We start from the raw sequence: 55,523 nt of genomic DNA, 5'->3' as shown, positions 1-55,523 counted from the left end.
GCCCAACACCACCCAAAGCTCTAGCTCCATAATGTATCAAGTGAAATTGATTAATCTTACCATCTAAAACTTGTGTTTCATACATATCCATAGGAGGCATTACGATGCGATTTTTTACATAAAAATTTCCAATCTTTAGCTCACTTAAAAGTAAAGACATAATACCCCTTAAAATATTTTTATATTACTATAATAGAAAAAAATTAATTTTTCTTAAAACATAGAGTATTTTAGACCAATATTATAATTTTTAATAGATTATTATTAAAAAAATAGTTTTTAATTATATTTTTTCATTATTAAAACTACAAAACACAATCTAATCAAATAAGCTTTTCTCAAAACACTTTAACATAAAACTTTTGCGATGCAAAGGTGAATAACCAAATACTTTAATCTTTTCTATATGAGCTTTTGTACCATAACCTTTGTGTTTATCAAAATCATAATTATTATATATTTTAGAAAAATAACACATTTTTTGATCACGACTTACCTTAGCTAATATACTAGCGGCTGAAACTTCTTGCACTTTCATATCAGCTTTAATCATAGTATTAATACCCAAAACACCATAATTTAAATTTCCATCATATAAAATCTCATCTTGGTTAAAATGTTTTTTTATTATCTTTAAGCCCAAATTTAAACACTGATTAAGTCCTAAAATATCAATTTGCAAAGGTGAAAAAGCAAGGATTAAAAAATTTGAATTAGAAAGAATTTGCTCATATAATTCTTCTCTTTTTTTTGCACTTAATTTTTTAGAATCAGCTAAACCATCAATATTTTTTAAAAGCTTGCAAGCTGCCAAGTGCATATCTCCAGCTAAAGCTCCACGCCCAGCCTCATCTACTCCAACTAAAGCCATTATTTTTCCTTTATAATAGTGTATTTTTCTACTAAATTTTCTAAAGAATAATTTATATTGGCAGGTGAGCTTGAAGGAAGTTCAAAAAATTCTTGCTCAGGATAAAATTTAGCAAAATATTTACTTGCAACTTTACCTAATACACAAATTTTTTCTATATTTGCCTTATCTAAAATAATACTTATATCATTTGCTTTGGCATAAGAAATAGTTTTATCATCTGAATTTTTTATCTTACAACTTGCTATAACATCCCAAAGTGCTATATGATTTGCTTTTAAAAAAGCTTTTTGAACTTGTACTGTTTTTAACTCACACTCAAATAATATTTCAAAAATACGCCAAAAGCGATTTTTACTATGTTGATAATAAAAATTTTCTTCTCTTGATTTAATAGATGGAAAAGAACCTAGTATTAAAACTTTTGAGTGTTCATCAAAGAAAGGTTCAAAAGGATGAGTTAAAATTTGCATATTAGGCCTTGATAAAAATAAAATATTTTATCATTTTTATCAAGATTTTTAAAATTATCCTAAAAATTCTCGTTTGAAGTATTCTTTTGGAGCTTTACACAAAGGACAGGCATTTGGTGCTTTTTTACCACGGTGTATATGCCCACAAACTTCACAAACCCATAATTCTTCTACTTCTGAATTAAAGAAATCTTCTTCTTCAAGCATTTTTTTAAGTGCTAAATATTCTCTTTCATGCTCAATTTCTACTTTACCAATAGCAGTAAATAATCTTGCTATGTTTTTTTTGCCTTCATCTTCTGCAATTTGTGCAAAATTTGGATACATGGTAGTATGCTCGTAATTTTCACCCTCTGCTGCACAGATTAAATTTTTAGCAGTTTCTTCTAAAGCTTTACCATCTACTAATTCATGGTATGCTTTAAATTCAGCTCTTGCATGCCATTTTTCATTTTCTGCAGCTTCTCTAAAATGCTTTGCAATAGCATGCCAACCTTCTTCTTGAGCAATATCTGCAAATAAATCATATTTGTTTCTTGCCATAGATTCACCTGCGAAAGCTTTCATCAAATTTATGGCTGTTAAATCTTTAGTAATGCACTCCATTTCTTGACCACAGCAACTAAGCTTTCCACCACCTACATTTTGCACTTCTACTTCATTGCCGCATTTTTGGCATTTATAGCTTTCATATTGTCTCATTTAATATCCTTCTTGTGATTAATTTAAGTAAGATTTTGATTGAAAAACTCACCCAAATGTTATTGTAGCATTTGGGTGCTAAAAGATTTTAGTATTTTAAGAAATATTCTTGAATTTTCTTAGGATCACTTGTTTTAGTTAAAGCAAGCATTAATAATACTCTAGCTTTTTGAGGACTCATATCACCTGTATCAATAAAACCAAGTTTTGCATCAGCATCACTTACTACAACTCTACCAGCTACTACACGTGAGCTTACCGCTACATTAAGACCTTTTTTAAGCAATTCTTTTAATACATCTTTTTGATAATCATGAATACTGCCAGCACCTGTTCCAGCTACAACTATACCTTTAGTTCCATTTTCAAACAAAGCTTTTGCTGCAACACCGCTACCATCATTTGCATAACTATAAAGAATATCTACTTTTGGTAATTCTTTTAGCTTGCTAACATCAAATGGAGATTTTTTAGTGTGTAATTTTGTATTAGTATTGTAGAAGAATGCTTTTCCATCTACTATATAACCCATATCACCCATATCCGGTGAACTAAATGCATTTACATTTAAACTATGAGTTTTCATAACGCCTCTAGCGCTTTGAATTCTATCATTCATAGCCACCATTACACCTTTATTTTTTGCTTGTGGATCTGCTGCTAACGCTACAGCATTGTAAAGATTTTTAGGACCATCTGCACTAATTGCAGTTGATGGGCGCATTGCACCAACTAAAACAACAGGTTTATCGCTTTTTACGGTTAAATTTAGGAAATATGCAGTTTCTTCCATGGTATCAGTACCATGAGTAATCACAACTCCATCTACATCAGATTTTAAAAGCCTATTGACTTCTTTAGCAAGTTTTAGCCAAATTTCATTTGTCATATCTTTACTATCAATATTTGCAATTTGATCCCCGCTAATTACTGCTAAATCTTGAATTTGAGGCACTGCTTTAATCAAAGCATCAACCCCTAAAACACCTGCTGTATAACCTGTTGTAGCTACCGAACTATCAATCGAGCCTGCAATAGTTCCACCTGTAGCTAAAATTGCAACTTTTGGTTTTGCTTCCAAAATTCCTGCTCCTAAACTTAGTGCCATAGCTGCGCACATTAACATTTTTTTCATGTTAGTCCTTTCATTAGAAATGATAAAAATTATAATGCAACTATGTTTAAATAAAAATAAATTATTAATATAAAAAATACTTTAGTAAATATTCATTAATTAAAGCCATAAATTTGCAATTTTTTTTAGTTTTTCCACATCGCTTGAAGCATAAAATTGAATGTTAGCTTCTTCTTGGATTGATGTTAAGTTAAATTCTTGTTGCAATTGCAAAGCTATAGCCTCGCCTGAATGAATAAGTTTTGTATTTTTGCCAAAATACTCTTCCAAAGAATGGGCGATTAAAGGAAAATGCGTACATGCTAAGATTAGAGCATTAGGATGAAATTTAAGCTTATTAAAATAATACTCAAAAGCAGCTTTTAAAAAATCTCCTTGAAAAATCCCTTCTTCAACCATAGGTACAAAAAGCCCAGTTGCTTTTTCTTCCACTTTTAAAAAACCTTCTTTGATTAAAGCTTGCTTATAAGCGTGAGAATCCACGGTAGCTTGTGTTGCAATGACTAATATATTGGAGTTTTTATCTTCTAAAGAGTTTTTAACCGCTAAAACCCCTGCTTCTATAACTCCAAGAACCGGAAATGGTGCATTTGCTTTTAGAATTTCTAAAGCATACGCGCTAACTGTATTACACGCAATAATAAGCATATCGACTTTTTTTTCTTTGAAAAACTCTAAAGCTTCTAGGGAAAATTTAATGATAGTTTTTTTATCTTTAACCCCATAAGGTACCCTTGCGGTATCCCCATAGTAAATATATTCTTTAAAAAGTTTTGCTTGAAGTAAAGATTTTAAAACACTAAGCCCACCTACACCGCTATCAAAAACGCCTAGTCTCATCAAAATCCTTAAAAAGAGAAGAAAGTAGAAAATCTACTTTCTTATAAGCCTACTGCACTTAAGGTTTGGTATTTATTCATATAAATTTGAGCTTCGATTTTTCTCATTGTATCAAGCGCTACTTGAACTACGATCAAAACAGAAGTTCCACCAAAATAAAAAGGCACACCAAACAACTTCACAATAAGCCATGGTAATGTAGCTACAAGCCCTAAATAAATAGAACCTGACAAGGTAAGTCTTGATGCTACTTCATTAAGATAATTTGCAGTTCCTTCACCTGGTCTAATACCTGGTATGAAACCACCTTGTCTTTTAAGATTTTCAGCTATATCTTTTGCATTAAATACAATTGATGCATAAAAATACGCAAAGAAAATAACAAGTAAGAATGTTAAAAAATGAAAGAAAAATCCATTTGGATTTAAAAAGTCATAAATTTTTAACACATACTCATTTGTACTTGTTTGCAAAATAGTGCTTGGAAACATCAAAATCGCACTTGCAAAAATAGGAGGAATTACTCCACTTAAATTTATTTTAATAGGTATGTAATTCATAATGCGTTTGTTTTGATTTTGCATGATTACTTTTCTTGAGTAAGAAATAGGAATTCTTCTTTCTCCAAGCTCTACTACTATAATAGCCCAAATAGTAAGTAAAATTACAACTAAAATGGCAATGATAGTCAAGAAATTCATCTCACCTGTATTTACCAAATTTACTGTTCCACTAATTGCACCTGGAATTGTAGAAACAATACCACCAAAGATGATTAAAGAAATACCATTTCCTATACCGCGTTGAGTGATTTGCTCACCTATCCACATCAAAAGCATGGTACCTGCAAGCATAGAAATAGCAGAAAGTGCAATAAAAGTATTCATATCAATCATAATAGCTGATTGACCTGCTTTTCCATGAAGACTTTGCAAGCCTATAGAAACACCTATACTTTGCACCAAAGTGATAACTATAGTAGCATAACGGATAATTTGCATATATTTTTGCATACCATCGCGTTCTTTTTTCATCTTTCCTATGTTAGGAAAAGTTGCCGCTAAAAGCTCCATAATAATCGAAGCAGTAATATAAGGCATAATGCCTAGAGAGATGATGCTAAGTCTTTCAGCAGCACCCCCACTAAACATATTAAACAAGCCTAATGCATTAGATGCATTAGAATCAAAAAATTCCTTGATAACACTGACATTAACCCCCGGAACTGGAACATAAGCTAATATTCTATAAGCAAATAAAAAAGCTAATGTTATGAGAATTTTATTTGTCAATGCTTTATTCATTATTTTTGTCCGCTAAAAGTGATCTTCTCGTCTTTAATTTTACTAGCAAGATCTTTAGCACTTGCTCCAATAAGCTTAACTTTATTTACATTTTTTGAAAGCTTATGAATACTATTGATTGTTTCAAATGTAATTTCGCTAAGCTCTTTGATTGCTGTGATTTTTTCAACATTAATCACATAAGGTTTTTCAAATTTAGAAGTAAAGCCTACTTTTGGTAAGCGTCTTTGAAGTGGTTGTTGACCCCCTTCAAAACCTCTTTTTTCGTTATAACCTTTTCTAGCAGTTTGGCCTTTTCCACCTTTAGTGGAAGTTTTTCCCATACCACTACCTTGACCACGGCCTATTCTTTTGGTTTTATGTGTTGAACCTGGTGCTTTTGTTAAATTCATTGATTATCCTTTAAGCATTGTAAGTGCTTTGATAGTAGCACGCACAACATTTGCTGAATTATTTGAACCTAAAGACTTAGTTAAAATGTCTTTAATACCTGCAAGTTCCACGATAGGACGTGTTGAACCACCTGCAATAACCCCTGTACCTTCGCTTGCTGGTTTAAGTAAAATTCTACTTGCGTTGTATTTTACTTCTACATCATGAGGGATAGTTGAACCTTTTGTTTTAACTTCAACAATGTTTTTAAAAGCATCATCAACTGCTTTTCTGATAGCATCTGGAACTTCTTTAGCTTTTCCATAGCCTACACCAACTAAACCTTTTCTATTTCCAACGATAACTAAAGCAGTAAATCTAAATCTTCTACCACCTTTAACAACCTTAGTAACCCTGCCGATATCGACGATTACTTCTTCAAATTCTTCTCTATTATATTTTTCCATCGATCTTCCTTTTGGGTTATAGTTTGATTCCGTTTTCTCTTAGTGCTTCAGCTAATGCTGCAATAACACCATGGTATAAATAACCATTTCTATCAAACACTGCTTCTTCTATGTTTTTAGCTTTTAAAACTTTTGCAAATTCAGCTGCTATTTTTTTAGCGCCTTCTTTATTTGCTTTAACACCAATTTTTCTTCCATCTACTGCTGCTAAAGTTACTGCTTTAACATCATCGATAGCTTGGATATATAAAGTTCTGTTTGATTTAAAAACAGAAACTCTTGGAAGAGCTTGTGTTCCTGAAATTTTTGCTCTAATTCTTTTTTTTCTTTTAATTCTTAAAGATATTTTTCTTTTTAATACATTTGCTCTCATATTCTATCCTTACTTCTTAGATGTCTTACCAGCTTTGCGGATAATACGCTCATCTGAATATTTAACACCTTTTCCTTTGTAAGGCTCAGGTGGTCTAAATTCACGAATTTGAGCAGCAACTTGACCTACCACTTGTTTATCGCTACCTTTAATAATAACATTGTTTTTATCAACGGTAATTTCTATGTCTTCTGGAATAGCATAGTTGATAGGATGAGAAAAACCTAAAGCAAGTTCAAGAACTTTACCTTTTAACGCAGCTTTATAACCAACACCGTTGATTTCTAAAGTTTTGCTAAAGCCATCAGTTAAACCGATAATGATGTTTTGAGCTAAAGCTCTATAAGTTCCCCAATAAGCTCTACTTTGTCTATCTTCACCTTTAGGAGAGAAAAGAATTTGTCCTTCTTTAATCTCAACATTAACATTTGCTTTTGTATCAAGCTCTTTTGCTAAATTTCCTTTTTTGAATTTTAGCAAGTTACCTTCTAATTTTACTTCTACTCCACTTGGAATAGCAACTGGTTGTTTACCTATACGAGACATTCATTTTTCCTTTTTACTTGTCTACGATATGACTACTTTATAAGAATGGATACCGAATACCATAAAAAGTAGAAACTCTTACCAAATAGTACATAAAACTTCGCCGCCAACGCCTGCTTTGTAAGCTTCGTCGTTAGCTAAAACACCTTTTGAAGTGCTTACTACGATAGTACCATAACCGTTTTTAAATCTTTTGATCTCATCTTTGCCTTTATAAACACGACGACCAGGTTTAGAAATACGCTTAACTTCATTAATTACGCTTTTGCCTTTTTCATCATATTTTAAAACTACATTGATGAATTTCTTTTTATCCTCTTCAATAACATTAAAGCTTTCAATATAGCCTTTAGCTTGGAAAATTCCAAGTAAAGCTTCGATAACTTTAGAATGCAAAAGTTGAGTAGTCTCTAATCTTCTCATCCCTGCATTTCTAATTCTTGTTAGTGAATCTGAAATTAAATCATTTATCATGGTTCTTTCCTCTTACCAACTTGCTTTTTTAAGACCAGGAATTAAACCTTCATTTGCCATTTTTCTTAAGCAAACTCTACAAATTCCAAAATCTCTATAAACTGAATGTGGTCTTCCACAAATTTGGCATCTAGTATACCCTCTAACGCTAAATTTAGGTTTGCGGGCAGCTTTTGCAATCATTGATTTTTTAGCCATATTACTTTCCTTTTGCAAATGGCACGCCAAATAATTCTAATAATTTTTGTGCCTCTTTATCTGATTTTGCTGTTGTAACGATAGAAATGTTCATACCATGAGTTCTTAAGATTTTATCATATTCAACTTCTGGGAACATTAACTGCTCATCTAAACCAAAGTTATAGTTTCCTCTTCCATCAAAACCATCTCTTGGAAGACCTCTAAAGTCTTTAACACGAGGAAGAGCTATAGTAATAAGCTTATCTAAGAAAGCATACATATTGTCTTTTCTTAATGTTACCATTACACCTACTGGGAAGCCTTCTCTTACTTTAAAACCAGCAACTGATTTTTTAGCTTTTGTGATAACTGCTTTTTGCCCAGCGATCAATGAAATAGTATCTGCAACATTTTGTAATACTTTTTGATCTTTTGCTAATTCCCCAGCACCTACACTGATTACAACTTTTTCAATAAAAGGAACAAGCATAGGATTTTTAATATCAAATTCTTTAACTAAAGCAGGTTTGATATTTTGAGTGTATTTTTCTTTCAATCTCATCATCTTATTCTCCTGCCTTTGCTACATTTGAAATATCCATTGGCATTTCTTTATTGATAAAACCGCCATTTGGATTTTTATCACTTGGCTTAACAGCTTTTTTAGCGATTTTACAACCCTCAACAATTACTTTATTTGTCTTAGGAAATACTGCTAAAACTTTACCCGTTTTGCCTTTGTCATCGCCTGCGATAACTTTTACCATATCATTCTTTTTAATTTTTAATTTCATTACAACACCTCCGGTGCTAGTGAAACAATTTTCATAAAGCCACCATATCTTACTTCACGACCTACTGGTCCAAAAATACGCGTTCCGATAGGCTCTCTTTTAGCATCAAGAATAACTGCTGCATTTTCATCAAAACGAATTAAAGAACCATTGTCTCTATGAATTTCTTTTTTAGTTCTAACGATAACTGCTTTTACCACTTGACCTTTTTTAACTTTACCATTTGGTAGAGCTTTTTTTACAGATGCAACAATTACATCACCAACAGTAGCGTATCTTCTTTTACTACCACCTAAAACCTTAATACACATTAATTCTTTTGCACCGCTATTATCAGCAACTGCAAGCCTAGTAAAACTCTGAATCATTACTCAACTCCTGCTGATACTATAGTTTTTAAGCGAAATGATTTTCTCTTAGAAAGTGGTCTACATTCAATAGCAACTACAGTATTTCCCACTTTAAGTTCATTTCTTTCATCATGAATTAAATATTTTTTAAAGCGTTTTACGATTTTTCTGTATTTTGGGTGAACCACTTTTCTTTCAACCAAAATTGTTGCTGTTTTATCTCCAGCAATTTGAACAACAACGCCTTGAATTTCTCTTTTAAATGCCATTTTCTATCCTTATTTTAAAGCGCTAATTGCAGTATTGATTCTAGCGATGTCTTTTTTAACTTCGCTAATCTCTTTAGGATTAGTTAGCTGCATTGTTTTTAGCTTTTGTCTTAAAGTAAATAAAAGCACCTTTTTTTCTTTTAGCATTGTTGCAAGTTCACCTGCTGTTTTATCTTTAATCTCAGTATATTTCATTTTGGCTCTCTCTTGTAACAAACTTAGTTTTAAATGGCAATTTATGCATCGCTAAAGTTAAAGCTTGTCTTGCCATTTCTTCATTAACCCCTGCCATTTCATAAATAATACGACCTGGTTTAATGTTCATTACCCATTCCTCAACTGCACCTTTACCTTTACCCATACGAGTTTCTAAAGGTTTTTTAGTTAGAGGTTTATCTGGGAAAACTCTAATCCAAGTTTTACCTTGTCTTTTTACAAAACGAGTTAAAGCAATACGAGCTGCTTCGATTTGGCGTGAATTGATACGGCCAGCTTCAGTTGCTTTTAGGGCAAAATCACCAAAAGTAAATTCAGTCCCTCTGTTGGCATAACCTCTGTTACGCCCTTTCATCATTTTACGATATTTTGTTCTTTTTGGCATTAACATGATTATTTACCTCTTCTTGCTCTTCTAGTTTTTTTAGTTGGAGCGTTTTCTTCGGTTTTTTCAGGTTGAACACCCTTTTGTAAAACTTCACCTTTGAAGATCCACACTTTAATACCTATATTTCCATAAGTAGTATGTGCTTCTGCAAAACCATAATCAATTTTTGCTCTTAAAGTGTGAAGTGGAACACGACCTTCTAGGTACCATTCAGTTCTTGCCATTTCAGCACCACCTAAACGGCCTGAAACTGAAACTTTAATCCCTTTAGCACCTGCTTTTTGCGCTCCTTGAATTACTTTTTTCATTGCTCTTCTAAAAGCAATTCTTTTTTCAAGTTGAGTAGCAACACTTTCAGCTGCAAGCTGAGCTGAAGCACCTGCTTTTCTTTCTTCTTTGATATTGATATTAACTTCTTTTTTGATTAAATCTTGAAGTTCTTTTCTTAAAATATCAACATCACTACCTTTTTTACCAATAATAATCCCTGGTCTTGCAGCTACAACAGTTACTCTTAATTTTTTCGCTGTTCTTTCTACAAGAATTTGGCTAATTCCTGCATAATAAAGTTTTCTTTTTAAAAAAGTTCTGATTTTATAATCTTCACCAATATTTTCTGCTAAATTAGCTTTTGTAGGAAACCATCTTGATTCCCAATTTCTATTAATTCCTAGTCTTAAACCAATCGGATTTACTTTTTGTCCCATATTAGCTTTCCTTTTTCACTGATGCTTTTTTAGCTTTTGTAGTTTTTTCAGCACTTGCTTCTACTTTACTAACTTCTACCAAAATGTGTGAAGTTGGCTTTCTAATACGACTAGCACTTCCTCTAGCTCTTGGTCTAAATCTTTTTAAAACCGCACCAGCATCAACACGACAACTTGAAACAACAACTTCATTTGCTTCAAATCCGCCATTTGCTACAGCACTTGAAATAGCATTTGCTATAAATTTAGCACCTTTATTTGGCATAAATTTCAAACTAGCTAATGCAAGCTCTGCATTCATACCTTGAACTTCTCTAGCAATCAATCTCGCTTTAGTTGGAGATAATCTTATGAATTTAATTAACGCTCTACTCATAAATCTCCTTTACTTACCTATTTTTTTCTGAACAGAGCCTTTATGACCCTTAAATGTTCTAGTAGGTGCAAATTCACCTAATTTGTAACCGATATGATTTTCAGTAATATATACTGGGATAAAGCTTTTTCCATTATGAACATTAAAAGTTAAACCTATCATATCAGGTATAATAGTGCTGCGTCTTGACCAAGTTTTAATTGGCTTACCATCGTTAGCTTTTTTAGCAGCGATGACTTTTTTCATTACATGGTCATCAACAAAAGGACCTTTTTTTAGTGACCTAGCCATCTTACTTTCCTTTTCTTCTTGAAATTATTAGCTTATCGCTAGCTTTTTTACGGCGAGTTTTAGCACCTTTAGTTGGTTTACCCCATGGAGTAACTGGATGACGGCCTGAATTTTTCTTACCTTCACCCCCACCGTGCGGGTGATCAACTGGGTTCATCGCAGAACCTCTTGTTTGAGGACGAATACCTCTATGGCGGTTTCTTCCTGCTTTACCGATAGTCACATTTGACCATTCTTCATTACCAACTTCACCGATACTTGCCATACATTCAGCTAAAACTTGTCTCATTTCACCACTTGCAAGTCTTAAGATAACATATTTTTCTTCTTTACCCATTAATTGAGCATAAGCACCCGCTGAACGGATCATTTGTCCACCTTTGCCCGGTTTTAACTCGATATTGTGTACGATAGTACCCACTGGGATGTTTCTCAATTTCATTGCATTACCTGGTTTAATGTCAAGTCCGCTTTCAGCAGCGCAAATAACATCACCAACGCTTAAACCTTTTGGTTGTAAGATGTATCTTTTTTCACCATCTCTATAAGAGATTAATGCAATACGACAATTTCTGTATGGATCATACTCGATTGCTTTAACTTTACCTTCAATACCAAATTTTCTTCTTTTAAAATCTATAATTCTGTAAAGTTTTTTAGCACCTGCTTCTTTATGACGGCTTGTGATTCTACCATTATTGTTACGACCTGCATGAGCTGGAAGTTTTACAAGTAATGAACGCACACTAGCTTTTGCTGTGATATCATCAGAGCTTACACCTGTGATGTATCTTCTACTTGGAGTATATGGTTTATAAGTTTTAATTGCCATCTTATGCCTCCGAACTTTCTAAGCTCACACCTTCTGGTAGCTTAACATAGAATTTTTTAAAGCTATTTCTTTGACCTTCACGACCTCTAAAACGCTTTACTTTTCCATCCATTTTTAAAGAATTAATTCTTACTGGAGTTACACCAAAATATTCTCTTAAAACTTCTTTTAAACCATTTTTAGTCATTTTTGGAGAAGTTTGAATAACTACAACACCTTGCTCTTGAAGGTTTAAGCTTTTTTCAGTGTAAAGTATTGTTTTTATATCAGTAATATCTGCCATTTTAACCCTCTTTTACGATAGATTCAAGCGCTGCTTTTTCAATGATAACAGCATTAAATACAGATACTAAATAAGCATTTACTTCGCTAATATCAACTACATAGCAATTTGCTAAGTTTCTAAAAGCAAGAAGTGTTTTTTCATCTAGTAAATCTTTTACAATTAAAGCATCTTTTAAACCAAGCTTTTTAATAACTGCATTTGCATCTTTTGTTTTACCGCTTTCAATGCTTAAACTATCTACTGAGAATAATGCATTGTTTTGTGCTTTATCAGCCAATGCTCTTTCAAGCGCTAAGCGTTTTTGTTTTTTATTAACTTTTTGGAAATAATTACGATTGTTTGTAGGACCAAATGCTACAGCACCACCAACCCAAACATTCGTTCTTGTTGAACCTGCTCTTGCACCACCACGACCTTTTTGTCTCCATGGTTTTTTACCACCACCGCTTACATCGCTTCTACCTTTAGTATGAGCTGTGTTTGCTCTAAGGCTAGCAAGATAAGATTTTACATATAAATAAAGGTTGTGAGGATTAACTTCTGCATATTTTGCTGGAAGATCGAGTTCACTAGCTTTTTCAAATTTATCATTTAAAACAGTTACTTTACTCATTTTGCAATCCTTATTTTACCCATAGCACCATTAAATCCTGGTACCGCACCTTTTACTACTAAGATGCCATTTTCTTCATCAAATGAAACTACTTCATTTTTAACAGTAACTTTTGCATTACCATAATGACCTGCCATTTTCATACCTGGTTGAACACGACCTGGCCATTCGCGGTTACCGATTGATCCGTGGCGTCTGTGAAATCTTGAACCGTGACTTGCAGGACCTCCGGCAAATCCGTGTCTTTTAACAACCCCACTATAACCTCTACCTTTAGAATTAAAGCTTACTTTTAAGATAGAAGCTTCTTTTAAAGGATTAAGATCAATATCACCTGCTTCTGTGTTTGCTACTTCTAAAGAAGCAAATCTATTATATTCAGCTGAAAGATTGTATTTTTTTTGCTGACCCGCAATGCATTTATTATTTGCTTTGCCTTTTACATAAGCAACCAAAGCTTTTCCATTTTCTACTTCACATACTTTAGTTTGAACAAGTTTAAGTAAGGTTACAGGAATGCTTGGTGTGCTGATTGTTCTACTCATACCAATTTTTTCTACAATGTATTCCATATTCTATCCTTATTTACCCATAGCTCTTACTTCAACATTGACCTCTGGAGCCAAGTCAAGCTTAGTGAGTGAATCTACTGTATCTGGAGTAGCTGCTACAATATCAAGCATACGAGCATGAATTCTCATCTCAAATTGTTCGCGTGAATCTTTATTGATGTGTGGAGATTTCAAAACTGTGTATCTTTTGATTTTTGTAGGCATTGGCACTGGACCTCTGATGTCAGCACCTGTTCTTTTAACAGCTTCTACAATTGCTGCAACTGTGCGATCTAGAACTCTGTGGTCATAAGCTTTTAGCTTAAGCCTGATTCTTTCCATATTTTTTCCTTTGTAAAGAACTCGTTAGACCCATAAGAATCTAACCACCATATAAAATGATGTTGAGATTATATAAAAAGAGCCTTTGCTATGTCAAGAAATTTATACATTTTTTTTAATTATTTTCCTTTTAAAAAGGATAAAAATTAAATTTTATAAAATTTACAAGATTTTTTATACATTAAGAAAATCTAAGAAAAAATATAGTATGATTTCAAAATCTAAAGGGGCATTAGCTCAGCTGGGAGAGCACAACGCTGGCAGCGTTGGGGTCAGCGGTTCGAACCCGCTATGCTCCACCATTAATTACAAAGAAATTTATGAAATCACTACAATTTTTTTACGATAATTACCCAAAATTTCAAAAATTTGATGAAAGAAAAATTCAAATTCAAACCCATAAAAACATCATTATAAAAGGTGGTTTTGCAAGTGGTAAGAAAAATTTAATTTTAAATTTTTTATCTTTGTACAAAAGTGAAAATATACTTTTTATTGATTGTGATGATTTGAAATTTCAAGCAAGTGCTTTGGTAAATTTAAATTCGTTTTTAACCTATAATCCACAGATTAAATTTTTAGCACTTTGCAACTTTGCTCATGATTTTGACTTTGCCAGTTTAAAACACCTTAATTTGCAAATCATAATAAGCGTTTGTGATAGCAATTTTCATTTAGATTATTTTGAAGAACTTCATTTAGATTATTTAGACTTTGAAGAATTTTTAAGCTTAAACAAAAAATACGCTGACACTAAAACCATGGTAAGTTATTTTTTACATACAGGACGCAATGTGATTTTAAATCACAACTTTAACACAAACTCATCATACTTAAGAAGTTTTTACACTCCATTAGAGCTTACCATACTGAAACAAATTGCCTTAGAACTCGGGAATGAATTTAGCGTTAATGAGCTATTAAAAACACTAAAAAATACTATAAAAATTTCCAAAGATACCTTATATAAAAGCATAGAAAAACTAGAATCAAACTACACTTTGTATTTTGTAAAAAATCTTGAAAAGAATTTAAAAAAAGTATATTTTTGGGACTTTTCACTAAAAAATTCTCTAAGCATACAAAAAGACTTTAGTGCTTTGTTTGAAAATTTGATTTTAAGCGAGTTGTTTAAATTTGAACAAGAAATTTTTTATACCAAATATTTTGATTTTTACTTACCAAGTCTTAAAAATGCATTTTTATGCTCGCCCTTTAAAGATAAAGATTTACTTAGTTTAAAAGTCAAAAAAATACTTAGTAAAAACCAACTCACACTTTCGACTATTTATATCATCACGCTTTCACAAAGAGATGAGTTTTTCATAGAAGGGGTGCGTGTGATGATTTTACCTTTTGATGAGTGGGCTTTAGGAAATTAATCTAACTCATCAAGCTTATGTTGATTTATGATAGAAATAATAAGCTTAGTATAATTACTTTTGATCTCTGAGTATTTTTCCAAATGACTTGCCGCTTCTTTGCCATCAAGTTTTTCATTTTGATTTATAGCATCCCACCGCCAAGCTCTAAATTCCTTATAAGCATCATGACGATTTAAATTTAGCAAGTATGAATCCACGCTTTCTTGCAAGGTATCAAATATACGAATTTTATGAGTTTTACCTTCACTTCTTTCTTTTGGAATCAAACCTTTCTCGCCCCAAGTCCATTCTCCAAATAAATTATTTGCTTCTTTAGCAAAACGACTTGTACCAGTTGCGCTTTCAATAATTGCTTGAGCTATGGCTAAAGATTTTGGAACTTTTTGGATACGCAGTTGGTATTCCTTGTGATCGTATAAATTTTTAACGCGATATTTTTCTTTTAAAAACCATAGTTTTTGCACAGCATTAGAATTTAGTTTTCTAAAATTACTCTTTAAAGCTTCCTCAAAAAAAATATCTATAAATTCTTTTTCATTTTCAATTTCTTTGAAAGAAACATCTAACAAAGCATTGATTTTTTTGATAAAAACTTCACGCTTTTCTTTTATACTTAAAGCATAATAATATTTATCAAAACCTGCTATAAATTCAGCTTTTAAAAATAAAAAACTACTAAGTAAAATTATAATCAGCTTCAAAACAGCACTTTACCTTTCCTCTGAAAAATATTTGATCATCCTCTAATCTAAAATATAAATTTTCTTTGCTTTTTGGTTTTACTAAAATATCATCTTTAACTTTTTGATTTAAATAAGCAAGATAAAAACAAGCTCCCATACCTGTACCACAAGCTAAAGTCTCATCTTCTACCCCGCGTTCATAGGTTCTAACTCTTACAAATTCTTCATTTTCTATTTTAGCAAAATTAACATTTGCATTATATTTTTTACGCACTTCTTTGCATAAATTTACATCAAATTCATTTAAATCATCAACAAAAGTCACCATATGTGGCACACCTGTATTACATCCTTGCCAAATTCTATCTTTATGTTTAAAAGCTTCTTTAATATCCTTCACTCCACTTAATTTAATCTCTACCATGTCATCATCAACAAATGATTTTATAAGTCCTGCTCCAGTTAAAAAATTTAAATATTGTGATTTTTTTAGATAATGATGAGCAAAATGAGCTGCTGCACGCGATCCATTACCACACATATTTGCTTTACTACCATCGCAATTATAAAATTCCCATTCAAAATCATATCTATCATGAGGCACAACTACTATAAGTCCATCAGCACCTATGCCCTCATAACGATTACAAAGAATTCTAGCTAACTCGCTACGATCTTTTTTTTCACCATCTGCAAATACTACAAAATCATTTCCGCTTGCACAATATTTATAAAATTTCATTTTTAACCTTTAAAGTATGTTTTAAAAAATTTAGCACATTTTCTTCAAATTTTTCATAACTTGAAATATTTTTTATCACAAAATCTGCTTTTTTTAGTTTTTCTTCTATATCAAGTTGCAAATTAATTCTTTTTAAGGCTTCATTTTCATCTAAATTATCTCTTTGTATTAATCTTTTTAATAAAATTTCTTTTGGAGCATAAATCAATATACTTTTTCCTAGATCTTGATAATGATTATTTTCAAAAAATAAAGGCAATTCTATAAAAAAAGCCTTGTTTTTTTTATCTAAAATTAGTGCTTTTTGTAAAATTTCTTCTTTGATTTTAGGATGTAAAAAACCTTCTAACTTTTTTTTGGCGTTTAAATCATTAAATACAATAGCACCAAGCTTTTTTCTATCTATTTTTCCTGCTATAAGTAAATCATCATTATCAAAAAGCTTAGCTATGGAATTTGCATTTTCATTTAAAAGCTCATGAGCTATCACATCTGCACTTAAAGTATCAAAACCCAAATTTTGAACTATTTTTATAAAGCTTGACTTTCCACCTGCTATACTTGAAGTCACAAAATAAGCATTTTGCATAATTTAACCTTAAAATATTTTTAGTTAAAATACCTTTTAAATTCTTAAAGGAAGATAAATGAATATAAGCTATGAAGATGCGGGTGTAAGTATAGATAATGGTAATACTTTTGTAGAAGCAATCAAGCCTTTAGTAAAAGAAACTTTTAATGAAAATGTTTTAGGTGGCATAGGCTCTTTTTCGGGTGCTTTTGCCATGCCAAGTGGTTTTAAAAATCCTGTTATGCTAGCAGCAACAGATGGGGTAGGCACAAAGTTGCGTCTTGCTATTGATAGTCAAAAATTTGACACCATAGGCGAAGATTTAGTAGCAATGTGCGTGAATGATTTAATTTGCAATTTTGCTACGCCTTTGTTTTTTCTAGACTATTATGCAAGTGCAAAGTTAGATGTAGAAGTAGCTAAAAAGGTTGTAGCAGGGATTGCTAATGGTTGTAAAAAAGCAAATTGTGCCTTAATAGGCGGAGAAACTGCTGAAATGCCTGGAATGTATCATAACAATGACTTTGACTTAGCAGGTTTTTCAGTGGGCATGGCTGAAAAAGATGAAATAGATAGAAGAAATTTTGTAAAAAATGGAGATATTTTACTAGCTTTGCCTAGTAGTGGGCTTCATTCTAATGGATATTCTTTAGCTAGAAAAGTATTATTTGAAGCACAAAAGCTTAAATTTGATGATAAAATAGATGGTAAAAATTTAATCGATATTTTACTTGAACCTACAAGAATTTATGTAAAAGACTTTTTAAAATTAAAACCTTTCATCAATGCACTAGCTCATATAACAGGTGGTGGTTTAGTAGAAAATTTACCTAGAGTTTTTCCAAGAGGAATAGGTGCTATTATTAGAAAACATCATCTAAAAACTCCTGAAATTTTTTATCAAATAGGCCAAAGCGTAGAAGAAGCTGAAATGTATAGAAGCTTTAACATGGGTGTGGGCTTAGTTATGGTGGTAGATCCATCTAATGTAGGAAAAGTTTTAGAGAACTCAGGTGCTTATGTAATAGGCGAAGTTGTGCTAAATGAAGGGGTTGTTTTAGAGTAAAATCTCTTAGACTTTCTAAGAGATTTTATTTTTTAGTTTAGCGGATGAAGTTCATTTGCATAAAAGCTTATTGAATTCATACCTTCTTTGATAGCCCATTCATAAGCTTTTACTACAAATTCCCAGTTAATGTGTGCGTAGAATTTTTCTAAATACGCAGGGCGTGCATTACGGTGATCTACATAGTAAGCATGCTCCCACACATCAACTACTAAAAGTGGAACTTTACCTTCAGTGATAGGTGTAGCAGCATTGCTTGTAGCTACTAATTCTAATTTTTGATTTTGAGTGTTATAAACTAGCCAAAACCAACCAGAACCAAATACTCCTGTAGCTCCTTTGATGAATTCTTCTTTTAAATTTTCCATAGAACCAAAGTCTTTTTCAACCGCTGCTTTAAACTCATCACTTAAAGAACAGCCACAACCACAGCATGTTTTTGGCTTAATGCAGTCAAAATAAAAGTCATGATTATACACTTGAGCAGCGTTGTTAAAAATTCCGCCATTTGAGTTTTGTATGATATAAACTAAATCTTTTCCTGCAAATTCAGTATCTTTGATAAGATTGTTTAGGTTGTTTACATAAGTTTGATGGTGTTTGCCATGATGAAATGCAAAAGTTTCTGCACTCAAAAAGTCTCCAAAAGCGTCTGCTTCATAAGGTAGTTTTCTTAATTCAAACATATTGTTCTCCTTTTTTTAAATTTTATAGCATTCTAACATAGTTAAGTTAAAAAAGACTAAATGAGTCTTTATTTTTCAAAAAGTATTACTTTGCCTTGTTCTAAGCTTTTTGCTACATCGATAATGCGTTGGTTTTTACTACCTTTAAATTTTAAAGATAAGTCTTTTTGCTCTAAAATAAACTTCCCATCTATCAAAACATCAGCCAAGATAAGCAATTCTTTCATAGCTTGTTCTTGCAATAGCTCTTCATAAGTAAAACCTGTATATATAGTAAGATCAAGTCCTAAAGCCTTAATGTGTTTTGCTAGAATACTTAAATTTTTTGCTTGCATAAAAGGCTCCCCGCCACTAAAAGTAACACCTTGGAGTAAAGGATTTTTACAAATATCATCACACAAACTTGCTAAATCTTGCAAATATCCTTTGTTAAAATCATGTGTTTGTGGATTATGACAACCTTTGCAATGATGAGGGCAGCCTTGAGTAAAAATCACATAACGCAAACCATAGCCATCGACTATGGATTCTTTTATGACACCGGCTAATCTAAGAAAAATCGTGTTTAATTCTTGCATGAACTTCAGCTTTTTTAGCGTCATTAAAACGATCAAGCGTTCCTACTAAATAGCCTGTGATTCTTCTTATGCGTTCAAATTTAATATCATCTTCTTTTCTATGACACTTTGGACAAAACTCATCTATCACACCACTATAACCACATACCGGATCTCTATCTAGTGGGAAATTAATCGAGCCATAGCCTATATTGCTTTCTTTCATACATTTTATAATGCGTTCAAAACTTTCTAAATTCTTACTCACATCGCCGTTTAATTCTACATAAGTAATATGCCCGCCATTATTTAACTCATGATATGGGGCTTCGATTTGAATTTTTTCATATATACTAATAGGAAAATCCACAGGAATATGAAAAGAATTAGTATAAAATTCTTTATCAGTTATGCCTTTTAAAATGCCGTATTTTTTTTGATCTAGCTTTAAAAACCTTCCACTTAAACCCTCGGCTGGAGTAGCTATGAGTGAAAAATTCAGTTTGTCTTTGAGTGCTTTTTCATCGACAAATTCACGCATAAAACGCACGATTTGCAAACCTAAGTCCCTTGCTTCTTGACTTTGTCCATGATGAGAACCTACTAAAGCTATTAAACTCTCACAAAGTCCTATATAACCTATAGCCAAAGTCCCGTGTGCTATGATTTTTTCTACGCTATCATTTTCTTTTAAAGAATCTGAATCTATCCAAATTCCCTCGCCCATTAAAAATGGGAAATTTTTAACCTTTTTTAGACTTTGAATTTTATATCTATGAAGTAATTGCTCATACACAAGCTCTAATTTTTCTTTTAAAAGTGAGTAAAAAAGCTCTAAATTTCCTTTGGCTTCTATGGCTAAACGCACAAGGTTTATACTTGTAAAGCTTAAATTTCCCCTGCCACTTGTGATTTCTTTGCTCTCATCATAAACATTTGCCATAACCCTAGTTCTACAACCCATATAAGCTACTTCACTATTATAATCATTTTTTTTATAGTATTTTGCATTAAAGCTTGCATCTAAAAAGCTAAAATTTGGAAAAAGTCTTTTAGAAGCACATTCTATAGCGAGTTTAAAAAGCTTGTAGTTTGGATCTTTTTCATTATAATTAATACCTTCTTTTACTTTAAAAATTTGCACAGGAAAAATTGGTGTTTCACTATTTCCTAAGCCTTTCATCGTGGCTTTGAGTAAATTTTCTATTACCATTTGCCCTTCAAAAGAAGTATCGGTGCCATAATTTAGCGTGCTAAAAGGCACTTGAGCTCCTGCTCTTGAGTTCATAGTATTAAGATTATGCACCAAAGCTTCCATAGCTTGAAAAGTTGCATCTTGGGTTTGCTTTAATGCTCTTTTATAAGCATAAGCATTTGCTTGTTTTAAAAAATTCTCATCACTATTTAAGTCAAACTTTAAAAGCTCTTTGAAACATTCTTTTTCATTTGAAGCTTGAAATTTTGTGTTATCAAAGCAACTCTCGTCTAAACTTTGCTCTAATTTTATTTCAAAAAAAGCATTTATAGCCTTTTTATACTCTTTTTGAAAAGTCTTTGCCACACCCTTTGCCATAGCAAAATCAAAATTTGGTATAGATTGACCTCCATGCATTTCATTTTGATTAGCCTGTAAAGCAATGCAAGCTAAAGAAGCATAAGATCTGATATCATTTGGCTCACGCAAACTTCCATGTCCAGTGCTAAAACCATTTTCAAAAAGCTTTAACAAGTCTATTTGACAACAAGTTTGTGTTAGCATATAAAAGTCTTTATCGTGTATATGTATATCGCCATTTTTATGTGCATTTGCGATATGTTTTGGTAAAATACACTCATCTACATAGTATTTTGCTCCTTCTGAACCATATTTTAACATCATACCCATAGCACTATCTGAGTTGATATTAGCATTTTCTCTTTTTAAATCAGCTTCTTTAGAATCTTTGAAGGTTAAATCATCATACAAATTTAGCAAATCATAACTACCATTGCGGATTTGTGTTCTTTTTTGGCGGTATAATATATAAGATTTTGCAGTATTGATTAAAGCATTTTTTATTAAAACTTCTTCAACTTTATCTTGAATTTGTTCTACCTGTGCATGATTTTCATCAAGCAAAGCTACAACCTCATCACAAAGCTTACCTAATTCATCATTTTCTAATTTTTTATCAGTAGAGTTTATATTGGCTCTAAAAATAGCATTTTTAATTTTAAAAATATCAAATGCAACTTGACTTTTATCTCTTTTTGTAATAAATTTTATTTTCATGTAAATTTTCCTAAAAAATAATCTCTAGAAGCTAAAAAATAACGCTTTATGAAGATAAGTTTAGTACAAAAACTTGATGAAAAACTTAAAAAGATAAAAGAAAAATTCACACAAAAATTGTGTGAATTTTGTTTATTCCAACTCTATACCTTTTACTGCATAAAGTTTATCAATACCACGATTTCCAAATATTTTTTCAGTATTACAATCCTTTTGGATATTCCACTCATCTAGCTCATGATGGAAATTTTTGCAATTGTGAAAAAGATATGCCATAGTAATTACATTTTGCACATCCCAATTCACAACACTATGCTCATACGCATGACAGTTTTCAAAACAATGTGCCATTCTGGTAGTATTTGAAGTTTTCCAATGCAATAAAGAATGATTAAAATTAACACAATTAAAAAACATATAAGACATATCTTTTAAATTTTGAGTATCCCATTTTGATAAATCTTGATTAAAATTTTTGCAGTTAAAAAACATACTTGCCATATTTTCAACTTTAGAGACATTCCAGCGTGACAAATTTGCATTAAAACTTTCGCAACAATAAAACATATAAGACATATCTTTAGCATTTGATACATCCCAATGTTCAATACCTAAAAAATCCAATCTTTTAGAATAATAAAATACATAAGAAAAATCATCAATCAAAGATACATCAATATCTCTTAGAGAAATTCTTTCATTATACACCAAATTCATTAACTCATTTTTGCTTTTAGGTCTATACATTTTGTCCTCCTTTTTGTATATTTTAAAAAACAAGTGTGAAGTCAATGTAAAAAATTTACAAATTATTAATAATAACTTTCAATATATTAATAATAAGTATTTTAAAATAAACTTAATTTAAATAAGAGAAAACAAATAAAAAAATATTTAAATCGAACAATGTAACTTTTTGTAAAATATGACAATGATTATCAAAAAAAAGTGGATATAAAATAGTAAGTGGTGACCCATACGAGACTCGAACTCGTGTTACCGCCGTGAAAGGGCGATGTCCTAACCGCTAGACGAATGGGCCATTTTGCAGTTTTAAGATGAAATTATAACAATTTTTACTTAATAATTATTTAAGGCATTAAAAAATACCTTAAATATCGATTTCTATCCCTACAGGAGCATGATCTGAGCCAAAAATATCATCTCTTATAAAAGCATTTTTAATTTTATCTTTTAAGCCATTAGAAATGAAAAAATAATCAATCCTCCAGCCTACATTTCTTTCTCTTGCTTTCATTCTATAACTCCACCACGAATACTTTTCTTTAACATCGCCATTTATATGCCTAAAAGTATCTATAAAACCTAATTTTAATAAATCATCTATCCAAGCACGCTCAATCGGTAGAAAACCTGAAGTTTTTTCATTAGCTTTTGGGTGGGTTAAGTCTATCTCACGATGTGCGGTATTAACATCTCCACAGATGATAATTTCTTTACCTTCTTTTAAAAGTTTATCTAAATACACTAAAAAGTCATTATAAAATTTCATTTTAAAATTCAAACGCTCTTCATCTTTTTGACCATTTGGAAAGTAAATATTAAACAAAACTACATTTTTAAAGCTATGCTCTAAAACTCTACCCTCATCATCATCAAAAAACTCACATTTTTTTACCTCACAATCAAAATTACACAAGCTCATTACACCTGAATACCCTGCTCTTTTAGCACTATTTGAATACATATGTTTAAAAGGATACTCATAAATTCTTTTTGGAAATTTATCCTCGTGTGCTTTGATTTCTTGAAAGCCTATAAAATCAATTTCTTCTTTTTCAATCCAATCAAGTGCATTTTTATCACAAATTGCCCTTAGGCCATTTACATTCCATGATAATAATTTCATAATTTAATCCTTAAACTTACAAAAAGCAAAATCATACCATAAAGATATTAAGTTAACCATTTTTATTTATAATTAAATCTTTAATTTTGAAAGGATTTCATGAAATTTTTTAATATATCGTGGCTTAAATTTATTATTTTGAGTGCTTTTTATATAACTAGTATCAATCTGAAATTGTTTTCTTATATTCACGAAAATTTACATCCTCATAATAATGATATTTCCATTATTTTATATATAATTATATATTTTGCACTATTAGTTGGAATTTTCGCTTTATTATTTTTGCCTTATCTTAGCAAGATTTTAATGATTTTTTTAATAGGTGTGAGTTCAATTAGTAGTTATTTTATGATCAATTATGGTGTTATTATAGATCATGATATGATTAGAAATGCTATGCAAACTGATCAAAAAGAAGTACGCGATCTGATTAATTTTAATATTTTTGTTTATATATTTTTTACTTTTGTGATTCCAGCATTTTTTGTTATAAAAGCTAAAATAGAATATCACAATATCAAAAAACATTTAATCATTAAATTTGGCACTTTAGTTGTTGCTTTATTTGTTGCTTTTGGATTGCTTGGAATTTTTTCAAAAAGTATTGTACCATTTTTAAGAACTTATAATGAAGTAAGAGTTTATAACACTCCTTTTTATCAAATTTATTCAGCAATTAAATATATAAAATTAGAAGTTATTCCAGAAAAAGAACTTCAAAAGATAGCTTTAGATGCGAAAATGGAAAAAGACTTAAACAAAACTATGATTTTAGTCATAGGGGAAACCGCTAGAGCAAATAACTATTCTTTGGGTAGTTATACCAAAAATGATACTAATTTTTACACCAAAAACGAACCTAATTTAATATATTTTGACAATGTAAGCTCTTGCGGGACAGCAACTGCTAGAAGTTTACCTTGTATATTTTCAAGACACAAAAGAGCTACTTTTGACAATAGTCTTTATGAAGAAAATGCTTTAGATATTTTACAAAGAGTTGGAGTTCAAAGTGTTTGGCTTGGAAATAATTCTGGAGGTTGCAAAGGAAACTGCGATCGTATAGCACATAAATTGATTTCAAAAGATTATGATGAGAGTTTACTTGAGCTTGTAAAAGAACAATTACAAAATCCATCTTCAAGTAAAATCATAGTCGTTCATTTGCAAGGTTCTCATGGACCAGCTTATTTTAAGCGCTATCCAAATGAGTTTAAAAAATTTACGCCAACTTGCGATACAAATGAATTACAACAATGCTCGCAAGAAGAATTAACTAATACCTATGACAATACTTTACTTTATACAGATTTTATCATCAAAAGTCTTATTGACTTACTAAAGCAAAGTCCTTCACAAAATGCTTCATTGTTGTATGTATCAGACCATGGAGAAAGTTTAGGAGAAAATGGAATTTACCTTCATGGAATGCCCTATTTCATAGCACCAAAAGAACAAACTCATGTTCCTATGATTCTTTGGAGCAAAGATAATAATTTAATCCAAGAATTACAAAAAAAGAAAGATTATAAATTATCTCAAGATAATATTTTTTCAAGTTTATTAGGATATTTTAATGTCCAAACTAAAGAATATGAAGAAAACTATGACTTATATAGTAAAAATTTAAAGGAAAATCCTTAATGAAGCCAAAGTATTCTTTATTTAAAAATGCAAGTTATGCCTTTAGTGGCATTAAATTCTTGCTTAAAGATGAAATGGCTTTTAGAATAGAATTTGCCATTATCTTACCTTTGATTTTTGTAAGCTTTTTTTTACCTGTGAGTTTTTTAGAACATTTTGTGCTTATTTTAGTATTAGTTTTGATTTTAATTATAGAAGCATTAAATTCTGCTATAGAAGCTTGCGTGGATCTTTGTACGAGCGAATTTCACATCTTAGCTAAAAAAGCAAAAGATTGTGCGAGCGCTGGGGTGTTTTTTAGCGTTGTTTTGGCTATAATTACTTGGAGTTTTATTCTTTTTAATATGGCTAGAGAATGGATGATAAACTAAAAACACTATGCATAAAAATCTTTGGTAAAAAACGCTTTGAAATTTTAGAATTTTTAGCCCTTCATGCTAATGAAGATGGCTTTGTCTTTGCAAATATCGAAGAACTTTCTAAAAAGTTAAACATCAGCAAACCAACCATCATTTCTACTTTTAAATTTTTAGAAGAGAAAGCTTTGCTTGAAAAGCTCAAAAACGGCTTATATAAACTCAAATAGGAGATAAAATGACACTTAAAAACCCTTTGGATATGCATTTACATTTACGCGATGAAAGCATGCTTGAACTTGTAGCTCCATTTAGCGCAAAAGACTTTAAAGCAGGAGTTATCATGCCAAATTTAATCACTCCGCTTACTGAAATAAACGCATTAAAAGCTTATAAAGAACGCATTTTAAAAGCATGTAAAAATGAAGATTTTACGCCTTTGATGACTTTATTTTTTAAAGACTATGATGAGCAATTTTTAGAAAAAGCTAAAGATGAAATTTTTGCTATCAAACTTTATCCTGCAGGCATAACTACAAATTCAGATAATGGAATTTCAAGCTTTGATATAGAAAAGTTAAAACCTACACTAAATGCTATGAGTGAGCTTGGCCTGCCTTTACTTGTACATGGAGAAACAAATGATTTTGTAATGGACAGAGAAGCAAATTTTGCTAAAATCTATGAAAAATTAACTAAAAATTTTCCAAAATTAAAAATTGTAATGGAACATATTACCACTAAGGTTTTGTGTGATTTATTAAAAGATTATGAAAATTTATACGCAACTATCACTTTACATCATTTAATGATAACCCTTGATGATGTAGTAGGTGCTAAGATGGATCCGCATTTATTTTGCAAGCCTATTGCAAAACGCTATGAAGACAAAGACGCTTTATGTGAGCTTGCTTTTAGTGGCTATGAAAAGACTATGCTTGGAAGTGATAGCGCACCTCATCCTTTGCATACTAAAGAATGCTGCGGGTGTGCGGCTGGCGTATTTAGCGCACCGGTGATTTTACCTGTATTAGCTGAACTTTTTGAAAAGCACTCAAATGAAGCAAATTTACAAAAATTTATTTCAGATAATGCTTGTAAAATCCATAATCTTAAATTTGAAAAAGATAAAATCATCACTTTAGAAAAACAAGAATGGCAAGTAGCGCAAAAATACGGCGATGTAGTGCCATTTATGGCGGGAAAAACTTTAAATTTCAAGGTTATTTAGCCTTGAAATTTAATCAATAATCAAAAGTTTTATCTTAGCTTCTATAATCTCTTCTACCTCATCTTTTGCAAAGCTTTCTAACTCTTGTTTATTTGCATTAATGCCATTCATACTCAAATGCCATAAAGCATTTTCTATCGCACTATCTTTATCTCTTTTTACTACTCTAGTTTCATTAAAAATTTCACTCTCATAAGAAATATTTTGCGCATTTAAAAAACTTTGCAAATCACTTTCATAAAAACCTTTAAAATGCGTGTTAAAATGCTCAAATATAGGATCTAAAAAGCTACTTTTGCGCCTACTCGCCCAGCCTAAATATACTTTTTTAGAAGCTAAGTTTAAAAAAGCTTTATAGTCTTTTTCATTTTGCAAAGCAGGAGACATACTCAAAAAGGCTAAATCAAAATTTGTGTTATTGTTTTTATAAAAGTTTTCAAAGTCTAAATTTAGGGTTTTTACATTTGATATGGCATGGGTTTTTGCATCTTCTTGTAAAATTTCAAGCATAGCACTAGAGCTATCTACACCCAAAACACTTTTTGTTTTTTGTGCTAAATGCAAAGTCCAAACACCACTTCCACAACCTATATCCACCACGCTTTTATCTTGTAAAGACCCAAGTTTTGCAAAAGTAACTTTTTGAATTTCGTTTAAGTTAGAACTATATCTTGCATAGCTTTTTGCTTTTTTATTCCATAAATTCATCTTCACTCCTTATTTTTTCTAATATAGTATAATATTTTTTTGTTTTTAGAAAGGAAAATTATGCGTGTATTGTTTTTGTGTTTGATTTCATTTTTAAGTATATATGCCAAAGATTTGGTAAGTGTTAGTATAGCCCCACAAGCTTATTTTGTAAAGCAAATTGCTAAAGACACTTTGGACATCAATATAGTCATACCACCTAATGCAAATGAACATACTTTCGAATTTAAACCAAGTAGTATTTTAAAACTTGAAAAAAGCGATATTTACTTCACAGCAAATTTAGAATTTGAAAAAATTTGGATTTTAAAACTTAAAGATAATCTCAAAAATACCAAAATCATCTCTACTCAAAATGGCATTGATTTTATACCTTTACAAGAGCATGCTCACGAAGGACACCATCATCATGGAGATGACCCTCACACATGGCTTGATCCACTTTTAGCAAAAACTCATGCTAAAAATATCACTTTGGCACTTATAGAACAATACCCGCAAAATAAAGCATTTTATGAACAAAATTTAGAAAATTTCTTAAAAGAAATGGATACATTAAATTTACAAATACAAGCTTTATTTAAAAACACAAACAATAAGCATTTTTTAGTTTATCATCCATCTTGGGGGTATTTTGCAAAAAGATATCATCTAAGCCAAATTCCTGTAGAAATAGAAGGAAAAGAACCTAAGCCAAAGGACTTAGCCAAACTTGCAAAACTCATACAAAAAGAGCAAATCAAAGCTATTTTCGTGCCAAAAGAAGCTAATAACAACACCATTAAAGCTATAGCGAGTAATTATAATCTTAAAATCATAGAACTTGATCATTTGCCAAATGATTATAAAAATGAGCTTTTAAAAGATGCAAAAAATATAGCAAGTGTTTTACAATGATAAAAATCAATATTAAAAATTTAAACTTTTCATATAACCAAGATGAGGTTTTAAAAAATATCAACCTAAACTATGAAAGTAAAGACTTTTTAGCCATAGTAGGGCCAAATGGTGGGGGCAAATCTACACTTTTAAAACTCATACTAGGCTTACTAAATAGCCATAAAAATATAAACTTTGAAAACTTGAGTTTAAAGGATATAGGTTATGTCCCACAAAATACTTTAGCTAATCCAAACTTTCCAGTACGCGTGCTAGAAGTAGTGATGATGGGAAGGGTGGATAAAAAATTCTTTGGTTTTTACACCAAAAAAGATCAAGAACAAGCCTTACTAGCCTTAGAAAAAGTAGGTATGAGGAATTTTTGGGATAAAAAAATCAACGAGCTAAGCGGAGGTCAAAGACAAAGGGTTTATATAGCAAGAGCTCTAGCAAGTGAATGCAAACTTTTAATCCTTGATGAGCCTACTGCAAGTATAGATACTAAAGGTTCGGTGCAGATTTTTGAGCTTTTGAAAAAATTACACGAAAGCGGGGTTGGCGTGATAGTAATATGCCATGATTTAAATGTAAGCTTAGCTTATGCAAATAAAATCGCATATTTAAACAAAGAATTATTCTTGCATGAAAATACGCCTGAAAAAAAGGCACATTTACTAGCACATTTAAGCCGAAATCACACACATTTTTGTGATGTAGAGCTTAGCTTGGAGCAGTGTTGTTGCAAAGGAGAAAATCATGCTTGAACTTTTATCTAGCTCTTTTATACAAAATGCTTTTTTAGCCGCATTTTTAACTAGCATTGCTTGTGGAATTATGGGAACTTTGATCATGATCAACCGCTTAAGCTCTATGGCGGGAGGCATTACGCATGGGGCTTTTGGGGGTATAGGCATAGCATTTTATTTTGGCTTGCCAGTATTAGTTAGTACGAGTTTATTTACTCTTTTTTTAGCTTTACTTGTAGCATTTTTAGTACAAAAATATCCTTTTAGAAGTGACAATATAGTCGGGGTTATATGGGCTTTTGGAATGGCTGTTGGTATCATACTCATAGACTTAACTCCTGGTTATAATGGTGATTTAATGGGGTATTTATTTGGTAGTATTTTGTCTGTACCTACACAAGATATAGTTTTATTTGCAGTGATTGATGTGATTTTTATCATTTTAGTGTTGCTTTTTTATCGTCAATTTGAAATTCTAAGCTTTGATAAAGAATTTGCAAGCTTAAGAGGGGTTAAAACTAATCTTTTTCACTATCTTTTAATCGCGATGATGGCTTTTTGTATCGTTATAAGTATCAAAGTAGTAGGATTTATACTTGTGATAGCTTTACTTAGCATACCTGCATTTATCGCTGAGAGCTTTTCTAAAAAGCTTGGTCAAATGATGATCATCTCTACGCTTTTGAGCATAAGTTTTTGCGTGATAGGGCTTTTTGTGAGTTTTTATTATAACCTTGCAAGCGGAGCTTGTATTATAGCAAGTGCTTGTATAGCTTTTGTGCTTTATCTTTGTTTTAGTGCTTTTTTAAAGAAAAGTTAAAATTTACTTTTACCTTAAAATGCTATTTTCATGTACTCTTAAAAAACTAGCAAATTTTGGTTTGCCATTTTTGGTTAAACCATTGTATTTAAAAGTAATTATAGCACCAATTGGCGGAGGATTTAAGCGATCGCTTTCTTTAAAACCTGACCTATTTTAAAACTCACTTTTTTACCCTCAATCACTGCTTCACAAAGTAAAGATCCCATTTTACCTTCAAATTTTCCCTTACCTTCAAAATGCTTTTTTACAACACATTCTGTATCATCAAAAGGTTTTAGTTTAAAAGCATTATTTGATCTTTTCTTTTCATAAGGTGCATTGTTTAATCTTATGATTATACCCTCGCCCTTATGCAAAATGATATCTTGGTAAAATTGCTTTAAATGATTTTTATCTTTAATGGAAACTTGTGGAATAATTTTTATATAATCATTTGGATTTTTAGCTAAATACTTTTTCAAAACTTCTAATCTTGCTTCTAAAGTACAAAGATCAAGTTTAAATTCCTCACAAGCATTTGGCACATCAAAGACATTATAACTTACTTTTTGCCAAAGTTTTTCATCAGGATTTTCTTGGCGTATTAAAGATGAAATTTCTTCAAAAGAAGCTCTTTTTATCCAAAGTTCTCCATCTAATTCAAATTTAGGAAAATTTTTTGTGAAAAATGAAGGAAGTTTTATAGTATTTCCTGCTCTTGTTTGCATAGACTTACCATTCCAAAGACCTCTTACGCCATCGAGTTTTTCACTCATGAGATAGTGACTTAAATTTACATCTTTAAATGCTTTTTCATCATAAACTTTAAAAAGCAAAATATCTTTTGCAAAAAGAGAATTTAAAAAGAGAGTAGAAAGAAAAACAAGGCTTATAAAAAGCCTTGCAGTAAGATTAAAGTGCTTTTTTAGCAGCATCTGCGATTTTAGCAAAAGCAGCTGCGTCATTCATCGCTAAATCAGCTAAGATTTTTCTATCAAGCTCAATACCTGCTTTTTTAAGACCATTTATAAATCTTGAATAACTAATATCATTTAGTCTGCAAGCTGCATTGATACGTACTATCCAAAGACGACGGAAATCGCGTTTTTTGCGGCGTCTATCACGATACGCATAAACCAAACTTCTTTCTAATTGTTCTTTAGCTTTTCTAAAGTGTTTGCGGCGACCACTATAAAAACCACGCGCAAGTTTTAAAACTTTTTTATGTCTGCGGCGTCTTACAACACCTGTTTTTACTCTTGCCATATTTATCCTTTCACAAATTGGCGTTCGTTAAACGAATCTTGCCCTTTAAAATAAGGGGAGTTTGAATGACTTTCGTCAAAAACTAAATTTAAGCGAGCTTAAATTCCTAACATTTTTTCAACCGCTTTAACATTGGTTGAGTGAACATACTTAGAAGTGCGAAGATCACGCATTCTTTTAGCAGGTTTTTTAGTCAAAATGTGGCTTCTATAAGCAGCACCTCTTTTAATTTTATTTTTACCTACTTTGAAGCGTTTAACAGCACTTTTAACGCTTTTCATTTTTGGCATGTGTATCCTTTGGATAAATTTTTTCATAAAAGAAAGCTATCATTTTACTATAACTATGCTTTAGAAAAATTAAATTTTTATGACACAACCTGTCACAAGGATTTAATATGATTTTATTAATTTTATAAAATCCAATAAAGGAGTCAAATGGCAATAGTAATTGGTATTATAGTTATGATAGCTACTGCTATATGGGCTATAGTTTGTGGTACTTTTTGGGCTTTATTTTTGTTTGTAGTGTGGTGCGTTATATTACCAAGTTTATTTTTAATAGAAAAATACGGAATTATAAATGTAGCAGTTTCTTATGTGCTAATTTTAGCAGGCGTAGTAGTACTTGCAAGGATAATTAAAAGTAAACAATACTAAAAACCTTGACAATACGGGGGGGGGGATATTGATATAATTGACATAAAAAATAATAAGGAGGGTTAAATAATATTAAAACATAATTTTCCTTGCACTTCATGTGGAACATGTTGTAAAAATATTAATGGCATTGAAGAGTTGAAACACTTTAGTATAAATGGTGTTTGCATTAATTTACAAGAAGATAACTCTTGTAAAATTTACAACGAAAGACCCTTAGTATGCAGAGTGGAAGATTTTTACAATAAATATTTTAAAGACACTATGAGTAAAAAGGATTTTTATAACGAAAATATAAAAATATGTAATTTATTGCAAGATAAATTGAAGCTAGATAAAAAATACAAAATAAATTTAATAACAAAGGAGATTTAAAATGGCAGTTCCATTTATTTTAGGCGGAATAGCTTTAGCAACAGGTGTATTTGGTGCTAAAAAAGCATACGATGGTTATCAAGATAAGTGTGCAGCAGAAGGTTAGATAATAATTCTAAAGCTATTTTTAATTATGCAAAAGAAAATTTAGACGTAGCTAGAAAAAATGCTGAACAAGCTTTGGAAAATTTAGGGCATGCAAAGTTGCATATTCATCAAAATTCTTTTAAAGAGTTTATTGATATTTTTTCTAAACTTAAAAATGTAGAAAGCGATGATTTTTCTAAAGATGATTTAAAATTTAATATTAATGAATTTATAGAATTTACCAAAGAAAGTGTAATTGACTTTACAAAATTAACAGCAGATGGGATAGCATCTCTTGGTGCTAGGGCTTTAGCTGGTATTGGAGCTTATGGTAGTGTTGGATTACTTGCAAGCGCTTCTACCGGAACTTTAATTTCTACACTGAGTGGCGCAGCGGCTACTAATGCTACTTTAGCATGGCTTGGAGGAGGTAGCTTAGCTGCAGGTGGATTTGGAATGGCTGGTGGAATGGCTGTTTTAGGTGGTATAGTAGCTGCGCCTGTTTTAGCAGTTGGAGGATTTTTATATTCTAAAGTTGGAGAGCAAGCTTTGGACGAAGCAAAAAGTAACCTACATAAAGCAAAAGCAGTAGCAAGTGAAATGGATACTGCAAGAATTGCAACAACAGCAATCGGTTCTATTATAAATGAATCTCTTATAGCTATACAAAATTTAGATGGAATTTTAATTAAAGAATTACAAACTTTTAAATTAATGATTATAAGAGAAAATGATTGTTCTAAATTTACTGATGGTGAAAAAACATATACTCAATTTATTGTAAATTTAGTAAAAGCAATTAGTGGTATTTGTAAGGTAAATGTACTAACTGAAGATGGCATAGTAAATAAAGAATTTAAAAAAGCTGTCCAAATAGCACAAAATTTAAATAAAGAAATACAAACTATTTAAAAGCGGAATTTCCGCTTTTAAAATAAGGAAGATATCATGAATACTGTATCATTGTTTGATGAATTACTAGAAGAACTAGGGACCCAAAGTTTAGCAAGATTAGATCTTAATATATTTAACACTAGCTCATATGAAGCCTATATGGAAAGTACAAAACTTACAACAAATATGCAAAAAGCTACGCAACAGCATGGCAATAACCCAAATGGTTTTGGTCAATTGTATGAAACACTAGAAGTTGGTAAAGAAAATATCAGCAACGCATATAATAAAAATAAAAATAGAAGCTTCACAACAGATGAGCTTGCCGAAATAAGCAAAGTCTTCAAAGGGGAAAATATTGATCTATACAAAAAAGAGACAATTTTGGCAAATTATAGCGATGAAGAAATTAAAAATTTGACAAACAATGTCAATCTAGACAACTTAACCAAAACAAATCATACTATAGTAGATACCGTAACTTTAAACGAAAAAGGCGAAATAGCTAAAACAGAACAATTAAAAGCTGTTAATGATAGTATATTTGGAAAAGAATATAATAGATATTTTGAAGCGATTAAAAATGGAAATTTAGACTATATAAAACTGATAAAGAAACTTACGAAAGGGCGCAAAAAGAAATAGAAAAATTAGAAAATAACATAAAAAAAGCCCCTGAAGAAAAAAAATCAACTTTAGAAAAAAAACTTCAAGAATATAAAAGCAAATTTTCTTTTCTTACTCAAGGTAACGAGAGAGAAAAAGCTGGCTACACAAAAGAAACTAATTCTAAAAACCACACAGACAAATATCAGGCCTTAAAAGAAGTATATATTATTCAAGCAAAACAAGCTACTATAAATGTTTTTCAAACTGGAGCTAGCGATGCTGGTGTTGTTGTTCTTAGTACATTTGCAAGCGGTGTTATAACTGAACTTAAAAGCGAATTTATAAAAAAAGAACATGAGGATTTTGATGTAAGATTTAAGCGTTTATTATCAAGAGTAATTGAAAACGGGAAAGATGCTTTTATAAGAGGAGCTAACTATGGTATTATAGATGTTATTGTTGGAATTGCTTCGCAATATTTTAAAAGAATTGGTGGGCACTTAAAAGCTTTGTGGAAAAATTTAAGAAGTGGTTTAAAATCTATATGGAATGCAATATATGCTTATATAACTAGTAAAATTAAAAGTTTTGACGAACTTATAAAAGTGATATTAAAATCTTTGTTTTCGCTATTATGACTATATTTGCAATTGCCTTAGAAGAACAACTTTGTTAAGCATTAGGTGGAAGTCAATTATCTCAAATTTTATCCATAGGAATATCCATTTTTATTTGTTCATTAGCTGTAGTTTTATTTTCTAAAACTGTTGAAATAACAATAAATAGCTTTGTTGCAATTTTTGCTAAGGCAAATTTGGCTAAAGCAAGAAGAGAAGAAGTTGAAATAGTTTTTGATAAAATCATGCCTAAAATGATAGAAAACCAAGAATCTTTGGAAATTTTCATAGATGATTATATGCGTGATTTAAAAAATACTAACAATATGAGTTTTCAAGAATTACAAACCGCCTTAAATAACAGTAACTATACACAAGCAAATCAATCTATTATAAACCTTGCAGAAAAATTTGGTATTGATGATTTATTTAAAACACGAAAAGAATTTGATGATTTTATGTTTAGCAATGAAAATTTAAAAATATAAAAGGAATAAAATGGGATTCTTAGATACTTTAAAATCTATAGCAATTAGTGCAAAATGTGGAATTGGGTGGCACGGAGGAACTTACAGCAATGAAGAAGGAAAACCTCGATGCTATCTTTCAAAAACATGCCCCGACTGTAATGAATATATCAGTAAATACAATCACAACTTTGCAGAAAGAGTTATAACAGATCCGTACTCTTGCAGAGGTTATGAAGAATGTATTTATTGTCAGTACAGAGAATTTGGAGCATATCACAAATTTGAAAAAGTAAGAAAAAATGAAAGATGTCAGATAATAGAAAAATGCTCTCAATGTGGAAAAGAGCGTTTGGGTGATATACAGCATTCTTGGGTACAAATTCCTTTTACAAATAAAGATGCATCTATTAATGGAAAAAGAAAATGTAGAGATTGTGGATATATTGAACAATAAACCATGCTAAACAAACTACCCCATTTCATTGCTTTTTAGCTATAAATCAAACATCTTTGATATCATCTCAAAGCCAAAGCAAGCTTATACTTACACTAAGTTTGCTTTAGAGCTAAAAGAGTTTTATGAAAAAGAAAATGACAAAACAGAAGCCGCTTTTATCATCCTAGATAGAGTACTTAAATTTAAAAAAGAAAATCCTGATGATTTTAATGATTTTTTAAAGCTTATTCAAGAGCTTTTAACTACCTATGAAAATGATCCAAAAACAATCAAACAAAACATCAAAGATTTGCTAAAATAAACAAAAAAAGGTTGTATATGGAAAAAGACAAGCTTTCTACGCGTTTAGTTTCTATACTGCAGTGTTTAAATAATGGTGAGCGTTTTAGCTTAGAAGAACTTGCACAAGAATTTAATGTCAGCATTCGCACTATACAAAGAGACTTACATAAACGCCTTGCTTTTATCCCTATAAAAAAAGAAAATGGAAAATACTTTTTAGAAGGCTATGTTTTAGTAAAATTGAGCTTTAAAGATATACAAAATTTTGCTATTTTAAGCGGTATAGGTAGACTTTATCCTAGTTTAGATAAAGAGTTTTTAAACGACTTGCTTAATGAAAAAATCAATAAAGCCTTTTTAGTCAAAACCCAAAGCTATGAAACACTTGATAGAGAAATTTTTGAAGAACTAAGCGCAGCTATCATAGCAAAACACTCCATTAACTTTTACTACAAAGAAAAACACAGAAAAGCTAATCCATACAAACTCATCAATATTGACCACATATGGTATCTTTTAGCAGATGAAAACGATACTTTAAAAACCTTTACTTTTTCTAAAATCACACAACTAAGAGTGAAAAAGAAAGAAATTTTTACCCCAAAAGAAGAGTTTTTAAAACAAATTCAAAAAGATCAAAGTAATTGGATTAGCAAAGAAAACAAAGAAGCTATTTTAAAGCTTGATAAAAAAGCCAAAGAATATTTCTTAAGAAAAAATGCCCTTACTAAATACGAATTTATAGATGAGGATGAGAATTTTATTTACATCAAGGCATTTTATACCTATGATGATGAGCTTTTAAATTTAATAAGATATTGGATACCATATATTAAAATAAACAAGCCTATTGCTTTAAAAGAAAAGCTTTTTAAGCAGTTAAATACATACATGCAAGATTAGCGTTTTTTTAATATATAGAGTTGTTCTTGTATATGCATAGAGCGTTTAGAAAGGTTTCTACTAGCTCTAAAGGCATTATACTTTTGCTCAAGCACAAAGCATTCTCCAAGACTTTGAAGTCTTTTTGTGAAATTTTCTTTTTTTACAAAACCCTCACAATTATAAGAAAGCAATATAATCTTGGCTTTTAAATCATTTATCAAATCAAACAAAGCATCTTCGGCTTTTTTTTCTTTGTTAAAAGCACTGCGATTCCAGTCTTTTGGTATACCAGAAACCTTTGAGATTTCCTTTGGCTTTTTATAATTAGCGATTAAATTTAACATAAAATAATTTGATCCATAAGGATGTTGATTATAAGGTGGGTCTAAATACGCCACATCAAAGCTATCAAGCTCTTTAGCTAAAATATTTGCATCTTTTTGAAAAACCTCATACTCACAAGTAAAATTTGAAAAAATAGGCATTTTTAAAGCTATATCACCCTTTATACGACTAAGCGCATTTGCTCCATTTCCTCCAAATTTTCCTACTCCATTTTTATCTTTATAAAAGCCTTTAAAAACCCCGCTTGTATTTGCATGCACGCTTGCTTCGTAGATAAGAGGTGCGATGAAGTATTTTTGAATTTCTTTCGGCAGGCTTGAAATTTTTTCTCGCATAGAGTCTAAATACATAGCGTTTTTAAGTGTGTAGAAAACTCTTTCATTCTTTTGGATATACTCATCATCATTTGGCGCATAAAGCTTGCTTATAAAGCCTTTTTTGAGTTTTAAATCAGAAGTTAAAAAAGCATAATGTTTTTGTAATTCTTGTAAAAATTTCGCGTTTTGATTGCTTAAATAACACTCATTGATGATTTTAGAATAATCTTCCAAATCATTTGCCATGATAAAACTCGCATAAGGCTTCACAAAACGCGAAACTACCCCAGAGCCACTAAATACATCACAAAAACTAAATTTGTCTTTTTTAAGCTCATTTTGTGCGAATTTAAAGCCTTGATTTAAAAACTCGAGCAAGGATCTTTTATTGCCAAGATAAGTTATGATTTGTTCTTTTAAAAATTGCGGATTTTCTTCTAGCATAAGTTTAAAATACAAGCCTTAAAAAGGCTTGTGATTATTTTTTCTTTTTAGGAGTTACTAGCATATTTACATAGCGTCCTTCGAGTAAAGGCTCTTTGTCTCTATCTGCTATATCTTCAACCATTTGCCAAATTTTTTCAAGCAAAGCTACCCCTGCTTCAGGAGAGCCCATCTCACGACCTTTTAAAAACACTCTAAATTTCACATGCTTGCCTTGCTCTAAAAACTCGCTTGCATGTTTGACTTTATAATTAATGTCATTTTGAGCAATTTTCACAGAAAGTTTGATTTCTTTTATATCAATAACTTTTTGTTTTTTCTTTGCTTCTTTTTGTTTCTTTTCTTGTTGATAACGAAATTTTCCATAATCCATTATCTTACATACAGGTGGTTTGGCTTCAGGGGCTATCATTACCAAATCAAGCCCTAGTCTATTTGCTATATCTAGTGCTTCATCACTACTAATAATGCCATAAACCTTGCCATCATCACCTATACATCTGATCTCATCTGCTTGAATTTCTTCATTTAGCAATACTTCTTTTTCTTTACTCAAAAGCGTACCTCACTTAATTTCTCCTTTGTTAGGGTTATAAATTCATCTAAAGTCATTGTTTTTTGTTCTTTTGCTCTTCTATCTCTTAAAGCCACACTTTTGTTTGCTACTTCTTCATCGCCTAAAACAAGTATCATAGGCACATGTGCTTTTTCGGCTGTGCGGATTTTTTTATTTAAGCTTTCATTTTTATTATACACTTCACTATCAATGCCAAGTTCTAAAAGTTTTCTTGCTATTTCTTTTGCATACTCATGATGATTTTGCGAAATAGGCACTATAGCTACTTGAGTTGGTGCTATGAAAAATGGCAACTCACCCGCACAATGCTCTACTAAAATTCCTATAAATCTTTCAAAAGAACCTAAAATAGCACGGTGAAGCATTACAGGTTGTTTTTTCTCATTATCTGCGTCTGTGTATTCGAGTTTAAAACGGCTTGGCAAGTTAAAATCTACTTGTATAGTTCCACACTGCCATTTTCTTTTTAGCGCATCAGTGATTTTAATATCGATTTTTGGACCATAGAAAGCTCCACCGCCCTCATCAATGCCATATTTTAAACCTTGTTCATCTAAAGCTTCTTTTAAAGCCTTTGTAGCTATGTCCCAAATTTCATCATCACCTATTGCTTTTGCTGGGCGTGTTGAAATTTCCATTTCATAATCAAACTCAAAAGCCTTCATCAAAGTATCAACAAAGCTTAAAATTTCTAAAACTTGTTCTTTTATCTGACTTGGCATACAAAAAATATGCGCATCATCTTGAGTGAATTCTCTTACCCTAAAAAGCCCGTGTAAAACTCCACTTTTTTCATGGCGGTGCACCACGCCGTATTCAAAAAATTTCAAAGGTAAATCGCGATAACTTCTAACATCACTTTGATAAATTTTAATATGTCCTACACAATTCATCGGCTTAATGCCGTATTCTTGCTCATCAATTTGCGTAAAATACATATTTTCTTTATAGTTTGCATAATGCCCACTAATTTTCCACGCATCAGCTTTTAAAAGTTCAGGCCCACGCACAGGCTCATAGCCTCTTAATCTATGTGCTTTATATAGCAAATGCTCCAATTTGCTTCTTAATTTTGCACCATTGCTAAGCCATATAGGAAGCCCACCGCCTATTTCATCATCAAAAGCAAAAAGCTTCATTTCATTACCAAGTTTTCTATGATCTCTTCTTTTAGCTTCTTCAATGATTTTTAAGTATTCATTTAAACTTTCTTTATCTACAAAGGCAGTACCATAAATTCTTGTGAGCATTTCTCTTTTTTCATCACCACCTAAATACGCTCCCGCTACACGAGTAAGTTTGAAAAATCTTAAATATCTAGTATTTGGTGCATGAGGTCCACGGCATAAATCTTCAAATTCGCCTTGCTTATAAATACTTACTTTTCCATCAGGAATTCTTAGTAAAACTTCTTGTTTTAAATCATCATCAGCAAATTTTTCTTTAACCTCAGTCTTTGAGAGTTCATATTTTATGATGTCTAGCTTTGCCTCTGCTAGTTCTTTCATTTTCTTTTCGATTTTGCTTAAGTCTTCTTCTGAAATCTTACTATCAACTCTAAAATCATAATAAAACCCATCTTCTATCACAGGTCCTACGAAAAATTTAGCCTCTGGATATAAACTTTTAATCGCTTGAGCCATTAAATGTGCACAAGAGTGGCGGATAACTTCTAAACTTTCTTTAGAGTTATCAAAATAAATCGGAGTTAAATTTGTATCATTGTTAAAACTTTGAGTATCTACCAAAGTTTCATTATTTGCATATGCAATTATATCTTTTGTCATTTCTACCCTTAACACTCACTAACCTTGTGAGCTTAAATTAAAATATAAGACTAATTTTAGCTATGAAAAACTTAAACTTTTTTTAAATAAAGGATATTTTTATATTTCAAACACCCGTTCTTGATATATCTAAAGCACCACTCATAAAAAGGTATAAAAATACAAAACCTAAAATTATCCTATAAATTCCAAAAGGTATAAAGTTTATTTTGCTAATTAATTTTAAAAATATTTTAATTACTATAAAAGCCACTACAAAAGCTGTTATAAAACCTATGGCTAAAGGAATGAAATTATTCATATTGCTTAAAACCTGTGGTTCTTTATAAATACTATAAGCTGTTGCGATAATCATAGTAGGAATTGCAAGCAAAAACGAAAATTCAGAAGCAACTTTGCGATCAAGTCCGAGCAATAACCCACCTATGATACTTGCTCCACTTCTTGAAGTACCTGGTATAATAGCAAGAGCTTGAGTTAAACCTATCAAAAAAGCTTGTTTATAACTTACCTCATCTAAAGAGTGGATTGTATAGTCTTTTTTTCTATGTTTAAGTTCTATGATGATAAAAACAATCCCACCAATGATTAACATAGTAGCCACGGTATAGCCATTAAATATTTCTTTTAAAAACTTATATGCTATAAAACCCACCCCACCTGCAGGCAAAAAGCCCACAGCAAGTTTTAACCAAATATCAAGTTTTTGAGTTAGTTTTTCTTTAAAAATAAAAATCACCGCTAGTATAGAACCAAGCTGAATGATGATAAAAAAACTTCTCCAAAAATCATCTATATTTAAACCCAAAATTTCAGCACCCAAGATCATATGCCCAGTAGATGAAACAGGTAAAAATTCTGTCAGACCCTCAATGATTCCTAAAATCAAAGCATAATAATAATCTAAATTCATTTTTTAAGCACTCTTCTTGCAAAAATTAGCATAATCGCTATAAATACTACAAAACCTATAATCCCATCATCTTTAAATGAAGTTGCAATAGCAAGCGGATCTTCAGCTCCACCTCTACTAATAGAAAGCACAGTTAAGCCAGCTATTAATACTCCAAATATACTCTCACCCACTATCAAACCAGAGGCAAATAAGGTTCCTTTTTGCTCATGCTCTTGAATAAGTTCTTTTTTATGAGCATTTTTAGCATATCTTTGATCCAAACGCTTTTTAATTAAATATGCCAATAATCCACCTATAAACAAAGGCATATTAACAGCAGGTGGTAAATATATACCTATACCCACAGCTAAAGGTGGTAAAGACATATTTTTCTTTCTTAATAAACGATCGACAATGATTATACCAACACCCACAAAAGCTCCTGCTATAATATAACTCCAATCAATGTTAGCGTTAAAAATACCTTGAGCTATAGTGCTCATTAAATTTGCTTGTGGTGCAGCAAGTGCATTTGCCTCATCCATTCCTTCTCTTGGCATTGCACCCACAAAACCATAAGCTTGGTATAGCAAATTTAACACAGGAGCTATAGCTAAAGCTCCAAACACACAACCTATAATCAAAGAAACTTGTTGTTTCCAAGGAGTTGCACCTACTAAATAACCAGTTTTTAAATCTTGTAAATTATCATTAGAAATAGCAGCAGTTGCCAAAATAACACTGGTAGTAAATATAGCAAAAGCAATAGCAAATTTAGACATTAAAGGATCACTAAATAAATCTACTTGATAACCCAAAAGTAAAATAATCAAAGAAGAAATCATAATCCCAATTAGTCCTATACCCGAAATAGGAGAAGATGATGAACCCACTAAACCTGCCATATATCCACAAGCAGAAGCTACAAAAAAGCCTATAAAAATAGCTACTAAAGTTCCTACTAAAGCAAAAAGAATTTGATAGCCACTTACTAAATTTGAGTCAGCCACAAAAGCATAAAATGAAATAAATAAGCCTATACACATAAGCACAAATAAACCTAACATAGCTTTTAAAGATAAATCCATATCTTTAGGATCTTGTGAGAGGTTTAATGAGGTTTTTTTAAGCATATTTTTCATACCATCATATACAGGCTTTGCAAGTTCTATTAAAGTCCATAATGCTGCTATGGCAATAGCTCCTGTGCCTATTAAGCGTACTTTTTGAGCCCAAATTTGATTAGCTATATCAAGTGCACTTAAGCTTACATCAAAACTTTCTTTAGCAGAAAAATATGGCACAAAAACCATCCAAGCAAGCACCATACCCACAAGCAATGCAACACCTCCGGCTATACCTACTAAGTATCCAGCACCCAAAAGTGCCACCGAATAGCCCATAGAAAATCCAAAAGTCATTTTTTGCCAAATAAATGCAAAACTACTTCCACTTGAAAGTAGTTTAAAGCCACTTGAAAAAAGGCTTACAATAGAAGCTAATACTACACCAAGTGTGATTTCTTTTAAGCCCACCTTTCCTTTTTTATCAGCTTGATCTTTATTAGCCACTTTTAAAATTTCAGCAGCAGCCCTTCCTTCAGGATAAGCCAATTTACTCTCTACTACCATAGCTCTACGCAAAGGTATAGTAAAAAGCACGCCTAATCCACCTCCGCAAAGACAGAGCATAAAGGTAAGCCAAAGTGGAAATTCAAACCAATACCCACATATAAAAAGGCCCGGTATAACAAAAATCACAGCCGAGAGCGTACCTGCAGCTGAAACTTGAGTTTGAACCATATTATTTTCTAAAATATTAGAATCTTTAAAGATTTTTAAAACAGCCATTGCAATTACAACAGCAGGAATAGAAGTAGAAAAAGTAAGACCAACTTTAAGCCCCAAATATACATTTGAGGCAGTAAAAATAATCGTTAAAATACTTCCTAGTATTATACCCCTAAGCGTAAGCTCCGGTAGTGAGTTTTTTACATGCATTTTGTTTCTCCATTTTTATTGACAACCTTCACATTCTATAGTTCTATCAACCACATCATCATTTACTTTTTGACTATCAGGGCTTTCGCTTCTTAGATAGTAAGTTGATTTAACACCTAATTCCCAAGCAAGTTGATAAATTTCATTTAAATATCCACCGCTTGCTTTATCTAAAGAAACAAAGATATTTAATGATTGACCTTGATCAATCCATTTACCACGAATCGCTGCTGCTTTTACTAAGATTTTTTGATCAAGCTCATAAGCAGGAGTATAATACTGCCAAGTATTAGCGCTTAAATTTGGCACCACAGTTGGTATCATACCACTTAAGTTTTGCTCAAACCATTTTCTTTTATATACAGGCTCAATTGTTTGAGTAGTACCCACTAAAATCGAGATAGAAGAAGTTGGCGCTATAGCCATTAAATAACCATTTCTTATGCCATCTCTTTTTAGTTTTTCTCTTAATTTTTCCCAATCACACTCGCTTTGATCAAACAAACCTTCACTTGCGGTAAGTTTTTTAGCATTTTCATTTGCCACATCAATTGGTACTATACCTTTACTCCAATTTGATCCTTCAAAGTCAGGATAACTTCCTTTTTCTAAGGCCAAATTTGAGCTAGCTAAAATCGCCTCATAGCTAATCATCTCCATAATACGATCAATTTTTTCAAAATGCTCATTAGAACCCCAATAAATTTGAGCTTCAGCCAGCATTTGCGCTTCACCCATTACACCAAGTCCTATAGCGCGTGATTTTAAGTTGGTATTTTTAACCTTTACATGGGGATAAAAATTCAAATCAATCACATTATCAAGCATTCTTATTGCCGTTGGCACTACTCTTTGGATGTCTTCTTTGGTGTTGATTTTACTTAAGTTTATACTTGCAAGATTACAAACTGCGGTTTTTCCTTCGTTTTTATATTTTTCTACTATATAAACTTTTTTACCATTAATACTATCTAAAGTAGAAACTTTCTTAGCAAGCTTTTTATACCCTCCATCTATTGCAAGCTCTTCATCCTCATCCAAATGAAGCTCTGTTTTATCATCAAATACGATTTTGATTTGATAATAATTTGGATCTGTATTTTGAAAAATTTCTGTACATAAATTTGAACTTCTTATAATTCCTGCGTGGGAATTTGGATTTGTTTTGTTTGCACTATCTTTAAAACATAAAAATGGCATACCTGTTTCAAAATAAGATAAAAGTATTTTTTTCCAAAGCTCTTTTGCATCTATAATTTCTTTAGCTATGCTTTCATCTTTTTCAAATTCTTCGTATTTTTTCTCAAATTCTTCACCATATAAATCACATAAACTTGCAGTATCAGCAGGATCAAAAAGCGTCCATTTACCATTTGTCCTTACTCTTTTCATAAATAAATCATTAATCCACAAAGCAGGGAAAAGTTCATGCGCTCTTCTTCTTTCTTCGCCAGAATTTTTACGCAAATCTAAAAAGTCATTAATATCCATATGCCAAGGTTCGATATATACAGCAATCGCCCCTTTTCTAGTACCAAGTTGATCAACAGCAACGGCTATATCATTAGTGATTTTTAAAAATGGTATGATCCCGCCTGCTGCGTTTTTATGCCCATCTATACTTCCACCCATAGCACGCACCTTGGACCAATCCCAACCTATACCACCGCCAAATTTAGATAAGAGTGCCATTTCTTGATAGGAATCAAAAATCCCTTCTATATTATCAGGTGTGCTTCCTATATAACATGAGCTTAATTGGTGTCTTGTAGTTCTTGCATTTGAAAGGGTTGGAGTTGCAAGCATTACTTCAAAAGTCGAGATCAAATCATAAAATTTTTTAGCCCAAGTTTGAGAATCTAATTCATTTTGTGCTAAAAACATCGCAATAGCCATAAACATTTGTTGTGGTAATTCTATAGGCATACCTTTAGAATCTTTAATCAAATACCTATCATATAAAGTTTTTATACCAAGATAAGTAAATTGCAAATCACGCTCTGGCTTGATATAAGCATTAAGATCATCTAAATCATATTTTTCTTTTAAGCCGATTAAAATTCTACCTTCTTTTTCGCCTTTTTCAAGGTATTCTTTTAAATGCTTATACCCATTATAACCACTTACTTTTTTATATAAATCATACAAAAACAATCTTGCAGCAACAAAGGTCCAATTAGGTCTATCAATATCTATTTTATCTACTGCTGTTTTTATAAGAGTTTGTTGGATTTCTTCTGTTGTTATACCATCACGAAATTGAATTTTTGCATCTACTTCAAGCTCACTTTGACTTACATTTTCTAAATTTGCCACCGCGTCGGTAGTATATTTTTTAATCTTAGAAACATCTAACTCTTCAGTTCTTCCATTTCTTTTTAATACTTTCACTCACAACCCCTAGTTTATTATTTAAAAGTTCTTTCAAAAATTTTATCTACATTTTTAGTATAGTAGTTATAATCAAAGCAATTTCTAATATCTGCTTCACTTAAAGAATTTTTCAAATCCTCATCAGCTAATAAAGCTAATAAAAACAAACTCTCGCCTTTTTCATTTAAAGCAGGCTTACCATTTTGTAAATCAGCCCAAACTTTCATAGCATTTCTTTGAACAATCTTGTAAGCTTCTTCTCTGCTTATACCTTTAAATGGAAGTTCAAGCAATACTCTTTGAGAAAATACAAGCCCTCCGGTTAAATTTAAATTTTTCATCATATTTTCTGGATATACCAAAAGCTTTTCTATCACACCGCATAATCTTGAAAGCATAAAATCAGTCGTGATAAAAGCATCAGGTAATACAAATCTTTCTACACTAGAATGTGATATATCTCTTTCATGCCACAATGCTACATTTTCTAAAGCAGGTGTTACATAAGCTCTTATCATCCTGCAAAGACCGGTAATATTTTCACTCAAAACAGGATTTCTTTTATGAGGCATAGCTGAACTTCCTTTTTGTCCTTGAGAAAAATATTCTTCAGCTTCATATACTTCTGTTCTTTGAAAATGGCGGATAGCAACAGCAATTTGCTCACAACTTGAAGCTAAAATAGCTAAAGCCGAGATAACTTGTGCGTAACGATCTCTTTGTATAACTTGGTTTGAAACTGGTGCTGGTTTAAGATCTAAATTTTTACAAACTTCTTCTTCAAATTCAAGTGGAGCATGAGCAAAATTTCCCATAGCACCGCTGATTTTTCCATAGCTAATCACTTCTTTTGCATGAATGATTAAATCTTTTGCATGAACTAGCGAATCATACCAAATAGCCAAAACCAAACCAAAAGTTATAGGCTCTCCATGAATTCCATGGCTTCTTCCTACCATTAAGGTATTTTTATGCTCATATGCTCTTGTTTTAATCGCTGCTAAAACTTGATCTAAATCTTGCAAGATTAATTCTAAACTATCTTTAATCTGCAAAGCAACTGCAGTATCAATACAATCTGAACTTGTCATCGCATAATGCACAAAACGACTTTCCTCACCCAAACTTTCACTTACACTAGTTAAAAAAGCGATAACATCATGTTTGGTAGTTTTTTCTATCTCATCTATTCTTGCTATATCAAATTTTGCATTTTTTATAATTTTTTCACAATCATCGTCTTTAATAAGACCAAGTTTATTCCACGCTTTCACAGCAGCTAATTCCACTTTTAACCACGCCTCATATTTTGCTTGCATGTACCATTTTTTAGCCATGATTTCTCTGCTATATCTTTCAACCATTTTCAAGACCTTTTTTTATATAATTTTTTATGAAAAAATAGCTTGAATTTTATTATAAATTACCTAAGAAAGTTATTAAATGGCATATATAAAAAAGAAACTAGCAAATAATGGAAAAAAGGCATTTAGACTACTTATAGATGAGTTAAAAATTTCTATGCGTGAAGCACAAAAACTCATTGATAAAAAAAGACTATTTTGTGATGGAAATTTGGTAGAAGAAAAAAACAAATTTTTAGATGGTCTAGTAGAATTAATCATATATGAAAATAATCCCAAAGGATTAGAAATAGTTTATGAAAATGAAGATTTTGCTGTAGTAGAAAAACCAAGCGGGGTGCTAACTCATCCTAATGGACGCAATTGTACTTATAGTCTTTGTGATGAAATTTGGCATTTATGGGGTGAAAAAGCTTGCGTGGCTCATAGATTAGATAAAGAAACAAGCGGGCTTTTGCTCATAGCTAAACATAAAAATGCACAAATTGAGTTAAAAACCATGTTTGAAAAAAGATTAGTGCAAAAAAGCTATCTTGTTCTAGTAAAAGGAAAAACTAAAAAAGAATTTATAGTAGATAAAAGCATGGATTTAGCTAAAGACTACGATGCAGTAAAAACTAGAATGCATATTTGTGAAAATGGTAAAGAAGCCTTAACGCAATTTTATACTTTAGAATATTTTGAAAATTTAGATGCTAGTTTAGTTTTAGCTAAACCTCTAACAGGAAGACAACACCAAATAAGACTACATTTGTTTCATGTGAAACATAAAATTTTAGGTGAACCTTTATATGGTTTAGAAAAAACACAAATAGAGCAAATATTAGATGGAAAAATGAGTGGTATAAAAAGAGCTCAAATTACAGGTGCTAAAAGATTGCTTTTACACTCTTTTAGCTTAGAATTTACATATAAAAATCAAAATTTTTTGATACAATCTCAAAAAGATACAAAAGACGAGTTTTTGAAAAATTTATCTTAATCTTTTTCTAATTTTAAAACCTTATCAGTTTGGATTGCAACTGCAATTTGCTTAGCTGGCTCACCATAATCTCTACAATAATCACAAGATTTATAAAAATCTTGAGAATAAAATTCAAAAAATCTTTCTTTAGAATTCTCTAAATTTAAAAAATCGCCATTAAATTCTTCAAGTCCTTTTAAACGTGATAAAGAACTTGATATAGGGCAAACAAAAACAGCTCCTTTAGGTGCTAATTGTTTATTTTCTAAGCCCTCAGATGTCATCAAACTTACACATGGCATTTGACAATTACGATAATTTTTGATTATATCTTCTTTACTTCTACCGCGTTTATAAATTTTTTCAGGATCACTCCAAGTAGAATTTTCGCCACTAGAGTCCATAGAAAATGAAATTTTATTTTCTTTTAATTTTCTTAGAATGCTTTCTTGTTTTAGTGGAATTTTTAAATTTGGTGATCTTTTGTAATCTGAAATCGTAATTTTTCTAACCTTATTAGATTTTTTTAACTTTTTCATCAATTCATCTTTAAAATCAATGGTTGCATTAGTAACTAAAGAAAAAGTTAGTATTTTCTTTTGAGTATCTAAATAATCAATCAATTGTGGTAAATCTTTAAACAACAAAGGCTCTCCACCTATAATTCTAACCCTTGCGATAGAATCTACTTTAGATAAAAGTAGATCTAATGATTCTATAATACCCTCTAAAGTACAGGTATATTGATTTGATGGTGAAAAATACTGCATTAAATTGTTACATGATTCACAACGCAAAGTACATCTTGTAGTTAAAACTAATTCTAAATAAGGAATATCCACCTTACCTTCTAAAACCCTCTTTTCAAAGTATTTTTTCAAATAAAATTTTTTCATCAAAGCAGCATAAGGAACTTTAAAAATTCTAGCAATTCCTCTTTTACCATTTAAATGAGAAAAATACCAAGAAATATTTGGCTTTATATATCTATTTTGAAATAATTGATTTTCTAACAATTGTTTTTTATCTATCATTATTTTTCCCTTCATTTTTTAATACATAAATAATCCCACCAAGTCCTATGATCACTACTATGCTTATAAAAATAAGTTGGGCTATATCTAAAAAAGTCATTGTTTACTCTGCCTTTCTTTAAGCTGTCCGCATGCAGCTGAAATATCAAGTCCTTTACTTTCCCTTATCGTACAAGTAACACCTTTTGCGCTTAAATAATCTTGAATTTTAACCGCATTTTCAACACTTGGTCTTTTATATAAACTTCCTTCGTGTGGATTAAAAAGTATTAAATTTACTTTGGCTTTTATACCATTTAAGAGCTTGACTAGTTCTTTTGCATGTTCTATTTTATCATTTATCCCATCAATTAAAAGGTATTCAAACATCACTCTTTTACGCTGATCTATAGGAAAATTTCTCACCGCTTCCATAATGCTTGCTATATTATAAGCTTTATTAATGGGCATTAATTCACTTCTAAGTTCATCATTTACAGCATGGAGTGAAATAGCCAAAAGCACACCTAAATTCATTTCTCCAAGCTCTTTAATTTGCTTTGCTAAACCACTTGTGCTTATAGTTTGTCTTCTAGGGCTTATCGCTAAAGCATCATTATCAGCTAAAATTTTAACTGCCTTAGAAACATTTTTAAGATTATCCAAAGGCTCTCCCATACCCATATAGACTATATTAACCCTTCTTTCATAAGGAATATGATTATGTTTTTTGATCCATAAAATTTGTCCTACTATTTCTCCTGCAGTCAAATTTCTTTTCAAACCGCCTTTAGCAGTCAGACAAAAACTGCACCCACTTTTACACCCCACTTGAGAGGAAACACAAATAGTATATCTTGCATGTTTGATGATTTTTCCATTTTCATCTACAAGCTCTTCTTTCATAGGTAGCAAAACAGCTTCTATTTTTTTACTATCTAAAAGCTCAAAAAGATATTTAATACTCCCATCCTTGCTTTTTTCATCTTTCACACATTTTAAAGGTGAAAAATGAAAATTTTCTTGCAAAAACACCCTAAAGTCTTTTGGTAAAGATGACATTTGTAAAAAATCATCTGCATATTTTTTATATACCCATTCAAAAATTTGCTTTGCTCTAAATTTTGGCTGGACTAAATTTTCTAATTCTTCTTTAGTAAAATCTAATATATTTTTTAATTCACTCAATTTTTTTCCTATATAAGTTTCTTATCTAACAAAAAATCTTTTAATAATTCTTTTGCTTCTTGATGATTTTTTAAAAAATCTTCATGTGCAAATTCATTACAAAAATTTGTAGCACATAAATAACAAATTCCTTCTATTCCTTGCATTTTTGCACAAGAAAGCACAGCGTATGCCTCCATATTTTCTATATGTACGCCTTTTTTAAAAAATTCTTGAGCAATATTTTCATCTTTGCAAATATAATTTGAAGAATTAATCATAGTTTCATGTGAAACATTTAATCTAATCTCATTTGCTATAGGTGTATAAAAACTATCAAATAAATCTGCGTATTCTAAATTTGTAGCATTAGAACTTTCATAAATGTCTAAAATTTTTCCTTCTTGGTAAATTCCACATGTACCTATAAAAATCACTCTATCTGTTTTTACTTGACTTAAAATTTTACCTAGAGAAAAAGCAGAATTAACTAAGCCTACACCTATACTTTGTGCAAATTTAAAATCCTCATTTCCTCCTGCACACACTATAAGATTTTTCAAAAATTAACCTTTATAAAAAATAATTCAAATTTTATCTAATTAGCGCTTAAAATAATGCTATAATTAATATTTTTTAGATAAAATAAATTTATGATAAAAGCAAAAAAACATTTTGGGCAAAATTTTTTATATGATAAAAGCGTGGTAGATAAAATCATCCAAGCCATACCCAAAGATACTAAAAATATAGTTGAGATTGGGCCTGGCTTAGGTGATTTAACGCAAGAACTTTTGAAAATTCCACAAGCTCATATTAGAGCTTATGAGATTGATAAAGATTTGATTCCTATTTTAAATAAAAAATTTCAAAATGAGATTGAAGGTGGAAATTTTGAGCTTATTCATCAAAATGCAAGTGATGCTTTTGATCAAGGAAGTTTAAGTGATAAAGAGTACTTTTTAGTAGCAAATTTACCATATTATATTGCTACAAATTTGATTTTAAAAGCCCTAGAAGATCAAAATTGCCTTGGGCTTATAGTAATGGTGCAAAAAGAAGTGGCACAGAAATTTTGTGCAAATGAAAAAGAAAGTAATTTTTCGGCCTTAGGGGTGCTTTGTGCATTAATATGCCAAAGACAAATGCTTTTTGATATACAGCCACAAAGCTTTAATCCTCCACCAAAAGTTACTTCAGCTGTAATGAAGTTAATAAAAACTACTCATTATCAGCAAAAATGTGAAAATATAGAAGCTTTTAAAGAATTTCTTAGAGCTTGTTTTCAAAATCCTAGAAAACAACTCTTATCTAATTTTAAAAATAAAAAAGAAAAAATTCTAAAAGCATTTGAAGCACTAGACATCTCTTCTACCTCAAGAGCTCATGAAATTAGCGTTGATTCATACCTTAAAATTTATGACTATTTAAAGGATGACTATGAGCGAAGAAAACAAAACTCAAGAACAAAATAAAACTAAAAGATTTAATAAATTTAGAAACAAAAGAAAAAAAGATTCACAAAATCAAGAGCAAAATAGCGAAATTAAAAATGAAACAAAAGTAGAAAATACTCAAACTGAAGCTAGCGAAGAAAAAAAGAAAAAGAAAAAAAATAGAAATTTACCATCTAAATTAAGCGGTAATGAAGAATGGCAAATAGAACTTGCCAAAAGTATAGAAGCTAATAAAATCATGCACGAGCTAAGACTTCACCCTTTAAAACACAACAACTCAAGCGAACATAAAATTCGTATTACACCTTTGGGCGGGCTTGGGGAAATCGGTGGAAATATCACTGTTTTTGAAACTAACAATGATGCAATTATCATTGATATAGGTATGAGTTTTCCAGATGGAACTATGCATGGAGTAGATATTATCATACCTGATTTTGACTATGTAAGAAAGATTAAAAACAAAATTCGTGCTATCATCATCACTCATGCTCATGAAGATCACATTGGTGCTGTGCCGTATTTTTTCAAAGAATTTCAATTTCCTATCTACGCAACACCTTTAGCACTAGGTATGATTTCAAATAAATTTGAAGAGCATGGTTTAAAGGCTGAGCGTAAATGGTTTAGACCTATAACAAAAAGACAAATTTATGAAATAGGTGAATTTAATTTAGAATGGATTCACATAACCCACTCTATCATCGATGCTTGTGCTTTGGCTATTAAAACTAAAGCAGGAACCATCATACACACTGGCGATTTTAAAATAGATCAAACACCAATTGATGGCTATCCAACGGATTTAAGTCGTTTAGCTCAATATGGCGAAGAAGGCGTACTTTGTCTTTTAAGTGATAGTACAAACTCATATAAAGAAGGTTATACAAAAAGTGAAAGCTCCGTAGGACCTACTTTTGATCAAATTTTTGCCAAAACTAAAGGCAGGGTAATCATGAGCACCTTTAGCTCTAATATCCACCGCGTATATCAAGCTATTAGTTATGGTTTAAAATACGGCAGAAAAGTGTGTGTTATAGGGCGTTCTATGGAAAGAAATCTCTATACTACTATGGAACTTGGCTATATCAAACTTGATAGGAAAATTTTCATTGACGCTGATGAAGTAAGCAAATACAAAGACAACGAAGTACTAATTGTCACTACAGGAAGTCAAGGTGAGACCATGAGTGCTTTATACAGAATGGCAACTGATGAGCATAAATTTATCAAAATCAAACCTAGCGATCAAGTTATCATTTCAGCTAAAGCAATACCAGGTAATGAAGCAAATGTTTCTGCTGTACTTGATTTTCTTTTAAAAGCAGGAGCTAAAGTAGCTTATCAAGAATTTAGTGAAATTCATGTAAGCGGACATGCTAGTATAGAAGAACAAAAACTCATGCTAACTTTAGTAAAACCTAAATTTTTCTTACCAGTGCATGGAGAGTATAATCATATCAATAAACATAAAGAAACTGCTCTAAAATGTGGTATACCTGAAAGAAACATCTACTTAATGAGTGATGGGGATCAAGTAGAGCTTTGTCAAAAATACATCAAACGTGTAAAAACAGTTAAAACAGGAAAAGTCTTTGTGGATAATCAAATCAACAAACAAATCGCAGATGATGTGGTAATTGATAGACAAAAACTAGCAGATAGCGGTATAGTTGTCATCATCGCCCAGCTTGATAAAGCAAGTAAAACACTAATTAATAAACCAAGAGTATTTAGTTATGGCTTGGTAGCTGATAAACAAGATGGAGCATTCTCAAAAGAAATGAGTGATGTTTTAAGTCAATTTTTCCCAAATGTAAAAGATGAAATTTTAGATAATCCAAAAGTTTTAGAAGCTCAAATTAGACAAGTACTAAGAAAGCATATTTTTAGAAAAATCAAAAAATATCCAACCATAGTACCAACTATTTTTGTGATGTAAAGTAAAATTATGAGAATTAATAAATTCATCTCACACAATAGCAAATATTCTCGCCGTGAAGCTGATGAGCTAATCAAGCAAGGCTTAGTAAAAATCAATAAAAAAACAGCCTTGCTCAGTGATAGTGTAAATACTGAAGATAAAGTTTTTATCAATGGTAAAAAACTCCATAAAAAAACACAATTTTCAGTCATCATTTATCATAAACAAAAAGGTGAAATAGTTAGCAAAAAAGATGATAGAGGTAGAAAAACCATCTATCATACTTTACCAAAACAGTTTAGCACTTGGCTTAGCGTAGGAAGGCTTGACTTTGCAAGTGAGGGATTACTTTTACTAACTGATTCACCTGTAATAGCAGATGCACTTATGCATAGTGATTTAGAAAGAGAATATTACTTAAAAGTAAAAGGTAATATAGATAAAAATGTCATCGAAGCTATGCAAAATGGCTTAGAAATTCAAAATGAAAAAAAAGGGGCTCACGCCAAAACTAAAATAACCTCAATGAGTTTTGCTCCATTTTTAGGCTTTGAAATTTTTGGTTCAAGCGGAGGCTATACGAAACTAAAAGTAATCATTAATGAAGGTAAAAATAGGGAGCTAAGACGCTTTTTTGGACATTTTGATTTAGAAGTGATGGATCTTAAAAGAGTGGCATTTGGAGCATTAGATCTTGGTATGTTAAAAGCTGGCAAATATCGTTATTTGGAAAATGGCGAGTATGAAAAACTGCGCGATTTTTTAAAAATAAATGATATTAGGTATTAAAATTAATACTTTAAAAATACTTAAATTAATTAAAATTTAATTTTAATTTTGTATAATTAGCAATTTAATTTATATAAAAAAGGAAAATTATGGCAAACCATAAATCTGCTGAAAAAAGAGCAAGACAAACTATCAAAAGAACTGAAAGAAATAGATTTTATAGAACAAGATTAAAAAACATTACAAAAGCGGTTCGCGAAGCAGCGGCAAATAACGATAAAGAAGCTGCACAAAATGCATTAAAAGTAGCTAATAAAAGCATTCACGCTATGGTAAGTCGCGGATTTTTGAAAAAACAAACTGCATCACGCCGTGTTAGCAGATTAGCATTATTGGTAAACAAATTAGCATAATTAATGTTAGCTGATAAACTCAAACCTTTTTTAGCACGCTTTGATGAGTTAAATACTCTTCTTAGTGATGTTAATATCTCTAATGATATTTCTAAAATGACAGCTCTATCTAAAGAGCAAAAAAATTTAGAACCCATAGTAGAAAAAGCAAAAGAATATCTCAAAACCTTAGATGATATAGAAGAAAATAAACTTCTTTTATCTGATCCTGAACTAGGTGAACTTGCAAAAGAAGAACTTAAAAATCTCGAAGTTTTAAAGCCACAACTTGAAGAAAAATTAAAAATTCTCTTATTACCTAAAGATCCAAACGATGATAAGAATATCTTTTTAGAAATTCGTGCAGGTACAGGTGGCGATGAAGCTTCTTTATTTGTTGGGGATTTAGTAAAAGCTTATATACGCTATGCTGAAAATCGTGATTATAAATACGAAATAGTCAGCTCAAGTGAAGGTAGCGTAGGTGGATTTAAAGAAATCATCATTCTTATCAAAGGAAATGGAGCTTATTCAAGGCTAAAATACGAAGGTGGCACGCATAGGGTTCAAAGAGTACCTGAAACAGAATCTCAAGGTAGAGTTCATACTTCAGCTATTACAGTGGCTATTATGCCTGAAGTTGATGATGTTGAAATTCAAATCAATCCAAATGATTTAAAAATCGATGTAATGCGTAGTAGCGGTCATGGTGGTCAAAGCGTAAATACCACAGATAGTGCTGTAAGAATCACTCACATTCCAACAGGTATAGTTGTAGTAAATCAAGATGGTAAAAGCCAACATAAAAACAAAGAAAGTGCCATGAAAGTCTTAAAGGCAAGACTTTTTGAAATGCAAGAACAAGAACGCTTAGCTAAAGAAAGCCAAGCAAGAAAATCACAAGTTGGAAGTGGCGATAGAAGCGAACGCATACGCACTTATAATTTCCCTCAAAATAGAATTAGTGATCATAGAATAAATCTTACTTTATATAGACTTGATGCGATTTTAGAAGGTGGACTTTTTGATGAAATCATCGAGCCATTAATCGCTTATTATCAAGCAGAGGCTTTAAAACAAGAAAATTTATAATTCTTGTTTTAATTATTGCTTGCTAATAAAATTCTATATTGTTCTTTATCAACATTTATCAAAAGCGAAACTAATTTAAAAGCTCTAAATTTTTCCATTACAAAAAGATCTTTACTATCTTTTAAAACT

General features: G+C 31.1%; 73 protein-coding genes, 2 tRNA genes and 1 pseudogene (2 of these 76 cut by a window edge). 24 read left to right on the top strand and 52 right to left on the bottom strand.

Going from position 1 to position 55,523, the window contains the following annotated elements:
* The 27 genes from L8X28_RS01725 to rpsJ all read right to left on the bottom strand — a co-directional run.
* A protein-coding gene (locus tag L8X28_RS01725) for a tRNA-dihydrouridine synthase (RefSeq protein WP_220567006.1) crosses the window boundary here: on the bottom strand, positions 1-160 show its 5' end (the start). Its footprint begins 869 nt before the window's first position; 160 of the gene's 1,029 nt are visible here — the first part of the coding sequence; it begins with the start codon at positions 158-160; its stop codon lies off the left edge, out of view.
* A 159-nt stretch (positions 161-319) separates the two neighbouring features.
* On the bottom strand, positions 320-871 hold the full coding sequence (locus tag L8X28_RS01720; protein ID WP_263665348.1) for a ribonuclease HII: 552 nt from the start codon (positions 869-871) through the stop codon (positions 320-322).
* Positions 871-1,344, bottom strand: coding sequence for a DNA-deoxyinosine glycosylase (locus L8X28_RS01715; protein ID WP_263665347.1), 474 nt, complete (start codon positions 1,342-1,344; stop codon positions 871-873). Before L8X28_RS01715 ends, L8X28_RS01720 begins: the two co-directional genes overlap by 1 nt.
* Before the next feature lie 54 nt (positions 1,345-1,398).
* Entirely contained in the window at positions 1,399-2,046 is a 648-nt protein-coding gene (locus tag L8X28_RS01710) for a ferritin family protein (RefSeq protein WP_220567003.1), read from the bottom strand.
* 88 nt (positions 2,047-2,134) lie between these two features.
* Complete coding sequence (locus L8X28_RS01705; protein WP_263665374.1) at positions 2,135-3,166, bottom strand: type II asparaginase; 1,032 nt, start codon at positions 3,164-3,166, stop codon at positions 2,135-2,137.
* 114 nt (positions 3,167-3,280) lie between these two features.
* Positions 3,281-4,021, bottom strand: coding sequence for a glutamate racemase (murI, locus tag L8X28_RS01700; protein ID WP_263665346.1), 741 nt, complete (start codon positions 4,019-4,021; stop codon positions 3,281-3,283).
* A gap of 41 nt (positions 4,022-4,062) precedes the next feature.
* A complete protein-coding gene (gene secY, locus L8X28_RS01695) occupies positions 4,063-5,325 on the bottom strand; it encodes a preprotein translocase subunit SecY (protein WP_263662694.1) in 1,263 nt (420 codons plus the stop codon).
* Positions 5,325-5,717: a 50S ribosomal protein L15 gene (rplO, locus tag L8X28_RS01690; RefSeq protein WP_039617163.1), complete on the bottom strand. Its 393-nt coding sequence runs from the start codon at positions 5,715-5,717 to the stop codon at positions 5,325-5,327. The genes secY and rplO overlap by 1 nt, the downstream gene beginning before the upstream one ends.
* A gap of 3 nt (positions 5,718-5,720) precedes the next feature.
* Positions 5,721-6,164: a 30S ribosomal protein S5 gene (gene rpsE / locus L8X28_RS01685; RefSeq protein WP_039617161.1), complete on the bottom strand. Its 444-nt coding sequence runs from the start codon at positions 6,162-6,164 to the stop codon at positions 5,721-5,723.
* A 16-nt stretch (positions 6,165-6,180) separates the two neighbouring features.
* Positions 6,181-6,537 carry a 50S ribosomal protein L18 gene (gene rplR, locus L8X28_RS01680; RefSeq protein ID WP_039617157.1) on the bottom strand — a complete coding sequence of 119 codons (357 nt, stop codon included), beginning with the start codon at positions 6,535-6,537 and terminating at the stop codon, positions 6,181-6,183.
* A 9-nt stretch (positions 6,538-6,546) separates the two neighbouring features.
* Positions 6,547-7,083, bottom strand: coding sequence for a 50S ribosomal protein L6 (gene rplF, locus L8X28_RS01675; RefSeq protein ID WP_263665345.1), 537 nt, complete (start codon positions 7,081-7,083; stop codon positions 6,547-6,549).
* Between the two features lie 78 nt (positions 7,084-7,161).
* Positions 7,162-7,557 (bottom strand): 30S ribosomal protein S8, encoded by a 396-nt coding sequence (rpsH, locus tag L8X28_RS01670; RefSeq protein WP_039617152.1) that lies wholly within the window; start codon positions 7,555-7,557, stop codon positions 7,162-7,164.
* 12 nt (positions 7,558-7,569) lie between these two features.
* The gene (locus L8X28_RS01665; protein ID WP_012660824.1) at positions 7,570-7,755 is read right to left on the bottom strand and encodes a type Z 30S ribosomal protein S14; all 186 of its coding nucleotides are present in this window, start codon (positions 7,753-7,755) and stop codon (positions 7,570-7,572) included.
* 1 nt (position 7,756) lies between these two features.
* Positions 7,757-8,302, bottom strand: a complete 546-nt coding sequence (rplE, locus tag L8X28_RS01660) for a 50S ribosomal protein L5 (protein WP_133319134.1) — start codon at positions 8,300-8,302, stop codon at positions 7,757-7,759.
* Between the two features lies 1 nt (position 8,303).
* Positions 8,304-8,531: a 50S ribosomal protein L24 gene (gene rplX / locus L8X28_RS01655; protein ID WP_012660822.1), complete on the bottom strand. Its 228-nt coding sequence runs from the start codon at positions 8,529-8,531 to the stop codon at positions 8,304-8,306.
* A complete protein-coding gene (rplN, locus tag L8X28_RS01650; RefSeq protein ID WP_012660821.1) occupies positions 8,531-8,899 on the bottom strand; it encodes a 50S ribosomal protein L14 in 369 nt (122 codons plus the stop codon). The genes rplX and rplN overlap by 1 nt, the downstream gene beginning before the upstream one ends.
* Complete coding sequence (rpsQ, locus tag L8X28_RS01645) at positions 8,899-9,150, bottom strand: 30S ribosomal protein S17 (RefSeq protein ID WP_039617148.1); 252 nt, start codon at positions 9,148-9,150, stop codon at positions 8,899-8,901. Before rpsQ ends, rplN begins: the two co-directional genes overlap by 1 nt.
* Before the next feature lie 9 nt (positions 9,151-9,159).
* Positions 9,160-9,345 carry a 50S ribosomal protein L29 gene (gene rpmC / locus L8X28_RS01640; RefSeq protein WP_012660819.1) on the bottom strand — a complete coding sequence of 62 codons (186 nt, stop codon included), beginning with the start codon at positions 9,343-9,345 and terminating at the stop codon, positions 9,160-9,162.
* A complete protein-coding gene (gene rplP, locus L8X28_RS01635; protein ID WP_012660818.1) occupies positions 9,332-9,757 on the bottom strand; it encodes a 50S ribosomal protein L16 in 426 nt (141 codons plus the stop codon). Before rplP ends, rpmC begins: the two co-directional genes overlap by 14 nt.
* Positions 9,758-9,759: 2 nt before the next feature.
* The gene (rpsC, locus tag L8X28_RS01630; RefSeq protein WP_066007731.1) at positions 9,760-10,461 is read right to left on the bottom strand and encodes a 30S ribosomal protein S3; all 702 of its coding nucleotides are present in this window, start codon (positions 10,459-10,461) and stop codon (positions 9,760-9,762) included.
* A 1-nt stretch (position 10,462) separates the two neighbouring features.
* Positions 10,463-10,837: a 50S ribosomal protein L22 gene (gene rplV, locus L8X28_RS01625; RefSeq protein WP_039617143.1), complete on the bottom strand. Its 375-nt coding sequence runs from the start codon at positions 10,835-10,837 to the stop codon at positions 10,463-10,465.
* A 9-nt stretch (positions 10,838-10,846) separates the two neighbouring features.
* The gene (rpsS, locus tag L8X28_RS01620) at positions 10,847-11,128 is read right to left on the bottom strand and encodes a 30S ribosomal protein S19 (RefSeq protein WP_039664929.1); all 282 of its coding nucleotides are present in this window, start codon (positions 11,126-11,128) and stop codon (positions 10,847-10,849) included.
* 1 nt (position 11,129) lies between these two features.
* Positions 11,130-11,960 carry a 50S ribosomal protein L2 gene (gene rplB, locus L8X28_RS01615; protein WP_263665344.1) on the bottom strand — a complete coding sequence of 277 codons (831 nt, stop codon included), beginning with the start codon at positions 11,958-11,960 and terminating at the stop codon, positions 11,130-11,132.
* 1 nt (position 11,961) lies between these two features.
* Positions 11,962-12,243, bottom strand: a complete 282-nt coding sequence (locus L8X28_RS01610) for a 50S ribosomal protein L23 (protein WP_039617139.1) — start codon at positions 12,241-12,243, stop codon at positions 11,962-11,964.
* A 1-nt stretch (position 12,244) separates the two neighbouring features.
* Entirely contained in the window at positions 12,245-12,859 is a 615-nt protein-coding gene (gene rplD / locus L8X28_RS01605; protein ID WP_039617137.1) for a 50S ribosomal protein L4, read from the bottom strand.
* Positions 12,856-13,431 (bottom strand): 50S ribosomal protein L3, encoded by a 576-nt coding sequence (gene rplC, locus L8X28_RS01600; protein WP_263665342.1) that lies wholly within the window; start codon positions 13,429-13,431, stop codon positions 12,856-12,858. Before rplC ends, rplD begins: the two co-directional genes overlap by 4 nt.
* A gap of 9 nt (positions 13,432-13,440) precedes the next feature.
* Positions 13,441-13,752 carry a 30S ribosomal protein S10 gene (gene rpsJ, locus L8X28_RS01595; RefSeq protein WP_012660810.1) on the bottom strand — a complete coding sequence of 104 codons (312 nt, stop codon included), beginning with the start codon at positions 13,750-13,752 and terminating at the stop codon, positions 13,441-13,443.
* A gap of 226 nt (positions 13,753-13,978) precedes the next feature.
* On the opposite strand from rpsJ, the gene L8X28_RS01590 reads away from it, so the two are divergent.
* A tRNA-Ala gene (locus L8X28_RS01590) sits at positions 13,979-14,054 on the top strand.
* 18 nt (positions 14,055-14,072) lie between these two features.
* On the top strand, positions 14,073-15,134 hold the full coding sequence (locus L8X28_RS01585; RefSeq protein WP_263665341.1) for an ATP-binding protein: 1,062 nt from the start codon (positions 14,073-14,075) through the stop codon (positions 15,132-15,134).
* Here the strand turns inward: L8X28_RS01585 and L8X28_RS01580 are convergent.
* The 3 genes from L8X28_RS01580 to coaE are packed head-to-tail and all read right to left on the bottom strand — an operon-like array spanning position 15,131 to position 17,151.
* Positions 15,131-15,838: a glucosaminidase domain-containing protein gene (locus L8X28_RS01580; RefSeq protein ID WP_263659182.1), complete on the bottom strand. Its 708-nt coding sequence runs from the start codon at positions 15,836-15,838 to the stop codon at positions 15,131-15,133. The genes L8X28_RS01585 and L8X28_RS01580 overlap by 4 nt on opposite strands.
* Positions 15,813-16,562 (bottom strand): diaminopimelate epimerase, encoded by a 750-nt coding sequence (gene dapF, locus L8X28_RS01575; RefSeq protein ID WP_263665340.1) that lies wholly within the window; start codon positions 16,560-16,562, stop codon positions 15,813-15,815. The genes L8X28_RS01580 and dapF overlap by 26 nt, the downstream gene beginning before the upstream one ends.
* Positions 16,549-17,151, bottom strand: coding sequence for a dephospho-CoA kinase (gene coaE, locus L8X28_RS01570; RefSeq protein WP_133319130.1), 603 nt, complete (start codon positions 17,149-17,151; stop codon positions 16,549-16,551). The genes dapF and coaE overlap by 14 nt, the downstream gene beginning before the upstream one ends.
* Positions 17,152-17,209: 58 nt before the next feature.
* Between coaE and purM the strand changes: the two genes are divergently transcribed.
* Positions 17,210-18,199, top strand: coding sequence for a phosphoribosylformylglycinamidine cyclo-ligase (purM, locus tag L8X28_RS01565; RefSeq protein WP_263665338.1), 990 nt, complete (start codon positions 17,210-17,212; stop codon positions 18,197-18,199).
* A 32-nt stretch (positions 18,200-18,231) separates the two neighbouring features.
* Here purM and sodB read toward each other — a convergent pair whose 3' ends face one another.
* The 6 genes from sodB to L8X28_RS01535 all read right to left on the bottom strand — a co-directional run bounded on the left by sodB (position 18,232) and on the right by L8X28_RS01535 (position 23,584).
* Positions 18,232-18,885: a superoxide dismutase [Fe] gene (gene sodB / locus L8X28_RS01560; RefSeq protein WP_263665337.1), complete on the bottom strand. Its 654-nt coding sequence runs from the start codon at positions 18,883-18,885 to the stop codon at positions 18,232-18,234.
* 68 nt (positions 18,886-18,953) lie between these two features.
* A complete protein-coding gene (gene nrdG / locus L8X28_RS01555; protein ID WP_263665335.1) occupies positions 18,954-19,463 on the bottom strand; it encodes an anaerobic ribonucleoside-triphosphate reductase activating protein in 510 nt (169 codons plus the stop codon).
* On the bottom strand, positions 19,435-21,714 hold the full coding sequence (locus tag L8X28_RS01550) for an anaerobic ribonucleoside triphosphate reductase (RefSeq protein WP_263665334.1): 2,280 nt from the start codon (positions 21,712-21,714) through the stop codon (positions 19,435-19,437). The genes nrdG and L8X28_RS01550 overlap by 29 nt, the downstream gene beginning before the upstream one ends.
* A 132-nt stretch (positions 21,715-21,846) precedes the next feature.
* A complete protein-coding gene (locus L8X28_RS01545) occupies positions 21,847-22,461 on the bottom strand; it encodes a BspA family leucine-rich repeat surface protein (RefSeq protein ID WP_263665333.1) in 615 nt (204 codons plus the stop codon).
* Positions 22,462-22,681: 220 nt separating this feature from the next.
* Positions 22,682-22,756 (bottom strand) — tRNA-Glu (locus L8X28_RS01540).
* Between the two features lie 69 nt (positions 22,757-22,825).
* Positions 22,826-23,584: an exodeoxyribonuclease III gene (locus L8X28_RS01535; protein WP_263665332.1), complete on the bottom strand. Its 759-nt coding sequence runs from the start codon at positions 23,582-23,584 to the stop codon at positions 22,826-22,828.
* A 99-nt stretch (positions 23,585-23,683) separates the two neighbouring features.
* On the opposite strand from L8X28_RS01535, the gene L8X28_RS01530 reads away from it, so the two are divergent.
* Genes L8X28_RS01530 through pyrC form a run of 4 tightly spaced genes read left to right on the top strand, consistent with a single transcriptional unit; the run spans position 23,684 to position 26,818 of the window.
* Positions 23,684-25,231, top strand: a complete 1,548-nt coding sequence (locus L8X28_RS01530; RefSeq protein WP_263665331.1) for a phosphoethanolamine transferase — start codon at positions 23,684-23,686, stop codon at positions 25,229-25,231.
* A complete protein-coding gene (locus tag L8X28_RS01525) occupies positions 25,231-25,602 on the top strand; it encodes a diacylglycerol kinase (protein ID WP_263665330.1) in 372 nt (123 codons plus the stop codon). Before L8X28_RS01530 ends, L8X28_RS01525 begins: the two co-directional genes overlap by 1 nt.
* Positions 25,587-25,817 (top strand): helix-turn-helix domain-containing protein, encoded by a 231-nt coding sequence (locus L8X28_RS01520; protein WP_263665329.1) that lies wholly within the window; start codon positions 25,587-25,589, stop codon positions 25,815-25,817. Before L8X28_RS01525 ends, L8X28_RS01520 begins: the two co-directional genes overlap by 16 nt.
* Positions 25,818-25,825: 8 nt before the next feature.
* Positions 25,826-26,818 carry a dihydroorotase gene (gene pyrC, locus L8X28_RS01515; protein WP_263665328.1) on the top strand — a complete coding sequence of 331 codons (993 nt, stop codon included), beginning with the start codon at positions 25,826-25,828 and terminating at the stop codon, positions 26,816-26,818.
* Positions 26,819-26,827: 9 nt separating this feature from the next.
* On the opposite strand, the gene L8X28_RS01510 is transcribed toward pyrC, so the two are convergent.
* Entirely contained in the window at positions 26,828-27,526 is a 699-nt protein-coding gene (locus L8X28_RS01510; RefSeq protein WP_263665327.1) for a class I SAM-dependent methyltransferase, read from the bottom strand.
* 60 nt (positions 27,527-27,586) lie between these two features.
* Here L8X28_RS01510 and L8X28_RS01505 point away from each other — a divergent pair, with 60 nt between their 5' ends.
* From L8X28_RS01505 to L8X28_RS01495, 3 genes are read left to right on the top strand one after another with little or no spacing between them, the layout of a single operon-like run.
* On the top strand, positions 27,587-28,423 hold the full coding sequence (locus tag L8X28_RS01505) for a metal ABC transporter solute-binding protein, Zn/Mn family (protein WP_263665326.1): 837 nt from the start codon (positions 27,587-27,589) through the stop codon (positions 28,421-28,423).
* On the top strand, positions 28,420-29,169 hold the full coding sequence (locus tag L8X28_RS01500; protein WP_263665325.1) for a metal ABC transporter ATP-binding protein: 750 nt from the start codon (positions 28,420-28,422) through the stop codon (positions 29,167-29,169). The genes L8X28_RS01505 and L8X28_RS01500 overlap by 4 nt, the downstream gene beginning before the upstream one ends.
* On the top strand, positions 29,162-29,971 hold the full coding sequence (locus L8X28_RS01495) for a metal ABC transporter permease (RefSeq protein WP_263665324.1): 810 nt from the start codon (positions 29,162-29,164) through the stop codon (positions 29,969-29,971). Before L8X28_RS01500 ends, L8X28_RS01495 begins: the two co-directional genes overlap by 8 nt.
* Positions 29,972-29,980: 9 nt before the next feature.
* Here L8X28_RS01495 and L8X28_RS01490 read toward each other — a convergent pair.
* The 3 genes and pseudogenes from L8X28_RS01490 to rpmI all read right to left on the bottom strand — a co-directional run bounded on the left by L8X28_RS01490 (position 29,981) and on the right by rpmI (position 31,509).
* Positions 29,981-30,888: pseudogene (locus tag L8X28_RS01490) on the bottom strand (DNA ligase).
* Positions 30,866-31,219 (bottom strand): 50S ribosomal protein L20, encoded by a 354-nt coding sequence (gene rplT / locus L8X28_RS01485; protein WP_039617097.1) that lies wholly within the window; start codon positions 31,217-31,219, stop codon positions 30,866-30,868. Before rplT ends, L8X28_RS01490 begins: the two are co-directional and overlap by 23 nt.
* Positions 31,220-31,317: 98 nt before the next feature.
* Positions 31,318-31,509 (bottom strand): 50S ribosomal protein L35, encoded by a 192-nt coding sequence (gene rpmI / locus L8X28_RS01480; RefSeq protein ID WP_039617094.1) that lies wholly within the window; start codon positions 31,507-31,509, stop codon positions 31,318-31,320.
* 147 nt (positions 31,510-31,656) lie between these two features.
* Here rpmI and L8X28_RS01475 point away from each other — a divergent pair, with 147 nt between their 5' ends.
* The 8 genes from L8X28_RS01475 (at position 31,657) to L8X28_RS01440 (ending at position 36,572) form a co-directional block, all read left to right on the top strand.
* Positions 31,657-31,878 (top strand): hypothetical protein, encoded by a 222-nt coding sequence (locus L8X28_RS01475; RefSeq protein ID WP_263659198.1) that lies wholly within the window; start codon positions 31,657-31,659, stop codon positions 31,876-31,878.
* 66 nt (positions 31,879-31,944) lie between these two features.
* Positions 31,945-32,253 carry a YkgJ family cysteine cluster protein gene (locus L8X28_RS01470; RefSeq protein ID WP_318529624.1) on the top strand — a complete coding sequence of 103 codons (309 nt, stop codon included), beginning with the start codon at positions 31,945-31,947 and terminating at the stop codon, positions 32,251-32,253.
* An 87-nt stretch (positions 32,254-32,340) separates the two neighbouring features.
* Entirely contained in the window at positions 32,341-33,252 is a 912-nt protein-coding gene (locus tag L8X28_RS01465) for a hypothetical protein (protein ID WP_263665323.1), read from the top strand.
* A 36-nt stretch (positions 33,253-33,288) separates the two neighbouring features.
* Positions 33,289-33,879 carry a hypothetical protein gene (locus L8X28_RS01460; protein ID WP_263665322.1) on the top strand — a complete coding sequence of 197 codons (591 nt, stop codon included), beginning with the start codon at positions 33,289-33,291 and terminating at the stop codon, positions 33,877-33,879.
* Between the two features lie 778 nt (positions 33,880-34,657).
* A complete protein-coding gene (locus L8X28_RS01455; protein ID WP_263665321.1) occupies positions 34,658-34,948 on the top strand; it encodes a hypothetical protein in 291 nt (96 codons plus the stop codon).
* A 10-nt stretch (positions 34,949-34,958) separates the two neighbouring features.
* A complete protein-coding gene (locus L8X28_RS01450) occupies positions 34,959-35,384 on the top strand; it encodes a hypothetical protein (RefSeq protein WP_263665320.1) in 426 nt (141 codons plus the stop codon).
* Between the two features lie 28 nt (positions 35,385-35,412).
* Complete coding sequence (locus L8X28_RS01445; protein ID WP_263665319.1) at positions 35,413-35,688, top strand: hypothetical protein; 276 nt, start codon at positions 35,413-35,415, stop codon at positions 35,686-35,688.
* 17 nt (positions 35,689-35,705) lie between these two features.
* Positions 35,706-36,572, top strand: a complete 867-nt coding sequence (locus L8X28_RS01440; protein WP_263665318.1) for a helix-turn-helix transcriptional regulator — start codon at positions 35,706-35,708, stop codon at positions 36,570-36,572.
* Here L8X28_RS01440 and L8X28_RS01435 read toward each other — a convergent pair.
* The 7 genes from L8X28_RS01435 to purB form a co-directional block, all read right to left on the bottom strand.
* Positions 36,569-37,660 carry a DNA adenine methylase gene (locus L8X28_RS01435; protein WP_263665317.1) on the bottom strand — a complete coding sequence of 364 codons (1,092 nt, stop codon included), beginning with the start codon at positions 37,658-37,660 and terminating at the stop codon, positions 36,569-36,571. The genes L8X28_RS01440 and L8X28_RS01435 overlap by 4 nt on opposite strands.
* A gap of 34 nt (positions 37,661-37,694) precedes the next feature.
* Positions 37,695-38,216: a translation initiation factor IF-3 gene (gene infC / locus L8X28_RS01430; protein ID WP_039617082.1), complete on the bottom strand. Its 522-nt coding sequence runs from the start codon at positions 38,214-38,216 to the stop codon at positions 37,695-37,697.
* Positions 38,213-40,024, bottom strand: coding sequence for a threonine--tRNA ligase (gene thrS / locus L8X28_RS01425; protein ID WP_263665316.1), 1,812 nt, complete (start codon positions 40,022-40,024; stop codon positions 38,213-38,215). The genes infC and thrS overlap by 4 nt, the downstream gene beginning before the upstream one ends.
* Before the next feature lie 106 nt (positions 40,025-40,130).
* Complete coding sequence (locus tag L8X28_RS01420; RefSeq protein ID WP_263665315.1) at positions 40,131-40,937, bottom strand: undecaprenyl-diphosphate phosphatase; 807 nt, start codon at positions 40,935-40,937, stop codon at positions 40,131-40,133.
* Positions 40,934-42,919 carry an OPT family oligopeptide transporter gene (locus L8X28_RS01415; RefSeq protein ID WP_263665313.1) on the bottom strand — a complete coding sequence of 662 codons (1,986 nt, stop codon included), beginning with the start codon at positions 42,917-42,919 and terminating at the stop codon, positions 40,934-40,936. The genes L8X28_RS01420 and L8X28_RS01415 overlap by 4 nt, the downstream gene beginning before the upstream one ends.
* 15 nt (positions 42,920-42,934) lie before the next feature.
* A complete protein-coding gene (locus L8X28_RS01410; protein WP_263665312.1) occupies positions 42,935-45,310 on the bottom strand; it encodes a ribonucleoside-diphosphate reductase subunit alpha in 2,376 nt (791 codons plus the stop codon).
* A 17-nt stretch (positions 45,311-45,327) separates the two neighbouring features.
* Positions 45,328-46,656, bottom strand: a complete 1,329-nt coding sequence (gene purB, locus L8X28_RS01405; protein ID WP_263665311.1) for an adenylosuccinate lyase — start codon at positions 46,654-46,656, stop codon at positions 45,328-45,330.
* Positions 46,657-46,735: 79 nt separating this feature from the next.
* On the opposite strand from purB, the gene L8X28_RS01400 reads away from it, so the two are divergent.
* Complete coding sequence (locus L8X28_RS01400) at positions 46,736-47,638, top strand: RluA family pseudouridine synthase (protein ID WP_263665310.1); 903 nt, start codon at positions 46,736-46,738, stop codon at positions 47,636-47,638.
* Here the strand turns inward: L8X28_RS01400 and L8X28_RS01395 are convergent.
* Genes L8X28_RS01395 through L8X28_RS01380 form a run of 4 tightly spaced genes read right to left on the bottom strand, consistent with a single transcriptional unit; the run spans position 47,635 to position 50,363 of the window.
* A complete protein-coding gene (locus L8X28_RS01395; RefSeq protein ID WP_263665309.1) occupies positions 47,635-48,654 on the bottom strand; it encodes a radical SAM protein in 1,020 nt (339 codons plus the stop codon). The genes L8X28_RS01400 and L8X28_RS01395 overlap by 4 nt on opposite strands.
* Positions 48,644-48,754, bottom strand: coding sequence for a hypothetical protein (locus L8X28_RS01390; protein WP_087699086.1), 111 nt, complete (start codon positions 48,752-48,754; stop codon positions 48,644-48,646). The genes L8X28_RS01395 and L8X28_RS01390 overlap by 11 nt, the downstream gene beginning before the upstream one ends.
* Positions 48,751-49,821 (bottom strand): 23S rRNA (adenine(2503)-C(2))-methyltransferase RlmN, encoded by a 1,071-nt coding sequence (rlmN, locus tag L8X28_RS01385; RefSeq protein WP_263665308.1) that lies wholly within the window; start codon positions 49,819-49,821, stop codon positions 48,751-48,753. The genes L8X28_RS01390 and rlmN overlap by 4 nt, the downstream gene beginning before the upstream one ends.
* An 8-nt stretch (positions 49,822-49,829) precedes the next feature.
* Positions 49,830-50,363: a purine-nucleoside phosphorylase gene (locus L8X28_RS01380; RefSeq protein WP_263665307.1), complete on the bottom strand. Its 534-nt coding sequence runs from the start codon at positions 50,361-50,363 to the stop codon at positions 49,830-49,832.
* 90 nt (positions 50,364-50,453) lie between these two features.
* On the opposite strand from L8X28_RS01380, the gene rsmA reads away from it, so the two are divergent.
* From rsmA to prfA, 5 genes are all read left to right on the top strand, one after another.
* Positions 50,454-51,275 (top strand): 16S rRNA (adenine(1518)-N(6)/adenine(1519)-N(6))-dimethyltransferase RsmA, encoded by an 822-nt coding sequence (gene rsmA / locus L8X28_RS01375; RefSeq protein ID WP_263665306.1) that lies wholly within the window; start codon positions 50,454-50,456, stop codon positions 51,273-51,275.
* Positions 51,241-53,199, top strand: coding sequence for a ribonuclease J (locus L8X28_RS01370; RefSeq protein WP_263665305.1), 1,959 nt, complete (start codon positions 51,241-51,243; stop codon positions 53,197-53,199). The genes rsmA and L8X28_RS01370 overlap by 35 nt, the downstream gene beginning before the upstream one ends.
* 9 nt (positions 53,200-53,208) lie before the next feature.
* The gene (locus L8X28_RS01365; protein ID WP_133319094.1) at positions 53,209-53,970 is read left to right on the top strand and encodes a pseudouridine synthase; all 762 of its coding nucleotides are present in this window, start codon (positions 53,209-53,211) and stop codon (positions 53,968-53,970) included.
* 89 nt (positions 53,971-54,059) lie between these two features.
* Positions 54,060-54,323 (top strand): 30S ribosomal protein S20, encoded by a 264-nt coding sequence (gene rpsT, locus L8X28_RS01360; protein ID WP_039617063.1) that lies wholly within the window; start codon positions 54,060-54,062, stop codon positions 54,321-54,323.
* 3 nt (positions 54,324-54,326) lie between these two features.
* Positions 54,327-55,394 carry a peptide chain release factor 1 gene (prfA, locus tag L8X28_RS01355; RefSeq protein WP_133319093.1) on the top strand — a complete coding sequence of 356 codons (1,068 nt, stop codon included), beginning with the start codon at positions 54,327-54,329 and terminating at the stop codon, positions 55,392-55,394.
* An 8-nt stretch (positions 55,395-55,402) separates the two neighbouring features.
* On the opposite strand, the gene L8X28_RS01350 is transcribed toward prfA, so the two are convergent.
* Positions 55,403-55,523, bottom strand: partial view of a lytic transglycosylase domain-containing protein gene (locus L8X28_RS01350; protein ID WP_133319092.1) — the final stretch only. It continues 458 nt past the right edge of the window; 121 of the gene's 579 nt are visible here — the last part of the coding sequence; the start codon falls outside the window, past its right edge; the stop codon is at positions 55,403-55,405.

The organism is Campylobacter sp. CNRCH_2016_0050h (assembly GCF_025772605.1).
Taxonomy (GTDB): Bacteria; Campylobacterota; Campylobacteria; order Campylobacterales; family Campylobacteraceae; genus Campylobacter_D; species Campylobacter_D lari_D.
The sequence above is the reverse complement of the archived record's forward strand: the minus strand, read 5'-3'. Positions and strand labels throughout refer to the sequence as shown.

Coding starts and splice junctions, on each gene's coding strand:
- L8X28_RS01460 (WP_263665322.1), top strand. CDS start 33,289: ATGAATACTGTATCATTGTTTGATGAATTACTAGAAGAACTAGGGACC.
- L8X28_RS01365 (WP_133319094.1), top strand. CDS start 53,209: ATGAGAATTAATAAATTCATCTCACACAATAGCAAATATTCTCGCCGT.
- rplN (WP_012660821.1), bottom strand. CDS start 8,899: ATGATTCAGAGTTTTACTAGGCTTGCAGTTGCTGATAATAGCGGTGCA.
- L8X28_RS01530 (WP_263665331.1), top strand. CDS start 23,684: ATGAAATTTTTTAATATATCGTGGCTTAAATTTATTATTTTGAGTGCT.
- rpsQ (WP_039617148.1), bottom strand. CDS start 9,150: ATGGCATTTAAAAGAGAAATTCAAGGCGTTGTTGTTCAAATTGCTGGA.
- rplV (WP_039617143.1), bottom strand. CDS start 10,837: ATGAGTAGAGCGTTAATTAAATTCATAAGATTATCTCCAACTAAAGCG.
- rplT (WP_039617097.1), bottom strand. CDS start 31,219: ATGGCAAGAGTAAAAACAGGTGTTGTAAGACGCCGCAGACATAAAAAA.
- L8X28_RS01395 (WP_263665309.1), bottom strand. CDS start 48,654: ATGATAGATAAAAAACAATTGTTAGAAAATCAATTATTTCAAAATAGA.
- coaE (WP_133319130.1), bottom strand. CDS start 17,151: ATGCAAAATGCTTATTTTGTGACTTCAAGTATAGCAGGTGGAAAGTCA.
- purB (WP_263665311.1), bottom strand. CDS start 46,656: ATGGTTGAAAGATATAGCAGAGAAATCATGGCTAAAAAATGGTACATG.
- L8X28_RS01550 (WP_263665334.1), bottom strand. CDS start 21,714: ATGAAAATAAAATTTATTACAAAAAGAGATAAAAGTCAAGTTGCATTT.
- thrS (WP_263665316.1), bottom strand. CDS start 40,024: ATGACAAAAGATATAATTGCATATGCAAATAATGAAACTTTGGTAGAT.
- rplC (WP_263665342.1), bottom strand. CDS start 13,431: ATGGAATACATTGTAGAAAAAATTGGTATGAGTAGAACAATCAGCACA.
- L8X28_RS01400 (WP_263665310.1), top strand. CDS start 46,736: ATGGCATATATAAAAAAGAAACTAGCAAATAATGGAAAAAAGGCATTT.
- prfA (WP_133319093.1), top strand. CDS start 54,327: ATGTTAGCTGATAAACTCAAACCTTTTTTAGCACGCTTTGATGAGTTA.
- L8X28_RS01415 (WP_263665313.1), bottom strand. CDS start 42,919: ATGCATGTAAAAAACTCACTACCGGAGCTTACGCTTAGGGGTATAATA.
- L8X28_RS01500 (WP_263665325.1), top strand. CDS start 28,420: ATGATAAAAATCAATATTAAAAATTTAAACTTTTCATATAACCAAGAT.
- rplP (WP_012660818.1), bottom strand. CDS start 9,757: ATGTTAATGCCAAAAAGAACAAAATATCGTAAAATGATGAAAGGGCGT.
- rplO (WP_039617163.1), bottom strand. CDS start 5,717: ATGAATTTAACAAAAGCACCAGGTTCAACACATAAAACCAAAAGAATA.
- L8X28_RS01440 (WP_263665318.1), top strand. CDS start 35,706: ATGGAAAAAGACAAGCTTTCTACGCGTTTAGTTTCTATACTGCAGTGT.
- L8X28_RS01520 (WP_263665329.1), top strand. CDS start 25,587: ATGGATGATAAACTAAAAACACTATGCATAAAAATCTTTGGTAAAAAA.
- L8X28_RS01525 (WP_263665330.1), top strand. CDS start 25,231: ATGAAGCCAAAGTATTCTTTATTTAAAAATGCAAGTTATGCCTTTAGT.
- L8X28_RS01510 (WP_263665327.1), bottom strand. CDS start 27,526: ATGAATTTATGGAATAAAAAAGCAAAAAGCTATGCAAGATATAGTTCT.
- L8X28_RS01505 (WP_263665326.1), top strand. CDS start 27,587: ATGCGTGTATTGTTTTTGTGTTTGATTTCATTTTTAAGTATATATGCC.
- rpsH (WP_039617152.1), bottom strand. CDS start 7,557: ATGATAAATGATTTAATTTCAGATTCACTAACAAGAATTAGAAATGCA.
- rplX (WP_012660822.1), bottom strand. CDS start 8,531: ATGAAATTAAAAATTAAAAAGAATGATATGGTAAAAGTTATCGCAGGC.
- nrdG (WP_263665335.1), bottom strand. CDS start 19,463: ATGCAAGAATTAAACACGATTTTTCTTAGATTAGCCGGTGTCATAAAA.
- rplR (WP_039617157.1), bottom strand. CDS start 6,537: ATGAGAGCAAATGTATTAAAAAGAAAAATATCTTTAAGAATTAAAAGA.
- rplD (WP_039617137.1), bottom strand. CDS start 12,859: ATGAGTAAAGTAACTGTTTTAAATGATAAATTTGAAAAAGCTAGTGAA.
- L8X28_RS01435 (WP_263665317.1), bottom strand. CDS start 37,660: ATGCTAGAAGAAAATCCGCAATTTTTAAAAGAACAAATCATAACTTAT.
- L8X28_RS01475 (WP_263659198.1), top strand. CDS start 31,657: ATGGCAATAGTAATTGGTATTATAGTTATGATAGCTACTGCTATATGG.
- rpsT (WP_039617063.1), top strand. CDS start 54,060: ATGGCAAACCATAAATCTGCTGAAAAAAGAGCAAGACAAACTATCAAA.
- secY (WP_263662694.1), bottom strand. CDS start 5,325: ATGAATAAAGCATTGACAAATAAAATTCTCATAACATTAGCTTTTTTA.
- rpsE (WP_039617161.1), bottom strand. CDS start 6,164: ATGGAAAAATATAATAGAGAAGAATTTGAAGAAGTAATCGTCGATATC.
- pyrC (WP_263665328.1), top strand. CDS start 25,826: ATGACACTTAAAAACCCTTTGGATATGCATTTACATTTACGCGATGAA.
- L8X28_RS01665 (WP_012660824.1), bottom strand. CDS start 7,755: ATGGCTAAAAAATCAATGATTGCAAAAGCTGCCCGCAAACCTAAATTT.
- L8X28_RS01710 (WP_220567003.1), bottom strand. CDS start 2,046: ATGAGACAATATGAAAGCTATAAATGCCAAAAATGCGGCAATGAAGTA.
- L8X28_RS01495 (WP_263665324.1), top strand. CDS start 29,162: ATGCTTGAACTTTTATCTAGCTCTTTTATACAAAATGCTTTTTTAGCC.
- rplB (WP_263665344.1), bottom strand. CDS start 11,960: ATGGCAATTAAAACTTATAAACCATATACTCCAAGTAGAAGATACATC.
- rpsS (WP_039664929.1), bottom strand. CDS start 11,128: ATGGCTAGGTCACTAAAAAAAGGTCCTTTTGTTGATGACCATGTAATG.
- rplE (WP_133319134.1), bottom strand. CDS start 8,302: ATGATGAGATTGAAAGAAAAATACACTCAAAATATCAAACCTGCTTTA.
- dapF (WP_263665340.1), bottom strand. CDS start 16,562: ATGAAATTTTATAAATATTGTGCAAGCGGAAATGATTTTGTAGTATTT.
- L8X28_RS01585 (WP_263665341.1), top strand. CDS start 14,073: ATGAAATCACTACAATTTTTTTACGATAATTACCCAAAATTTCAAAAA.
- L8X28_RS01370 (WP_263665305.1), top strand. CDS start 51,241: ATGAGCGAAGAAAACAAAACTCAAGAACAAAATAAAACTAAAAGATTT.
- L8X28_RS01420 (WP_263665315.1), bottom strand. CDS start 40,937: ATGAATTTAGATTATTATTATGCTTTGATTTTAGGAATCATTGAGGGT.
- L8X28_RS01390 (WP_087699086.1), bottom strand. CDS start 48,754: ATGACTTTTTTAGATATAGCCCAACTTATTTTTATAAGCATAGTAGTG.
- L8X28_RS01450 (WP_263665320.1), top strand. CDS start 34,959: ATGGGATTCTTAGATACTTTAAAATCTATAGCAATTAGTGCAAAATGT.
- rsmA (WP_263665306.1), top strand. CDS start 50,454: ATGATAAAAGCAAAAAAACATTTTGGGCAAAATTTTTTATATGATAAA.
- sodB (WP_263665337.1), bottom strand. CDS start 18,885: ATGTTTGAATTAAGAAAACTACCTTATGAAGCAGACGCTTTTGGAGAC.
- rplF (WP_263665345.1), bottom strand. CDS start 7,083: ATGTCTCGTATAGGTAAACAACCAGTTGCTATTCCAAGTGGAGTAGAA.
- L8X28_RS01610 (WP_039617139.1), bottom strand. CDS start 12,243: ATGGCAGATATTACTGATATAAAAACAATACTTTACACTGAAAAAAGC.
- L8X28_RS01545 (WP_263665333.1), bottom strand. CDS start 22,461: ATGTATAGACCTAAAAGCAAAAATGAGTTAATGAATTTGGTGTATAAT.
- rpsJ (WP_012660810.1), bottom strand. CDS start 13,752: ATGGAAAGAATCAGGCTTAAGCTAAAAGCTTATGACCACAGAGTTCTA.
- rpmI (WP_039617094.1), bottom strand. CDS start 31,509: ATGCCAAAAATGAAAAGCGTTAAAAGTGCTGTTAAACGCTTCAAAGTA.
- rpmC (WP_012660819.1), bottom strand. CDS start 9,345: ATGAAATATACTGAGATTAAAGATAAAACAGCAGGTGAACTTGCAACA.
- L8X28_RS01715 (WP_263665347.1), bottom strand. CDS start 1,344: ATGCAAATTTTAACTCATCCTTTTGAACCTTTCTTTGATGAACACTCA.
- L8X28_RS01705 (WP_263665374.1), bottom strand. CDS start 3,166: ATGTGCGCAGCTATGGCACTAAGTTTAGGAGCAGGAATTTTGGAAGCA.
- L8X28_RS01535 (WP_263665332.1), bottom strand. CDS start 23,584: ATGAAATTATTATCATGGAATGTAAATGGCCTAAGGGCAATTTGTGAT.
- L8X28_RS01720 (WP_263665348.1), bottom strand. CDS start 871: ATGGCTTTAGTTGGAGTAGATGAGGCTGGGCGTGGAGCTTTAGCTGGA.
- rpsC (WP_066007731.1), bottom strand. CDS start 10,461: ATGGGACAAAAAGTAAATCCGATTGGTTTAAGACTAGGAATTAATAGA.
- murI (WP_263665346.1), bottom strand. CDS start 4,021: ATGAGACTAGGCGTTTTTGATAGCGGTGTAGGTGGGCTTAGTGTTTTA.
- purM (WP_263665338.1), top strand. CDS start 17,210: ATGAATATAAGCTATGAAGATGCGGGTGTAAGTATAGATAATGGTAAT.